The organism is Pseudomonas sp. EZ-C24, assembly GCF_014525325.1.
GTDB classification, from domain to species: Bacteria; Pseudomonadota; Gammaproteobacteria; order Pseudomonadales; family Pseudomonadaceae; genus Aquipseudomonas; species Aquipseudomonas shirazensis.
Genome location: NZ_JACDIU010000003.1, coordinates 171754 through 225696 on the forward strand (window position 1 = coordinate 171754; position 53943 = coordinate 225696).

44 protein-coding genes and 1 riboswitch (1 of these 45 only partly in view) are annotated in these 53943 nt (G+C 62.9%); of the genes, 26 read left to right on the forward strand and 18 right to left on the reverse strand.

Features of this window, described 5'->3' with window-relative positions; translation table 11 throughout:
• From IDM28_RS01195 to ahcY, 4 genes are all read right to left on the reverse strand, one after another.
• Positions 1-430, reverse strand: the 5' end (the start) of a protein-coding gene (locus tag IDM28_RS01195; RefSeq protein ID WP_101315754.1) for a DEAD/DEAH box helicase. The gene continues 1487 nt to the left of window position 1, outside the view; only the first 430 of its 1917 coding nucleotides appear in the window; the start codon lies at positions 428-430; the stop codon falls past the left edge of the window.
• Between the two features lie 220 nt (positions 431-650).
• Positions 651-1436, reverse strand: coding sequence for a substrate-binding periplasmic protein (locus tag IDM28_RS01200; protein ID WP_188035192.1), 786 nt, complete (start codon positions 1434-1436; stop codon positions 651-653).
• Between the two features lie 241 nt (positions 1437-1677).
• The gene (metF, locus tag IDM28_RS01205; RefSeq protein ID WP_188035193.1) at positions 1678-2523 is read right to left on the reverse strand and encodes a methylenetetrahydrofolate reductase [NAD(P)H]; all 846 of its coding nucleotides are present in this window, start codon (positions 2521-2523) and stop codon (positions 1678-1680) included.
• Positions 2524-2669: 146 nt separating this feature from the next.
• Entirely contained in the window at positions 2670-4079 is a 1410-nt protein-coding gene (gene ahcY / locus IDM28_RS01210) for an adenosylhomocysteinase (protein WP_188035194.1), read from the reverse strand.
• A gap of 21 nt (positions 4080-4100) precedes the next feature.
• Positions 4101-4197: riboswitch (S-adenosyl-L-homocysteine riboswitch) on the reverse strand.
• Positions 4198-4376: 179 nt separating this feature from the next.
• Here ahcY and IDM28_RS01215 point away from each other — a divergent pair.
• Positions 4377-4778, forward strand: a complete 402-nt coding sequence (locus IDM28_RS01215) for an acyl-CoA thioesterase (protein ID WP_016489524.1) — start codon at positions 4377-4379, stop codon at positions 4776-4778.
• Between the two features lie 32 nt (positions 4779-4810).
• On the opposite strand, the gene IDM28_RS01220 is transcribed toward IDM28_RS01215, so the two are convergent.
• Entirely contained in the window at positions 4811-6046 is a 1236-nt protein-coding gene (locus tag IDM28_RS01220; protein ID WP_101315762.1) for a cation:proton antiporter, read from the reverse strand.
• Between the two features lie 208 nt (positions 6047-6254).
• Here IDM28_RS01220 and IDM28_RS01225 point away from each other — a divergent pair, with 208 nt between their 5' ends.
• Entirely contained in the window at positions 6255-7088 is an 834-nt protein-coding gene (locus IDM28_RS01225) for an EamA family transporter (RefSeq protein WP_188035195.1), read from the forward strand.
• A gap of 31 nt (positions 7089-7119) precedes the next feature.
• Positions 7120-7506 (forward strand): MAPEG family protein, encoded by a 387-nt coding sequence (locus IDM28_RS01230; protein WP_101315766.1) that lies wholly within the window; start codon positions 7120-7122, stop codon positions 7504-7506.
• 182 nt (positions 7507-7688) lie between these two features.
• On the opposite strand, the gene IDM28_RS01235 is transcribed toward IDM28_RS01230, so the two are convergent.
• Positions 7689-8840 carry a murein transglycosylase A gene (locus IDM28_RS01235; protein ID WP_101315768.1) on the reverse strand — a complete coding sequence of 384 codons (1152 nt, stop codon included), beginning with the start codon at positions 8838-8840 and terminating at the stop codon, positions 7689-7691.
• A gap of 115 nt (positions 8841-8955) precedes the next feature.
• Between IDM28_RS01235 and IDM28_RS01240 the strand changes: the two genes are divergently transcribed.
• Entirely contained in the window at positions 8956-9402 is a 447-nt protein-coding gene (locus tag IDM28_RS01240) for a c-type cytochrome (RefSeq protein WP_188035196.1), read from the forward strand.
• 51 nt (positions 9403-9453) lie between these two features.
• Here the strand turns inward: IDM28_RS01240 and IDM28_RS01245 are convergent, their stop codons facing one another.
• From IDM28_RS01245 to IDM28_RS01260, 4 genes are all read right to left on the reverse strand, one after another.
• Positions 9454-9846: a DUF1090 domain-containing protein gene (locus tag IDM28_RS01245; RefSeq protein ID WP_101315772.1), complete on the reverse strand. Its 393-nt coding sequence runs from the start codon at positions 9844-9846 to the stop codon at positions 9454-9456.
• 60 nt (positions 9847-9906) lie between these two features.
• Entirely contained in the window at positions 9907-11580 is a 1674-nt protein-coding gene (ligB, locus tag IDM28_RS01250) for an NAD-dependent DNA ligase LigB (RefSeq protein WP_188035197.1), read from the reverse strand.
• Positions 11581-11725: 145 nt separating this feature from the next.
• Positions 11726-12916 (reverse strand): methionine adenosyltransferase, encoded by a 1191-nt coding sequence (gene metK / locus IDM28_RS01255; protein ID WP_103435795.1) that lies wholly within the window; start codon positions 12914-12916, stop codon positions 11726-11728.
• Positions 12917-12928: 12 nt separating this feature from the next.
• On the reverse strand, positions 12929-13930 hold the full coding sequence (locus IDM28_RS01260; protein WP_181089555.1) for an ArsR/SmtB family transcription factor: 1002 nt from the start codon (positions 13928-13930) through the stop codon (positions 12929-12931).
• A gap of 239 nt (positions 13931-14169) precedes the next feature.
• Between IDM28_RS01260 and tkt the strand changes: the two genes are divergently transcribed.
• The 13 genes from tkt to IDM28_RS01325 all read left to right on the forward strand — a co-directional run bounded on the left by tkt (position 14170) and on the right by IDM28_RS01325 (position 27280).
• A complete protein-coding gene (gene tkt / locus IDM28_RS01265) occupies positions 14170-16167 on the forward strand; it encodes a transketolase (protein WP_101315780.1) in 1998 nt (665 codons plus the stop codon).
• A gap of 140 nt (positions 16168-16307) precedes the next feature.
• On the forward strand, positions 16308-17369 hold the full coding sequence (gene epd / locus IDM28_RS01270) for an erythrose-4-phosphate dehydrogenase (RefSeq protein WP_101315782.1): 1062 nt from the start codon (positions 16308-16310) through the stop codon (positions 17367-17369).
• Positions 17370-17381: 12 nt separating this feature from the next.
• Positions 17382-18545, forward strand: coding sequence for a phosphoglycerate kinase (locus IDM28_RS01275; protein ID WP_150571185.1), 1164 nt, complete (start codon positions 17382-17384; stop codon positions 18543-18545).
• A 32-nt stretch (positions 18546-18577) separates the two neighbouring features.
• Positions 18578-18796, forward strand: a complete 219-nt coding sequence (locus IDM28_RS01280; protein ID WP_101315786.1) for a hypothetical protein — start codon at positions 18578-18580, stop codon at positions 18794-18796.
• 158 nt (positions 18797-18954) lie between these two features.
• Positions 18955-19284 carry an MliC family protein gene (locus tag IDM28_RS01285; protein ID WP_101315788.1) on the forward strand — a complete coding sequence of 110 codons (330 nt, stop codon included), beginning with the start codon at positions 18955-18957 and terminating at the stop codon, positions 19282-19284.
• 97 nt (positions 19285-19381) lie between these two features.
• Positions 19382-20446, forward strand: a complete 1065-nt coding sequence (gene fba / locus IDM28_RS01290; RefSeq protein WP_101315791.1) for a class II fructose-bisphosphate aldolase — start codon at positions 19382-19384, stop codon at positions 20444-20446.
• A 177-nt stretch (positions 20447-20623) separates the two neighbouring features.
• Positions 20624-22744, forward strand: a complete 2121-nt coding sequence (locus IDM28_RS01295; protein WP_150571083.1) for a putative bifunctional diguanylate cyclase/phosphodiesterase — start codon at positions 20624-20626, stop codon at positions 22742-22744.
• A gap of 39 nt (positions 22745-22783) precedes the next feature.
• Complete coding sequence (locus tag IDM28_RS01300; RefSeq protein ID WP_101315795.1) at positions 22784-23284, forward strand: M48 family metallopeptidase; 501 nt, start codon at positions 22784-22786, stop codon at positions 23282-23284.
• Between the two features lie 11 nt (positions 23285-23295).
• Positions 23296-23592 (forward strand): helix-turn-helix domain-containing protein, encoded by a 297-nt coding sequence (locus tag IDM28_RS01305; protein ID WP_188035198.1) that lies wholly within the window; start codon positions 23296-23298, stop codon positions 23590-23592.
• Between the two features lie 93 nt (positions 23593-23685).
• The gene (locus tag IDM28_RS01310) at positions 23686-24321 is read left to right on the forward strand and encodes a transcriptional regulator (RefSeq protein ID WP_103435802.1); all 636 of its coding nucleotides are present in this window, start codon (positions 23686-23688) and stop codon (positions 24319-24321) included.
• A gap of 115 nt (positions 24322-24436) precedes the next feature.
• Entirely contained in the window at positions 24437-25411 is a 975-nt protein-coding gene (locus IDM28_RS01315) for a threonine/serine dehydratase (protein ID WP_188035199.1), read from the forward strand.
• On the forward strand, positions 25408-26355 hold the full coding sequence (locus tag IDM28_RS01320; protein WP_181089562.1) for an ornithine cyclodeaminase family protein: 948 nt from the start codon (positions 25408-25410) through the stop codon (positions 26353-26355). The genes IDM28_RS01315 and IDM28_RS01320 overlap by 4 nt, the downstream gene beginning before the upstream one ends.
• A 187-nt stretch (positions 26356-26542) precedes the next feature.
• Positions 26543-27280: a substrate-binding periplasmic protein gene (locus IDM28_RS01325; RefSeq protein ID WP_101315806.1), complete on the forward strand. Its 738-nt coding sequence runs from the start codon at positions 26543-26545 to the stop codon at positions 27278-27280.
• Positions 27281-27289: 9 nt separating this feature from the next.
• Here the strand turns inward: IDM28_RS01325 and yccS are convergent, their stop codons facing one another.
• The 8 genes from yccS to putA all read right to left on the reverse strand — a co-directional run bounded on the left by yccS (position 27290) and on the right by putA (position 42840).
• Positions 27290-29473, reverse strand: coding sequence for a YccS family putative transporter (gene yccS, locus IDM28_RS01330; protein ID WP_150571088.1), 2184 nt, complete (start codon positions 29471-29473; stop codon positions 27290-27292).
• Positions 29474-29533: 60 nt separating this feature from the next.
• A complete protein-coding gene (locus tag IDM28_RS01335; RefSeq protein WP_188035200.1) occupies positions 29534-30715 on the reverse strand; it encodes an NAD(P)/FAD-dependent oxidoreductase in 1182 nt (393 codons plus the stop codon).
• A 73-nt stretch (positions 30716-30788) separates the two neighbouring features.
• Positions 30789-32174 (reverse strand): ATP-dependent RNA helicase DbpA, encoded by a 1386-nt coding sequence (dbpA, locus tag IDM28_RS01340; protein WP_101315812.1) that lies wholly within the window; start codon positions 32172-32174, stop codon positions 30789-30791.
• A 64-nt stretch (positions 32175-32238) separates the two neighbouring features.
• Positions 32239-33666, reverse strand: a complete 1428-nt coding sequence (gene mdtD / locus IDM28_RS01345; protein WP_188035201.1) for a multidrug transporter subunit MdtD — start codon at positions 33664-33666, stop codon at positions 32239-32241.
• Between the two features lie 30 nt (positions 33667-33696).
• A complete protein-coding gene (locus IDM28_RS01350) occupies positions 33697-35028 on the reverse strand; it encodes a TldD/PmbA family protein (protein ID WP_188035202.1) in 1332 nt (443 codons plus the stop codon).
• A complete protein-coding gene (locus IDM28_RS01355; RefSeq protein WP_188035203.1) occupies positions 35028-36470 on the reverse strand; it encodes a TldD/PmbA family protein in 1443 nt (480 codons plus the stop codon). Before IDM28_RS01355 ends, IDM28_RS01350 begins: the two co-directional genes overlap by 1 nt.
• A gap of 31 nt (positions 36471-36501) precedes the next feature.
• Complete coding sequence (locus IDM28_RS01360) at positions 36502-38304, reverse strand: acyl-CoA dehydrogenase (protein WP_150571092.1); 1803 nt, start codon at positions 38302-38304, stop codon at positions 36502-36504.
• 582 nt (positions 38305-38886) lie between these two features.
• Positions 38887-42840: a trifunctional transcriptional regulator/proline dehydrogenase/L-glutamate gamma-semialdehyde dehydrogenase gene (putA, locus tag IDM28_RS01365; protein ID WP_101315822.1), complete on the reverse strand. Its 3954-nt coding sequence runs from the start codon at positions 42838-42840 to the stop codon at positions 38887-38889.
• Positions 42841-43197: 357 nt separating this feature from the next.
• Here putA and putP point away from each other — a divergent pair, with 357 nt between their 5' ends.
• The 9 genes from putP (at position 43198) to IDM28_RS01410 (ending at position 53908) form a co-directional block, all read left to right on the forward strand.
• Positions 43198-44673 (forward strand): sodium/proline symporter PutP, encoded by a 1476-nt coding sequence (putP, locus tag IDM28_RS01370; RefSeq protein WP_150571093.1) that lies wholly within the window; start codon positions 43198-43200, stop codon positions 44671-44673.
• 154 nt (positions 44674-44827) lie between these two features.
• Positions 44828-45664: a 23S rRNA (adenine(2030)-N(6))-methyltransferase RlmJ gene (locus IDM28_RS01375; RefSeq protein WP_150571094.1), complete on the forward strand. Its 837-nt coding sequence runs from the start codon at positions 44828-44830 to the stop codon at positions 45662-45664.
• A 140-nt stretch (positions 45665-45804) separates the two neighbouring features.
• A complete protein-coding gene (locus IDM28_RS01380) occupies positions 45805-47562 on the forward strand; it encodes a carbamoyltransferase (protein ID WP_101315830.1) in 1758 nt (585 codons plus the stop codon).
• On the forward strand, positions 47546-48676 hold the full coding sequence (locus IDM28_RS01385; protein WP_188035204.1) for a glycosyltransferase: 1131 nt from the start codon (positions 47546-47548) through the stop codon (positions 48674-48676). The genes IDM28_RS01380 and IDM28_RS01385 overlap by 17 nt, the downstream gene beginning before the upstream one ends.
• Positions 48676-49572 (forward strand): antimicrobial resistance protein Mig-14, encoded by an 897-nt coding sequence (locus tag IDM28_RS01390; protein ID WP_150573091.1) that lies wholly within the window; start codon positions 48676-48678, stop codon positions 49570-49572. The genes IDM28_RS01385 and IDM28_RS01390 overlap by 1 nt, the downstream gene beginning before the upstream one ends.
• Positions 49573-49574: 2 nt before the next feature.
• The gene (locus tag IDM28_RS01395; protein WP_188035205.1) at positions 49575-51002 is read left to right on the forward strand and encodes a PIG-L deacetylase family protein; all 1428 of its coding nucleotides are present in this window, start codon (positions 49575-49577) and stop codon (positions 51000-51002) included.
• Positions 50999-51955, forward strand: coding sequence for a glycosyltransferase (locus IDM28_RS01400; protein ID WP_188035206.1), 957 nt, complete (start codon positions 50999-51001; stop codon positions 51953-51955). The genes IDM28_RS01395 and IDM28_RS01400 overlap by 4 nt, the downstream gene beginning before the upstream one ends.
• A 29-nt stretch (positions 51956-51984) precedes the next feature.
• Positions 51985-52752, forward strand: coding sequence for a glycosyltransferase family 2 protein (locus IDM28_RS01405; RefSeq protein WP_188035207.1), 768 nt, complete (start codon positions 51985-51987; stop codon positions 52750-52752).
• 22 nt (positions 52753-52774) lie between these two features.
• Entirely contained in the window at positions 52775-53908 is a 1134-nt protein-coding gene (locus tag IDM28_RS01410; protein WP_224785561.1) for an O-antigen ligase domain-containing protein, read from the forward strand.
• Positions 53909-53943 lie beyond the last annotated feature (35 nt).

Below are 53943 nucleotides of genomic sequence, written 5' to 3' on the forward strand. Positions count from 1 at the left end.
CCAGGTCGAGCAGGCGGCCAGGGCAGGCCACCAGTACGTCGACGCCTTTGGCCATGGCCTGAACCTGTGGGTTCATGCCGACACCGCCGAAGATGCAGGTGCTCACCAGGCTGAGGTCGCGTGCATACACTTTGAAGCTGTCGTGCACCTGAGCCGCCAGTTCGCGGGTCGGGGTCAGCACCAGTACGCGCGGTTGACGCGGGCCGTGGCGCTGGGATTTGTCTGGGTGGCCGCCCGGGAACAGACGCTCCAGGATCGGCAGGGCGAAACCGCCGGTTTTGCCAGTACCTGTCTGTGCGGCGACCATCAGGTCGCGACCTTGCAACACGGCGGGGATGGCCCGCTGTTGCACTGGGGTAGGCTCGGTGTAGCCCGCTGCTTCGATAGCGCGGACAAGTGCCTCGGAGAGACCGAGGGAAGCAAAGGACATGGGCAATCCTGTTCTGGTGGGGGCTAGGCCCTATAGGGTGATCTGCCTGGCGCGACGGGCATCTGAGGGATGCGATCGCGTCCGGTCCAGCTTGGTGTCCACTGCGCATCAGAGAAACATCGGGCCTGCGCTGTAGAGCGCGTTGGCGATGATCGAGATGCCTGGATGAAGACCGAGCGTCCGGGCGTGAGCCTGGCGGGAAGGCCCGAGTATAACAGAGCTAGCGAAGTGTGCTGCGTTCCTGCTGCTCAACGGCGCCAGGCAGCACTCCAAGGTCGTCTTCGAAGCGAGCGATCATCTGCACGTAGGCGGGTTCTTTCTTGAAACGGCGCAGTTCGTCGGCAAACGAGCGAGCAAGTTGTTCGCGCCCGGGCTTGCGCGCCAGACCCAGATACTGGTTTTGCCGATCGATCAGCAGCGGCAATTGTTCGATTTGCTGCTGCAGCCCCATCTGCCGGCGCAGATAGCGCCCGACGCGACTGTCGGTGACCAGCAGATCGATGCGGCCGAGCATCAGTTTGCCGAAATTGGCCTCGTGAGTGGGCGCCGGCTCACGTTTGAACAATGTCGACTGATTGAATGCCGCGCCATAGTCGTAGCCCGGCGAGGTGCCGAGGGTCAGCCCGGCGAGGTCCTCCAGTCGCTTGACGGCGCGGTGCTGGCCGTGTCTGCCGAGCAGAACGAACTCGACTGCGGACAGGGGTTCGTCCGGGAACACCATGAACACCTTGCGCGCATCGTTCTGGAAAATCCCCAGCACGCCATCGGCCTGGCCCTGCTCGACCATCGCCAGGCATCGCTTCCACGGCATGAACTCCCAGTCGACCTGGACACCGAGGCGCTTGAACACCTCGCTGGCAACCTCGTACTCGATACCCTGCGGCTGGCCGTTGTGTTCGTAGACATAAGGCGCCCAGTCATCGCTGACCACGCGCAGGCGTTCGGCCTGAGCCGAACAGCTCAGGCAGACAAGCAACAGGCAGAGTAGGCGGGGCAGAAGCGACATGGCGTGAGAGTACGCCGTCCATCGGGCGATGAACAGTGAACGGGGCTTGTACAAACGCTGATAGTTGTAAACACCTGGGTGCCGTTCACAAACGCCTGTAGGAGCGGCCTTGTGTCGCGAAAGGGCCGCGCAGCGGCCCCAGATTTTCAGCTTCGCCGCCAATATCGCTGGGCCAGCTACGCTGGCCTTTCCGACCGGTCCGGCGCCCCGGCAAGGCCGCTCCTACACAAAGCAGATCGCGTTAGCGTGGCAGCTTGAGGTTGTTCCAGATCGCCAGGCTCGGTTCGGCCTGGTTCAGGGTATAGAAGTGCAACCCAGGTGCGCCGCCTTGCAGCAGTTGCTCGCACATGTTGCTGATCACTTCTTCGCCAAAGGCCTGGATGCTCGCGCTGTCGTCGCCATAGGCTTCCAGTTGCTTGCGGATCCAGCGCGGCAGTTCAGCACCACAGGCGTCGGAGAAGCGCGCCAGCTTGCTGTAGTTGGTGATCGGCATGATGCCGGGCACTACCGGGATATCCACGCCCATTTTCTGCACGCGTTCGACGAAGTAGAAATAGCTGTCGGCGTTGAAGAAGTACTGGGTAATGGCGCTGTCGGCACCGGCCTTGACCTTGCGCACGAAGTTGCTCAGGTCGGCTTCGAAGTTCTGCGCCTGTGGGTGCATCTCGGGGTAGGCGGCAACTTCCAGGTGGAAGTGATCGCCGCTTTCCTGGCGGATGAACTCGACCAGGTCACTGGCGTAGCGCAGTTCGCCCGAGGCCATGCCCATGCCCGACGGCAAATCACCGCGCAGGGCGACGATCCGTTTGATGCCGGCAGCCTGGTATTCGTTGAGCAAGCCGCGCAGATCGGCCTTGGAATCACCGACGCAGGACAGGTGCGGTGCGGCGGCGACTTTGACTTCATGTTCCAGCTGCAGCACGGTGTTAAGCGTGCGGTCGCGGGTCGAACCGCCAGCGCCGTAGGTGCAGGAGAAAAAATCAGGATTGTAGCCAGCCAGCTGGCGAGCAACGGCCATCAGCTTTTCGTGACCGGCTTCGGTCTTGGTCGGGAAAAACTCGAAACTGTAACGGCGTTCTTCGGACATCGTTCGTTCCTCATGCAGCCAACGCCAGTAGCGCGCCTTCAGCTGCAATCTGCAAGTAAAAGCCAGAGCGGTGAAGGCCGGTCTGGCTTGGCGTCATTCATTGCATGGACTGCCCGCGGCAAGCATGTCTGCCGCGGGCCACTCGCTTAGTAGCGGTAGGCGTCCGGCTTGAACGGGCCTTCGACGGTGACGCCGATGTATTCGGCCTGCTGCGAGGTCAGCTGGGTGACCACGCCGCCGAAGCCACGGACCATTTCCAGAGCGACTTCTTCGTCGAGTTTCTTCGGCAGCACTTCAACGGTCAGACGCTCGGCTTTCTTCTCGGCCGAGAGGTCAGCGAACTTCTGCCCGAACAGGAAGATCTGTGCCAGCACCTGGTTGGCGAAAGAGCCGTCCATGATCCGGCTTGGGTGGCCAGTGGCGTTGCCCAGGTTGACCAGACGGCCTTCGGCCAGCAGGATCAGGTAGTCGTCGTTCTGCGGATCGAAGTCGCGAGCGCCGGTGCGGTGAATCTTGTGCACCTGCGGCTTGACCTCTTCCCATGCCCAGTTCTTGCGCATGAAAGCGGTGTCGATTTCGTTGTCGAAGTGGCCGATGTTGCACACTACAGCGCGCTTTTTCAGCGCCTTGAGCATGTTCGCATCGCAGACGTTGACGTTACCGGTGGTGGTCACGATCAGGTCGATCTTGCCCAGCAGAGCCTTGTCGATGCAGGCTTCGCTGCCGGTGTTGAGACCGTCGATGAACGGCGAAACCAGCTCGAAGCCGTCCATGCAGGCTTGCATGGCGCAGATCGGGTCAACTTCGGAAACCTTGACGATCATGCCTTCCTGACGCAGCGACTGGGCCGAGCCCTTGCCGACGTCACCGTAGCCGATGACCAGCGCCTGCTTGCCCGACAGCAGGTGGTCGGTGCCGCGCTTGATAGCGTCGTTGAGGCTGTGACGGCAGCCGTACTTGTTGTCGTTCTTGCTCTTGGTGACCGAGTCGTTGACGTTGATCGCCGGGACTTTCAGCTCGCCCTTGGCCAGCATGTCGAGCAGACGGTGAACACCGGTGGTGGTCTCTTCGGTAACGCCGTGGACGCGATCCAGAACCTGTGGGTACTTGTCGTGCAGCAGTTGGGTCAGGTCGCCGCCGTCGTCGAGGATCATGTTGGCATCCCATGGCTGGCCATCCTTGAGGATGGTCTGCTCCAGGCACCACTCGTACTCTTGCTCGGTCTCGCCTTTCCAGGCGAATACCGGGATACCGGCAGCGGCGATGGACGCAGCGGCCTGGTCTTGCGTGGAGAAGATGTTGCAGGACGACCAGCGCACTTCGGCACCCAGGGCAACCAGGGTTTCGATCAGCACGGCAGTCTGAATGGTCATGTGGATGCAGCCGAGGATTTTCGCACCCTTGAGCGGTTGCTCTTCGAGGTACTTGCGGCGCAGGCCCATCAGTGCCGGCATTTCCGATTCGGCGATGATGGTTTCGCGACGGCCCCAGGCGGCCAGGGAGATGTCAGCGACCTTGAAATCGGTAAAACCAGCAGGCGTGTTTACAGCGCTCATGAAGAGCCTCCATTCGTAGTGTGCGAATGGGCGCCGTTGTGCGTTGAGCGTCCACTTGAGCGGACAACGCCCCATCCGAGCCTGACAGGTCGAACCTGCTGCAGCGCCCCTCGGACAGGTGGCGGGCATGGCACCGCGGCGGGTGGCCATGTTAAACGGCGCTGATTATAGCCGGGCAGGGCGATCAGGCCCAAGGTTTTCTGTCGATTAATCGCGACGATAGTCGATGACCAATGGAGCCCTGCGGCAGGCTCTGCCATCATGACTGCACGTTAGCCAAAGCTGGTAGGAGCAATGATGAACTTCCACACCCGCAAATGGGTAAAACCCGAAGACCTCAACCCCAATGGCACTCTGTTCGGCGGCAGCCTGCTGCGCTGGATCGACGAGGAAGCGGCGATCTACGCCATCGTCCAGCTGGGTAATCAGCGAGTGGTGACCAAGTACATCTCGGAGATCAACTTCGTCAGCGCCTCGCGCCAGGGCGACATCATCGAGCTGGGCATTACTGCCACCGAGTTTGGCCGCACCTCGATCACCCTCAAGTGCGAAGTGCGCAACAAGATCACCCGCAAGAGCATCCTCACCGTCGACAAGATGGTCTTCGTCAACCTGGGTGACGATGGCTTGCCGGCTGCGCATGGGCGCACCGAGATCAAGTACGTGCAGGATCAGTTTCCCGACTCTGCCGTAGAGTGATTTTTCGGGGCCGCAAAGCGGCCCCGACATTCTCAAGGCTGAACGCTAACCTTGCTCACCACACGACCAATGCTCAGACCCTGAATCAGGATCGACGACAGCACCACGATGTAGGTGATCGACAGCAGCAAATCACGCTCTTCACCCAGCGGCAACGACAACGCCAGCGCCACCGACACGCCCCCACGCAAACCACCCCAGGTCAGCACGCGAATGGTGCCCTGCGGCACGCTGCGCCAGCGCCGCAGCAGCAGAATTGCCGGCGCCACCGTGAGCAGGCGCGACATCAGCACGGCTAGGGCCAGCACCGAACCGGCGGCCAGGTGCATCCAGTTGAACGGCAGCAGCAACAGCTCCAGGCCGATCAGGGCAAACAACAAGGCATTGAGCATGTCATCGATCAGTTCCCAGAAACCGTCCATGTAGCGCCGGGTCATGTCGTTCATGGCCAGGTTGCGGCCCATGTTGCCGATGATCAGGCCGGCCACCACCATCGCGATCGGTGCCGAGACATGCAGCTCGTAGCACATTGCCGAGCCGCCGATGACCAGCGCCAGGGTCAGCATGACCTGGACCTGGTATTGGTCGATGCTCTTGATCATGCGATAGGTCGCATAGCCGATCAGGCCGCCGAAGGCGATCCCGCCGATGGCTTCGCGGGCGAACAGCAGGGCGGTCTCGGAGATACTTGGCGTCTCGCCCAGCTGGACGATGCCGAGCAGTACCGTGAACACCACCACCGCCGTGCCGTCGTTGAACAGCGACTCGCCAACGATGGTGGTCTTCAGCGGCTTGGAGGCGTTGGCCGTACGCAGCGCGCCGAGCACGGCAATCGGGTCGGTCGGCGAGATCAATGCGCCGAACAGCAGGCAGTAGATCAGGCTGACGTGCCAGCCGAACATGGCGAACACCCAGTGCGCGAGAAAACCGATGACCACGGTGGCGATAAGCACGCCGATGGTCGCCAGCAGGCCGATCGGCCAACGGTAGCTGCGCAGATCGCTGAGGTTGACGTGCAGGGCGCCGGCAAACAGCAGGAATGCCAGCATCCAGTGCATCAGCAGGTCATTGAAGTCGATCTGGTTCATCAAACCTTCGACGCGTTCTTCCAGGCCCGGAAAGCCGATCAGGCTCAGACCCTGCAGAATCAACGAGAACAGCAGCGCCGTGACCATGACACCGATGGCCGGCGGCAGGCCGATGAAGCGATAGTTGACATAGGTGAGGAGGGTGGTCAGGCAGATAAAAGCGGCAACAAGTTCAAGCATCCCGAATCCTGTAAAAAGTGGCTTCCAAGTCGGACCCGAATCGCTCGGGTCACGGGTTTGATGGTCCAGCAGGGGGTGTGGGACACACTCTATGACCAGAAATGTCCGAATCGTTCAAAATATGTACAAGGGCGCCCTGGCCCTGTCCGCTGCGTAACCCGCTATATTGTGCCGACCTCTGAGTCTGAGCCCTCCAAGGAAACCTCGCGTGCTGGCAACCGTTCTTGTTCTTGTCGCAGCCCTGTTGCATGCCATCTGGAACACCCTGGTCAAGTTCAGTGGCGAGCGGCTGCTGGTGATTGCCAGCATGGACTCGGTAGCGTTGCTGTTCGCTGTGGTGGCTGTGTGGTTCGTCGATTTCCCGCCTGGCGAAATCTGGCCCTGGCTGCTGGTTTCGGCGCTGGCCCAGCAGATCTACCGGGTCTTGCTGATCAAGGCCTATCGGGTCGGCGACCTTGGCCTGGTTTACCCACTGATGCGCGGTTTGTCACCGCTGGTGGTGCTGGGTCTTACTCTGGCGTTTGCCGGCGAGACCCTCAGCGGCCAGCAGATCATCGGCATCTTGCTGATCCCCTGTGGCATGGCCTGCCTGCTCTGGCAGGGCGGTGGCGGTGCGCGTTTGCCATGGTCGATGTTGCCGGTAGTGGGGCTGATCGGGATGTGTATCGGCTGCTACACCTGGTTCGACGGCCAGGGCGTGCGTGCGTGGGGCAAGCCCTGGGATTATCTGGTGTGGCTGACCTTGCTCAGTACCTGGCCGTTTCCGCTGCTGGCCGGCGTTGCCCGGCGTGCACCGTTCGTGCAGTTCTGGCGTAAACAATGGCGGCTGGGCCTGGCGGTGGGTGTTTGCGTGCTGGCCAGCTACGCTCTGGTGCTGTGGGCGATGCACCTGGGGTCGGTGGCCGAGGCGGCGGCGTTGCGCGAGATCAGCGTGATTCTGGTGGTGCTGCTGGGCATGCGCTACCTCAAAGAACCTTTCGGCGGGCCGAGGCTCTTAGCTTGCGGGCTGGTGCTGGCAGGTATGCTGGTGATGAAGCTCTGAATCCAACTCTTTTGAACAAGGAATTCTGTCCATGACCGTTGCCCTGTGGTGCATTTTGATCGCCATGATCCTGCCGCCGCTGTGTGCGCTGATCGCCAAACTCAGCAGCGGCCGTTTCGGCATGCAACACAACCATGACCCGCGGGCGTTTCTGGACACGCTGTCAGGCCTGCCACGCCGCGCCCATGCTGCCCAGCAGAACAGCTATGAAGCCTTCCCGGCCTTTGCGGCGGCGGTGCTGGTGGCGGATATCGTCGGCAACGCCGAACAAGTGACCCAGGATGTGTTGGGGGTGATGTACATCACCAGCCGGTTGCTGTTCATCATCTGCTACCTGGCCGATTGGGCGATATTGCGCTCGATAGTGTGGTTTGCCGGTTTGGCATTGATCGTGGCGTTTTTTGTAGTCTCGGTTTGACCGAGCGACTTACGCCGACCGTGTAGGAGCGACCTTGCCGGGGCGCCGGACCGGTCGGAAAGGCCAGCAGAGCTGGCCCGGCGATAAACGCGGCGAAGCATAAATCGTGGGGCCGCTGCGCAGCCCTTTCCGACTGGTCCGGCGCCCCGGCAAGGCCGCTCCTACAGGGGGAGGCGATGGTGTCAGGGGACTTTGGGTAGCTCAGGCAATGGCTGGCCTTTGGGCCAGAGCATCCAGATCTGCCCTTGCTGCTTCATGTTGCCGGCCAACTCACCGGCTTGCGGCCCGGTACCCCAGAACAGGTCGGCACGTACTTCGCCGGTGATCGCCCCGCCGGTATCCTGCGCGCCGACCGGGCGCACCACGGGTGAACCATCCGGGCGGGTGGTCGACAGCCACAGCAGGCTGCCCAGTGGGATCACCTTGCGATCGATGGCGACGCTGTACCCTGCGGTCAGCGGCACGTTCAACGAACCGCGCGGGCCTTCGTTGCTGTCCGGCCGGGTGCTGAAGAACACGTAACTGGGGTTGCTCGCCAGCAACTCCGGTACCCGCTGCGGGTTGGCCTGGGCCCAGGCGTGAATCGCGCCCATGCTGACATCTTCTTTCTTCAACTGGCCTTGTTCGATCAGCCAGCGGCCGATCGGCCGATACGGGTGGCCGTTCTGGTCGGCATAACCCAGGCGTAACTGGCGCCCGTCTTCCAACTGAACCCTGCCAGAGCCCTGAATCTGCAGGAATTGCAGATCCATCGGGTCCGTCAGCCAGGCCTGCACAGGTGCGTTGACGCCATCACGGTAGATGGTTTCCGAGGTGTCATAGGGCTTGAGCACGCGGCCTTCCAGGCGCCCGCGCAGGCGCTTGCCCTTGAGCTCAGGGTAGATACTCGCCAGATCGACCACGATCATGTCCTGCGGCACGCCGTACACCGGCACCTGGGCCGCCGCAGTGCGGGTCAGGCTGCCAGGGTAGACCGGCTCGTAATAACCGGTGATCAGCCCGGTGGCGTTGTTCTCGGCCGAGCGCAGGCCGTACACCTGCAGGTTCTGCTGGAGAAACGCGCGGGCCTGGGCGGCATCGTCAGGAATGCGCAGCGCCGCCTCGCAGGTCGCTGCCCAGACCGCATCGCGCTTGAGCTTCTCGCAGCCGACCCGCCACGCCTGAAAGCCCGCCAACAGATCAGCATCACTGACGCTGGGCAGATCTTTCCAGGTGGCGGGAGCATAGGTGGCAATGGCGTGCGGTTCAGGCTTGGTGCTGTCACCGCCGTTGCAGCCGGCCAGCAGGGCCAGGGCTGGCAGCGCCCAGGCGAGCTGGCGCAGAGCAGATTTCATGGTTGAATCCTTGAGCGGGCAGCGGCGTGGCTGCCCCTGTTTTCTGTAAGGGTATTGGTCTTTGTCGAGCAGGCGAGGATACTGTCGGCCCTCTTCCGATGCCAATGTGACCGTGATGTTCAAATGTTTCACCGTGCTGCTGGTAGCTAGCCTGGCCCTGCTGGGCTGCGACCGTGTCGATCCTAACTCACCGCTCGGGCAGCGCAAGGCGATCTTCAAGCAGATGCTCAACACCAGCGAAGACCTTGGCGGCATGCTGCGCGGACGCTTGCCGTTCGATGGCGACAAGTTCGCTGCCGGCGCCATCAAGCTCGATGGTCTGGCGCACGCCCCTTGGAAGCATTTTCCGCAGGCTCAGGATGGCGGCGACAGCAGTGCGCGGGCCGAGGTCTGGCAGCGCCAGGCGCGCTTCGAGGAGCTGGCCCGGCAACTGGAAAGCGTGACCGGTGAACTGGTTGCCGCGAGCAGCAACAAACCGCTGCACGCAGCGCAGTTGCAAGCACCTATGGACAAGGTCGAAGCGGCCTGCAAGGCCTGCCACACCGAATTTCGTAACCACTAGGCCGCGCTGACGCCAGCAGCGCGCTCACGGTTCAGCGTGGCGTCGGAGTGGTTACTTTTCCAGATCGTCGAGCGCTTCCTGCAGCTCCTTTTTCGATTCGGCAAGCTTGTCTTTACGCTTGTTGATCTTCTCGGAGTCGCCGCGCTTCATGGCCTTGTCCAGATCCTTGGTGCGCTTGTTCACCTCGTGACGCGCATCCAGCACCTTCTGCTCGCGCTCTTTGCGCAGGCTGCTGTCGGTGCAGTTGGCAGTCACTTCGCTCAGGGCTTTTTCCAGACCAGCCTGCTGGTTGCTGTTGCCGTGGGCACGTGCCTGCTCGATCTGTTCGCTGATCGCTTGCTTCTTGGCGGCGCAACCTTTGAGCTCGGTCTGCTCGGCAGCCAGCGCGCCGTGGGCAGTGAGGCCAAGCAAGGCGGACAGGGCGAGGGTAGAGAACAGTTTCATCGGGGGCTCCATTCGGGTGCAGGGCAGCGAAAAGGGAAATGCTGCCCTGATCCGGCAAAATTAGAAACCCTTGATTGTGTGATGGCGTAACTGCCCGGCCAGTAATTGCACTGCGTCGTCATTGAAAAATGCCTGCAACTGCTCGGCACGGCCGTTGCCGATGCCGGGTTCCTGCAGCCATTCTCGTGCGGTTTTGCTCGCCAAGGTCTGCCAGTCAGGGCCTGGCTCAAGGTGGCGCGGCGCAGGCATACCCAGGCCGTGTAGCCAGCGCTGGAAGGGTTGCTGGCGGGCTTGGGTGAACACCTCGAGCAGCTGTTCGGCGCGCGTTTCAGCGATGCCCGCAACACCCAGCAACTGCTCCCGGTCCAGGTTCAGCCAATCGTCCAGCGTACTGACCAGGCCGCTGTCGACCAACTGAGTCCAGGTCGCCGCGCCCATCCCAGGCATGTTCAGGCCTTGCTTGCCGCCCAGCCAGTGCAGGCGGGCGACAAACTGCTGGCGACAGGCGGGGCTGTCCTGCCAGCAGCTGAGCGAATGGTGGCGGCCCGGTTCCGGGACCTGTACCGGCGCACGCTGGCTGCTGCGCTGCACCACGGACTCCAACCGCGGAATGGTCAAGCCGGCCAGGCTTATTGCCACCTGATCGCCTGCACGGATGTCCAGCGCTTGCCAGCGTGCCAGCGACCCGAGGCTGACCTGACTGACCTGGCGATCATCCAGCTGCAGCGGTTTCAGCTGTAACAGAGGCGTGATGCGCCCGGTGCGGCCAACCTTGAACTGCACCTCGCGCACTTCGGCCAGTGCCTGGCGCAGCGGATACTTCCAGGCTGCAATCCAGTGCGGCGCATTGGCCTGCCAACGCTCTGCGGCGGGGCGCTGATCCTGGCGCAGGATCACTCCGTCAGTAGCGAACGGCAGGGCTGATCGATACCAGTGCTGGCGCCAGTGAGCGGCCTGCTCGAAGGTATCGATGGCGACGCTGTACTGCTGGCTGTCGCTGAAGCCTAGTGCAGTCAATGCACTGAGCCGTTCTGCCTGTGTAGCTGGGCCCTCGGGCCAATCCCAGACGAACAGGCCGATATCCGCGCCCAATTGCGCGCTGAGCTGCTTGCGCGCCATCAGGCCGGCGACACTCCCGCGGGCGCCGCGCCCACCGGCGGCTGCCTGCACGTGGTTGTCCAGCCGCAGGTACAGCTCGCCCTGCAGCGCCAGATCAAGGGCGCGTGGCAGTTCGCGCTGGATGCCCGAAAGGTACGGCAGGTGCCGGCTCCAGTCATGCCCATGGACGCCGTCACCGCGGCTCAGCAACTGCACCAACCGACCTTGTCGGTAAACCAGCGAGACCGCCACGCCATCGACCTTGGGCTGAATCCACACGGCCTGTCTACCGCGCAGCCATTGTGCGGCGGCCTGCTCATCACGCAGCTTGGCGACGCCGGTATGAACAGTCGGGTGCGCCAGCGGGCCGCGCGCGCTGGCCAGCGGGTCGTCACTGGCATTGATGGCAAAGCACTGTTGCAGGTCCAGCAGGCGCTGCCGGCTTTGGTCGTAGAGTTCATCATCGACCAGCGCGATACCTTGGCGATGGTAGTGGTCATCCCACGTTGCCAGTGACTGGCGCAACTGTTCGACCTCTTGTTGCGCCCGCTCGCCAGGCCAGGCGGGGCAAGCGGCGGCCTGAGCACCCGAGAGGTACAACAGCGGCAGCAAGCACAGTAGCAGTTTGAGCATCATGGCCAGCATCCTTGCCAGGCGATTCGGAACCCTCAGCCTAAGCGCGCAAGCGGATCAACGCTGGGCCAGTTTGTCAGGCGATATGTCACAAAAAAGCCCCTGTCGATTACTCGGCAGGGGCTTTCGTCTGTGGCTGTAAGAAAGCTTACAGGCCAGCAGCGTCCTTCAGCGACTGGGCGCGGTCGGTGCGTTCCCAGGTGAAGGTGGTGAAGGTGTCGTCACCCACGGTTTTCTGCTCAGGGGTACGGCCGAAGTGACCGTAGGCCGCAGTTTCCTGATACATCGGGTGCAGCAGGTCGAGCATGGTGGTGATTGCATAAGGACGCAGGTCGAAGCACTCACGCACCAGCTGGACGATCTTGGCGTCGGAAATCTTGCCGGTACCAAAGGTATTCAGCGAGATCGAGGTCGGCTGAGCGACACCGATGGCATAGGACACCTGAATCTCGCAACGCTCGGCCAGGCCGGCAGCCACGATGTTCTTGGCGACGTAACGACCGGCGTAGGCCGCCGAACGGTCAACCTTGGATGGATCCTTGCCGGAGAATGCGCCGCCGCCGTGACGGGCCATGCCGCCGTAGGAGTCGACGATGATCTTGCGCCCGGTCAGGCCGCAGTCGCCCACTGGGCCGCCAATGATGAACTGGCCAGTCGGGTTGATGTGGAACTGGGTGTCCTTGTGCAGCAGTTCGGCAGGCAGGGTGTGCTTGACGATCAGCTCCATGACGGCTTCTTTGAGGTCTTTTTGCGAGACTTCAGGGTTGTGCTGGGTCGACAGCACCACGGCGTCGATACCAACAACCTTGCCGCCTTCGTAACGGCAGGTGACCTGCGACTTGGCATCCGGACGCAGCCACGGCAGCAGGCCGGACTTGCGCGCTTCGGCCTGGCGCTCGACCAGACGGTGCGAGAAGCAGATCGGTGCTGGCATCAGCACGTCGGTTTCGTTGCTGGCGTAGCCGAACATCAGGCCCTGGTCGCCGGCGCCTTGATCTTCAGGCTTGGAGCGGTCAACGCCCTGGGCGATATCGACCGACTGCTTGCCGATGATGTTCATCACCGCGCAGGTCGCGCCATCGAAGCCGACGTCGGAGCTGTTGTAGCCGATGTCGACGATGACGTCGCGCACGATCTGCTCGAGGTCGACCCAGGCCGAGGTGGTGACTTCGCCGGCAATAATGGCAACACCGGTCTTGACCAAGGTTTCGCAGGCCACACGGGCGAACTTGTCCTGGGTGATGATGGCGTCCAGGACCGCGTCCGAAATCTGGTCGGCGATCTTGTCCGGATGTCCTTCAGACACGGACTCGGAGGTGAAAAGGGAATATTCGCTCATCTCGACGGGTTCCTAAAATTTACCGATGGTGATGTCGCCAGCCGTCCGCTGAAAATGGCGGACCTGGATCTGGAAACCGTTACGCAAGCCCACATACAGGCTGTCTCCGAGAGCCAGCCCTGCTGCCCGGGCCCAACGGGCCAGGTCATCCTGCTCAAAGCCCAGCCAGAGATCGCCGCAGGCCTCGCGGGCCCAATGCTGATCATGGCTGCACAGTTCGGTGACCAGCAGGCTGCCGCCTGCCTTTACCCGTTTGGCCAGCAGGCGCAGGGCCTGGGCCGGATCGCTGAAATGGTGCAAGACCATGTTCAGCACTACGCAGTCGGCTGTCACATCCGTTGCACCCAATGCATCGGCCAACTGCAGGTTTACATTACTCAAGCTTTCTCGTTCACAGACCTGGCGCGCCAGCTCGAGCATGGTCGGGCTGTTGTCCATCGCCGTGACGCTGGCAAAGCGCCGCGCCAGGTCGGGCAGAAAACCACCGTCACCCGGGCCGACTTCAAGGGCACTGGCGTCAGCGCCGAAGCTGAGTTTGTCGAGCAGTGCCAGCAGGCTCTCGCGGTACTGCGGCAAGCCGGCAATCAAGTCCTGCTGGGCACGAAACTTTTCTTCCACACGCAGGAAGAAGTCCTGACTGGTAGCGGCCCGGCGCTGTTGCACCTGGGCAATGCGCGCCTGCACTGCGGCCGGCAACGCGAGGTCGTCGACCTCTTCAAGCAGTGCCGTATGCAGCCGGCCACCGGGGCGCAGGCTGTCGGGCAGGGCGCGCCGGTAGAAGATGGCGTTGCCTTCGCGGCGTGTGGCCACCAGTTCGGCCTGGGCCAGCACCTTGAGGTGATGACTCATGCCGGACTGGCCGACGTCGAAGATCTGCGCCAGCTCGAGCACGCCGAACGAGTCACTGGCCAGCGCGCGCAATACATGCAGGCGCAGCTCGTCGCCGCTGGCTTTGCATAAAGCTGCCAGGTCGTCGCTGCGTTGCAGGGCCAATGGTTGCGCGGGAAGATTCATAGCGCGGCAGTCTAGACAGGCAAGGTTGCCCTCGCAAGGGCAATATCAAAAAGTTTTGATATTGGACGATGGATGGCCCGAGTCAGTCCGAACCACCGTCTATTCTCGCGAATCGCTCATCAATCACAGGAAAAACACCCAACTGCGACCATCCGTCATTGCCCCGGAGCCGACTGTGGGGGAAAATGGTCGTCTTTTTTGCGCTTCATTACTTATTCAAGCCCCCAGGAGACTTAGCGATGCCCAGCCGTCGTGATCGTGCCAACGCCATTCGTGCCCTCAGCATGGATGCCGTGCAAAAGGCCAACAGCGGCCATCCCGGTGCCCCAATGGGCATGGCGGATATCGCCGAAGTGCTTTGGCGCGACTACCTGAAGCACAACCCGAGCAACCCGAGCTTCGCCGACCGTGACCGCTTCGTGCTGTCCAACGGCCACGGCTCGATGCTGATCTATTCGCTGCTGCACCTGACCGGCTACGACCTGTCGATCGAAGACCTCAAAGGTTTCCGTCAGCTGCACAGCCGCACCCCGGGCCACCCGGAGTTCGGCTACACCCCAGGCGTCGAAACCACCACCGGCCCACTCGGCCAGGGCCTGGCCAACGCGGTCGGCTTCGCCCTCGCCGAAAAAGTCATGGCGGCGCAGTTCAACCGTGACAGCCACAACATCGTCGACCACAACACCTACGTGTTCCTCGGCGATGGCTGCCTGATGGAAGGCATCTCCCATGAAGTCGCCTCGCTGGCCGGCACCCTGGGCCTGAACAAGCTGGTCGCGTTCTACGACGACAACGGCATCTCCATCGATGGCGAAGTCCACGGCTGGTTCACCGACAACACCCCGGCACGCTTCGAAGCCTACAACTGGCAGGTGATCCGCAACGTCGACGGCCACGATGCCGAAGAAATCAAGATGGCCATCGAGACGGCGCGCAAGAGCGATCGTCCGACCCTGATCTGCTGCAAGACCATCATCGGTTTCGGTTCGCCGAACAAGCAGGGCAAGGAAGACTGCCACGGCGCACCGCTGGGCAATGACGAAATCGCCCTGGCCCGCAAAGAGCTGAACTGGAACTACGGCCCGTTCGAAATCCCGGCCGACATCTATGCCGAGTGGGACGCCAAGGCCGCCGGTGCCAAGGCCGAAGCCGAGTGGAACCAGCGCTTTGAAGCTTACGCCGCTGCTCACCCAGAGCTGGCTGCCGAGTTCAAGCGGCGGATGGCCGGTGACTTGCCTGCCGACTTCTCGGCCAAGGCTCAGGCCTACGTCAACGAAGTTGCTGCCAAGGGTGAAACCATTGCCAGCCGCAAGGCCAGCCAGAACGCCCTGAACGCCTTCGGCCCGCTGCTGCCCGAGTTCCTCGGCGGTTCGGCTGACCTGGCCGGCTCCAACCTGACCTTGTGGAAAGGCTGCAAAGGCGTCGACGCCGTTGATGCCAGCGGCAACTACGTGTTCTACGGCGTGCGCGAATTCGGCATGACCGCGATCATGAACGGCGTCGCCCTGCACGGCGGCCTGGTGCCTTACGGCGCGACCTTCCTGATGTTCATGGAATACGCCCGCAACGCCGTGCGCATGTCGGCTCTGATGAAGCAGCGCGTCATCCACGTCTACACCCACGACTCGATCGGCCTGGGCGAAGACGGCCCGACTCACCAGCCAATCGAGCAGCTGACCAGCCTGCGCAGCACGCCGAACCTGGACACCTGGCGCCCGGCCGATGCGGTCGAGTCGGCGGTTTCCTGGAAGCATGCACTGCAGCGCAAGGACGGCCCGTCGGCGCTGATCTTCTCGCGTCAGAACCTGCAGCATCAGCAGCGCGATGCGCAGCAGATCGCCGACATCGAGCGCGGCGGTTATGTGCTCAAGGACTGCGCTGGCGAGCCTGAGCTGATCCTCATCGCTACCGGTTCCGAAGTCGGTCTGGCCGTGCAGGCGTTCGACCAACTGAGCGAGCAAGGCCGCAAGGTCCGCGTCGTCTCGATGCCATGCACCAGCGTGTTCGATGCCCAGGACGCCAGCTACAAGCAGGCTGTGCTGCCGCTTGAAGTCGGTGCGCGGATCGCCATCGAGGCTGCCCATGCCGACTTCTGGTACAAGTACGTTGGCCTTGAAGGTCGCGTCATCGGCATGACCACTTACGGCGAATCGGCTCCGGCCTCGGCGCTGTTCGAGGAATTCGGCTTTACCCTGGAGAACATCCTCGGTACCGCTGAAGAGCTGCTGGAAGACTGATTCATCCTGAGCGAGGCGAGGGCGTTGCCCTCGTTTTCGCGACTCAAGGCCGCGCCTACAAGTTATTGCCTGTGCAGTATCTTGTAGGCGCGGCCTTGTGCCGCGACGGTCAATGATCATCCTGTGTTAGCGAGTCCTGCATGTCTCAAGGTCGCCCTTACAAAGTTGCACTCAACGGTTACGGCCGCATTGGCCGCTGTGTCCTGCGCGCGCTGGTTGAGCGGGGGGCTGCTGCGAGCTTCGAGATCGTTGCCTTGAATGACCTGGCCGATCAGGCCAGCCTGGAATACCTGACACGCTTCGACTCCACCCATGGCCGCTTCCCCGGCGAGGTCAAGGTCGATGGCGATTGTCTGCATATCAACGGCGACTGCGTGCAGGTGTTGCGCAGTGCCACCCCGGAAGGCATCGACTGGGCCGCGCTGGAGGTTGACCTGGTGCTCGAATGCACCGGTGCCTACAACACCCGTGCCGATGGCCAGCGCTTTCTCGACGCCGGCGCGCCACGGGTACTGTTCTCGCAGCCGATGGCCAGCGAGGCCGACGTCGACGCCACCATCGTCTATGGCATCAACCAGGCTTGCCTGAGCGGTGCCGAGCAGTTGGTGTCGAATGCCTCCTGCACCACCAACTGCGGCGTGCCGCTGCTGCGCGTGCTGGATCAGGCGTTCGGCATCGAGTACGTGCAGATAACCACCATTCACTCGGCGATGAACGACCAGCCGGTGATCGACGCCTATCACCATGAAGACCTGCGCCGCACCCGCTCGGCGTTTCAGTCGGTGATCCCGGTGTCCACTGGTCTGGCGCGTGGCATCGAACGGCTGCTGCCGGAACTTGCCGGGCGAATTCAGGCCAAAGCGGTGCGTGTGCCCACTGTCAACGTGTCGTGCCTGGACATCACCCTGCAGACCGCCCGTGACACCACCGCTGCCGAGGTCAACCAGGTGCTGCGTGATGCAGCCCTGAGCGGCCCGCTGCGAGGGCTGCTGGCCTACACCGAGCTGCCGCACGCCAGCTGTGATTTCAACCATGACCCGCATTCGGCCATCGTCGATGCCAGCCAGACCCGCGTTTCCGGCCCCCGCCTGGTGAACCTGCTGGCCTGGTTCGACAACGAATGGGGGTTTGCCAACCGTATGCTCGACGTTGCTGATCATTTCCTGCACGTCGTCCACCAAACCCGCAGCAAACAGCCCTGAAGGACTGCATTCATGACCGTGTTGAAGATGACTGACCTCGACCTGCAAGGTAAGCGCGTACTGATTCGCGAAGACCTCAACGTGCCTGTCAAAGACGGTGCGGTTGCCAGCGATGCGCGTATCCTGGCGGCGCTGCCGACCATCAAGCTGGCCCTGGAAAAAGGCGCCGCGGTAATGGTCTGCTCGCACCTCGGTCGGCCAACCGAAGGCGAGTTTTCTGCCGAAAACAGCCTCAAGCCGGTGGCTGACTACCTGAGCAAGGCACTCGGCCGTGAAGTACCGCTGGTGGCCGATTATCTCGACGGCGTTGAAGTTGCCGCCGGTGAGCTGGTGCTGTTCGAGAACGTGCGCTTCAACAAGGGCGAGAAGAAAAACGCCGACGAGCTGGCGCAGCAGTACGCTGCCCTGTGCGACGTATTCGTGATGGATGCGTTCGGCACCGCCCACCGCGCCGAAGGCTCGACCCACGGCGTGGCCAAGTTCGCCAAGGTTGCCGCTGCCGGCCCGCTGCTGGCTGCTGAGCTGGACGCATTGGGCAAGGCCCTGAAAGCGCCTGCCAAGCCAATGGCTGCCATCGTTGCCGGCTCCAAGGTGTCGACCAAGCTCGATGTACTGAACAGCCTCAGCAGCGTCTGCGACCTGCTGATCGTCGGTGGCGGCATTGCCAACACCTTCCTCGCCGCCGCTGGCCACAAAGTCGGCAAGTCGCTGTACGAGCCTGACCTGGTCGACACCGCCAAGGCCATCGCCGCCAAGGTCAACGTGCCGCTGCCGGTCGACGTGGTAGTGGCCAAGGAGTTCGCCGAGAGCGCCGTGGCTACCGTCAAGCTGATCAGCGAGGTTGCCGACGACGACATGATCCTCGACATCGGCCCGCAAACTGCCGAGCAGTTCGCCGAGTTGCTGAAGTCGTCGAAGACCGTGCTGTGGAACGGCCCGGTCGGCGTGTTCGAGTTCGATCAGTTCGGTAACGGCACCAAAGTACTGGCCCAGGCTATTGCCAGCAGCGACGCGTTTTCCATCGCGGGCGGTGGTGACACCCTGGCGGCCATCGATAAATATGGCGTTGGCAGCGATATCTCCTACATTTCTACCGGTGGCGGCGCGTTCCTCGAGTTCGTCGAGGGCAAGGTTCTGCCTGCTGTGGAAATCCTGGAACAACGAGCCAAGGCCTGAGCATGAAGGCGCCTGGCGCAGGGAGCGAGCGGATGCTCAAGCAATTGCCGGTGATGATCGTGGCCTGTCTGTTGGGCGCCTGCTCCAGCGGGCCGGCTGCCGATGACGAGCCGTCGCAGGCGGTGCCGGGCGGCTGTTACCAGTCGCAGTGGCAGGCCGAGACGGTGCCGGTGATCAACAAGCGGCTGGGTCCGGACGGGCTGGAAAAGTACGACGACGAGCACCAACGCAAGGCGCCAGGTTGCCCGTGATGGGTTGGCGGGCAACCTAAACTGGGTTTTGTGGTCTTGGATTAGGGGCCGCTTCACGGCCTTCGCGGGTAAACCCGCTCCCACAGACGTGCACCGAACCTGTGGGAGCGGGTTTACCCGCGAAGGGCCGCATAGCGGACCCATAACGAGGGTTTCGGATGAAAGCGCTATTGGCCCTGATGGCCCTGGCGACACTGGCAGGCTGCTCACTGCTGCAGCCGGCACCGGCTGCGCCGACAGACACCTGGACGCGCTGGGTCTGTGATACACAGACCGAAGTATCCTGGCGTTTCGCCGATGCCAGCCAGGACTCGGTCGATGTCCGCCTTGGCGGTAATGACCAGGTCTACCGGCTCAAGTCCGAGCCGGGCGCCTCTGGCGCGCTGTACAGCGATGGCGTTCTGGCCCTGCATCTGCGCGGCGAAGAAGGCCTGGTGTACTGGGTAGCAACCAACGATCTGATAGGGCGGGGCTGCAAGGCACCGTGATGGCCGGGTCGCTTCGGCGGCCCACATAACATGAACAGCAACCGCCCTATGGCAGGTTTGCACGAAACAACGACGCTTGTCGGGAGAGAGATACACAATGGCACTCATTAGCATGCGCCAGATGCTGGACCACGCCGCCGAGTTCGGTTACGGCGTTCCAGCTTTCAACGTAAACAACCTCGAGCAGATGCGCGCCATCATGGAAGCCGCCGACAAGACCGACTCTCCGGTCATCGTGCAGGCCTCGGCCGGTGCTCGCAAATACGCCGGTGCACCCTTCCTGCGCCACCTGATCCTGGCGGCAATCGAAGAGTTCCCACACATCCCGGTGTGCATGCACCAGGACCACGGTACCAGCCCTGACGTTTGCCAGCGCTCGATCCAGCTGGGCTTCAGCTCGGTGATGATGGACGGCTCGCTGGGCGAAGACGGCAAGACCCCAACCGACTACGACTACAACGTCCGCGTCACCCAGCAGACCGTCGCCATGGCCCACGCCTGCGGTGTTTCGGTAGAAGGCGAGCTGGGCTGCCTGGGTTCGCTGGAAACCGGCATGGCCGGTGAAGAAGACGGTATCGGTGCCGAAGGCGTGCTCGATCACAGCCAGATGCTGACCGATCCGGAAGAAGCCGCCGACTTCGTCAAGAAGACTCAGGTCGACGCCTTGGCCATCGCCATCGGCACCAGCCACGGCGCCTACAAATTCACCAAGCCGCCTACCGGCGACGTGCTGGCAATCGACCGCATCAAGGAAATCCACAAGCGCATCCCCAATACCCACCTGGTGATGCACGGTTCTTCCTCGGTACCGCAAGAGTGGCTGGCGATCATCAACCAGTACGGCGGCGACATCAAAGAGACCTACGGCGTACCGGTTGAAGAAATCGTCGAAGGCATCAAGTACGGCGTGCGCAAGGTCAACATCGACACCGACCTGCGCCTGGCCTCGACCGGTGCCATGCGTCGTCTGATGGCGACCAACCCGAGCGAGTTCGACCCACGCAAGTTCTTCGGCGAAACCGTCAAGGCCATGCGTGACGTGTGCATCGCCCGTTACGAAGCCTTCGGCACCGCCGGCAATGCCTCGAAGATCAAACCGATCTCCCTCGAAGGCATGTACCAGCGTTACCTGAAAGGTGAGCTGGCTGCCAAGGTCAACTGATCAGGGCTGTATGCTTGAAAAAACCCGCAGCGATGCGGGTTTTTTTATGTCTGCGAGATGACCGTTAGTCGGCATGGGAAACTAAATTCGGTGATAGCGTTCTGATTCCATTGCACCCCGCCAACTGCGGTCTAGAGTAGACGGGTAGGAAGCAGTCGCTCTTACAAGAGAAGCAGCATGGATGAAGCTCAACCCACTGCAACGGACGGCAAGTCCGTCTTGCTGGTTGTCGACGATTACCCAGAGAACCTGATCAGCATGCGCGCCCTGCTGGCCCGTCAGGATTGGCAGGTATTGACTGCCTGTTCGGGCACCGAGGCGCTCGGCGCGCTGCTCCGCCATGAAGTCGACCTGGTTTTGCTCGACGTGCAGATGCCCGAGATGGACGGCTTTGAAGTCGCCCGCTTGATGCGCGGCAGCCAGCGCACTCGACTTACTCCAATCATTTTCCTGACTGCCAACGAGCAGTCGCAGGATGCCGTGCTCAAGGGCTACGCCGCCGGCGCCGTGGATTATCTGTTCAAGCCATTCGACCCGCAGATCCTCAAGCCCAAGGTGCAGGCCCTGCTCGAGCAGCAGCGCAACCGACGCATGCTGCAGCGCCTGACCCGCGAGCTTGAAGCGGCGCGGGCCTTCAATGCCTCGATCCTGGAAAACGCCGCCGAAGGCATCCTGGTGGTGGATGAGAGCGGCACCATCAGTTTTGCCAATCCGGCGATTTCAAGCCTGCTGGATACCCCGGTGCAGGTGCTCCAGGGCGCCCACGTGCTTGACCTGCTGCAACTGGCGACACCGAGCCTGTGGCGCGAGTCGGACTTCTTCAAGGCGTACCAGCAACGGCAGATCTTCCGCGTGCACGATGCGCAGTTGCGCACCGCCGACGGGCAACTGGTGCCGGTGGCGTTGTCCTGCGCGCCGCTGCCGAGCGAGCAGCACGCCATGGTAATTACCCTGCTGGACATGTCAGTGGTGCGCAGCCTGCACCAGCAGCTGGAACAGCAGGCGGTCACCGACCCGCTCACCGGCCTGCTCAATCGGCGCGGCTTCTACCAGGCTGCCGAAGCTGCGCTGCTGCGCAACGAGCACTCGGAAAAGGTCCAGGCACTGATGTACATGGACCTCGATGGCTTCAAGCGGATCAATGATTCGCTCGGGCACGAGGCAGGCGACGAGATCCTGCACTGGGTCGCGTCTCAACTGAAGGATTGCCTGGGCAGCGAGGCGCTGCTGGCACGGATGGGCGGTGACGAATTCACGGCTTTGTTCGACGGCCTGCCGTATCCTGAGCTGGCCGGACGCTTCGCTGAGCGGGTGCTCGAACGCCTGTCGATCACCCACCAGGTAGACGGGGTGGATGTATCCCTGGGCGTCAGCATTGGTATCGCCACCTATCCCGACTGCGGCGGCACTTTCGAGGGCCTGTTGCGCGCAGCGGACACGGCGATGTACGCCGCCAAGCATGCTGGCCGTCAGCAATACCGGTTTTACGATCAGGAACTGAACGGCCGTGCGCGGTCGCGGCTGATGCTCGAAGACGGCGTGCGCAGCGCCATCGAGCAAAAGGACTTCAGCCTGGTGTTCCAGCCGCAGGTGGCGTTTGCCGATGGCCAGCTGCGTGGCTTCGAGGCGCTGCTGCGCTGGCAGCACCCCAGCGTCGGTGATGTACCGCCGGGCTTGTTCATCCCGTTGCTGGAAGAGACCCGGCTGATCAGCCGCCTGGCCAGCTGGATCTACGATCAGGGTGCTGCCCAGCGCAAGGCTTGGCGCGCGGGCTTTGCCGATGACCTGGTACTGGGGATCAGTCTGAGCCGGGTCCAGTTCGCCATGCCCAATCTGGTCGATGAACTGCAGGCGGTGATCCAGGCGCACGGCTTGCGCCCGGCGCAGCTTGAGGTCGAGGTGGCGGAAACCTCGCTGATGTACAACGTCGACGCCGCCGTGAAGCAGCTCAACCGCCTGCGTGAGCTTGGCGTGCGAGTGGCGCTGGACGACTTCGGCGCCGGCGGCTGTTCGCTGCGGATGATCCGCGATCTGCCCATCGACACGCTCAAGCTTGACCGCCATCTGGTCGCGCGCCTGCCTGACTCGGCCAGCGATGCGGCGTTGGTGCGCAGCGTCATTGGCCTGTGCGCCGACTACGCGATCACGGTCATTGCCGAAGGCGTGGAAACCGAAGCCCAGGCGGCCTGGCTGAAGGCGCACGGCTGCTGTTATGTGCAGGGCTTTTTGGTGGCACGGCCGATGACCGCTGCCGATGCGAGCGGCTTTCCATTGTTTTTCCACTGGCCCGGGCAATGATTGGCTAGAATCGCGTGTGCTTTTATCGACCGCCGTGCCATGACCGACCTACGTTACCTGCAAGCCTACCCACCGCACCTGCAAGAGCAGGTGCGGCAGATGATCGCCAGCGACCGCCTGGGCGAGTACCTGCGCCAGCGCTATCCCGCACGTCACCAGGTGCAGAATGACAAGGCGTTGTACGCCTACGCTCAGGAACTGAAGCAGAGCTACCTGCGCAGTGCGCCGAACCTGGACAAGGTGCTGTTCGACAACCGCCTCGACCTGACCCATCGCGCCCTGGGTCTGAATACGGCTGTGTCGCGGGTGCAGGGCGGCAAGCTCAAGGCCAAGAAAGAAATCCGTATCGCAGCCTTGTTCAAGGACGCCGCGCCAGAGTTTCTGCGCATGATCGTCGTGCATGAGCTGGCGCACCTGCGTGAGCGCGACCACAGCAAGGCGTTCTACCAGCTCTGCCAGCACATGGAGCCGGATTACCATCAACTGGAATTCGACCTGCGCGTTTACCTGACCTACCAGGAACTGCCCAATCAATCCTAAGGACCCCGAGCATGGAAGTGAGCAAGACCAAGAGCAGCTTCTACCGCCGCCTGTACGTCGCCTGGCTGATCGACAGCCAGACCGCCGCCAGCGTACCGGCCTTGACCGAAGCCACCGGCATGCCCCGGCGTACCGCTCAGGACACCATCGCTGCGCTGGCCGACCTCGACATCATCTGCGAATTCGAGCAGGAGAGCGGTGCCCGTAACCATGCCGGGCAGTACCGCATCCGCGACTGGGGTGCGATCGACAAGCAGTGGATCGGCGCGCATCTGGTGCACATCCGTCAGGTGCTGGGCTACCCCTGAATCATCTGCAGCGGGTCGCTCGCGGCCGCTGCACTTTCCCTGCCTGTCGCGCCTGGCTTAGCATGGCGCGCTTTACCCTCAGGAATGCTTGCGATGTCTGCACCCCGGCCGGCGCTCAGCCCCCGCTTCAGCAACTACGCCGCCATGGCCGATGGCGTCGCCACGCTGCTGTTTCCGCATGCTGAAGTGGTGGTGCATGACCTGCGCAGCCAGACCATCGTGCACATCGCCAACAATATCTCCAAGCGCCAGTTGGGCGACGACTCGGCGCTGCACGACTTGCCCGCCGACCTCAATGGCGCTACCCGCCTGGGTCCGTACGAAAAGCTCAACTGGGACGGCCAGAAAATTCGCTCGATCAGCAGTGTGATGCTCGATGACAACGGCCAGCCCGAAGCGCTGCTGTGCATCAACTTCAACGTATCGCTGCTGGAGCAGGCCAGGCAGGCGCTGGATGTGTTCTTCCAGGCCAGCCGCCTGCTACCGCAACCTGAAGTGCTGTTTCGTGATGACTGGCAGGAGCGCATCAACACCTTCATGCACAGCTGGCTGGCCGAACGTAGCCAGAGCCTCAACACGCTGGAGCGCGAGCACAAGCGCGAGCTGATCGAGGCCCTGCATGGCGAAGGGGCGTTCCGCGGCAAGAGCGCTTATGACTATGTGGCCAACGTGCTGAACATGGGCCGGGCGACCGTCTACAAGTACGTGAAGCTCGCTCGCGAAAGCTGATACCTGTCGACCTGCTCGCTGGTGCTTGCGCGCTGTGGAAATAAAATCTATCGTAGATTTAATTTCCATATGAGTGCGCTGCCTGGGTAGCGCTCTGTCACCGAGAGCATTACCGATGATCGACGACCAAGCACTGGGCTCCCTGCAGCAGGCCATCACTGAAGCACACACCGCGCTGCGCCCGCAGGTCGCGGTCACGCCGTTGACCTTGAGCAGCCGCCTGAGTGCTTTGAGCGGCTGTGAGGTTTACCTCAAGTGCGAGCACCTGCAGCACACCGGCTCGTTCAAATACCGCGGTGCCAGCAACAAGCTGCGCCTGCTTGACCCGGTCCAGCGCCAGCGTGGCGTCATCACCGCGTCCTCTGGCAACCACGGCCAGGGCCTTGCCTTGGCCGGCCAGGCACTGGGCGTGCCGGTCAGCGTCTACACCACCACGCAGGCCTCCAGCTATAAGCTGGAAGCAATGCGCGCACTGGGCGCCGAGGTCATCAGCCTTGATCTCGATCCGCTCGGCGCCGAACTGGAAGCCGGGCGCCAGGCGCAGTTGCAAGGCAAACCGTACGTGTCGCCGTACAACGACTACCAGATCATCGCCGGTCAGGGCACGGTCGGATTGGAACTGTTCGAGCAGCAGCCGGAGCTGGATGCGGTGTTCGTGGCTGTGGGCGGTGGTGGTCTGATTAGCGGCATTGCAGCGGCCCTGCATGGCCTGTCGGCGAAAACCCGCATCGTTGGTTGCTGGCCAGCCAACTCACCGGCCCTGCATGCCTCACTCGCAGCCGGGCGGATCATCGAGGTCGACGAGGAGGAGACTATCTCGGATGGCACCGCCGGCGGCGTCGAACCCGACAGCGTTACCCTCGGCCTGTGCCAACGGCTGTTGAGTCAGCGCGTGTTGGCCAGTGAGGCGCAGATCAAGGCTGCCATGCGTGAGGTCGCCGCCAGCGAGCGCTGGATCATCGAGGGCGCCGCAGGCGTGGCGATGGCCGGCATGCTGGCGCTGGCCGAGGAGTATCGCGGCAAGAAAGTCGCAGTCGTGCTGTGCGGCCGCAATATCGTGCTGGAGAAATACCTCGAGGCTATCGCATGAAGGTCTACGAGCTGCCGGCGATCATGGCCGCGCTGGATGCCCATCAGGCCATGTGCGCCATCGAACTGGGCTTTGTCGCTTATTCCGCAGGCCGGGTGCAGGTGCCACCGGTGCAGGCATTCGGCTTCCCTCAGGCAAATGGCGACTGCTGTATCAAATCGGCCTATGTCGAGGGCAGTGAGACCTTCACGGTCAAGGTTTCCACTGGTTTCTACAGCAACCCGCAGCAGGGCTTGCCGAGCAACGACGGGCTGATGCTGGTGCTCAGTGCCAGCACCGGCCAGCCGTTGGCGCTGCTGGCGGATCAGGGTTGGTTAACCTGCATGCGCACCGCCCTGGCTGGGCGCATCGCGGCACGGTTGCTGGCGCCGAACCGGGTCGAAGCGATCGGCATCCTCGGCACCGGCATGCAGGCGCGCTTGCAGCTGGAGCAGTTGCTGGCAGTCACTGCCTGCCGCGAGGTGCTGGTGTGGGGTCGTAGTGACGCCGCGCGGCGCGACTACAGGGCGTTTGCCGAGGCGCTGGGCTGCACGGTGCGCTGTGTCGAGCAACCGCGGCTAGTGGCCGAGGCGGCCAACCTGCTGGTCTGCGCCACGCCTTCCCGCGAGCCGCTGCTGCAACGTGAATGGCTGCTGCCCGGCAGCCATATCACCGCGGTTGGTGCCGATGCACCAGGCAAGCAGGAACTGGCGGTGGAGCTGGTCGCCAGTGCTCAGCGGATCATTGTCGATTCGCGCCGCCAATGTAGCCAGTACGGCGAGGTGTCTCATGCGCTCAAGGCCGGTTTGATAGCCCCAAGCCAGCTGAGCGAACTCGGCGAGGTGCTGGCAGGGCACGCGACCGGGCGCGAACACGACGGGCAACTGACCCTCGCCGATCTGACCGGCGTTGCGGTGCAGGATGCGCAGATTGCCCGCTGCGTGCTGGAGGTGCTGCAACGCTGACCAATTGGGCCTCGCAACGAGGCCTGATTATTGCTTTGGCAAGTAATCTGCCGGCTTGGCCAAAATAGAGGCCATTTGACATCATTGTCCGCTGTCGGCAGTCCCGCGGATCTGTATTCTGCTCGGTATGACGGAGCACATGTTACCGTCATCCGCGGGAGCCCCCCATTGCCAAAAGGATTCGTGCATGCGGCCACTGCTGTGCCTTGCCGGGCTGTTGCTGGCGTTGCTGGCCTCGCCTGCAGCTGCAGAGCAAAAACTGCGTCTGGTTGCCGACAGCTGGCCGCCGTTCACCGACGCCAGCCTGCCCGGCGGTGGCCTAGCGACCAGCCTGGTGACCACGGCGCTGACGCGCGCAGGCTTTGCCAGTGAATACGAAGAAGTGCCCTGGGCGCGTGCGTTGAAAGGGTTGGGCGAAGGACGTTACGACGTGCTGGTCAACGCCTGGTACAACGAGTCGCGCACCCAGATCGGGCAGTTTTCCAGTGCCTTTCTGAGTAACCGCATTCGCCTGCTCAAGCGTCAGGGTGAGGCCTTCACTTATCAGCGCCAGGCTGACCTGTACCCCTACAGCATCGCCGTGGTGCGCGGTTATGCCTATTCGCCGAGCTTCGACGATGACAGCCGCCTGAGCAAGGTACAGGTGCGCAATTTCTCCTCAGCTGTGCGCATGCTGGCGGCCGGGCGGGTCAAGCTGGCAGTGGAAGACGAGTACGTCGCACGTTACAACCTGCAGCGCGAGCCGCAGCAGGTGCGTGACTCGGTCAGTTTTGTCGATCCGCCGCTCGGTGAGAACAGCCTGCACATTCTGGTCAGCTTGCAGCACCCGCAACATCGGCAGATCGTGCAGCGCTTCGAGCGCGCGATTGCGGCCATGAAGGCCGATGGCAGCTATCAGCGCCTGCTGCGCCAGCATGGCTTCTAGAACCTTGGCTCAGCTCGGCGCACCTTCCTTGATCAGGTGCGCGGCCATGGTCCGCAGCGGGCCGAGCTGGCGGCAGATCAAGGCCAGCTGCGTCTGCACCAGACGCTGATGCTCATCCAGCTCTTCCGGCATCTGCTCGAGGGCATTGGCCAAGGCTTCTTCTTCATCACTGTGAATCGCCACCGGTAGGCGCGCGGCCAGGCCGTTGGCGATCTGGTCGAGGCTGTTGGCCAGGCTGACCCCGGCACCGTCGATCAGTTGCTCGTGGACCTCTGGCGGCAGCGCCGTATCGCGGTGCGCACCTAGTCCTGACAGGTAGCTGAGCAAGGTGTGCGAGAGCACCAGGAAGCGGAAACCGACATCGGCTTCCTTACGGAAGTGGCCAGGCTCCATCAGCATGTTGGCCAGAGTGGTCGACAGCGCTGCGTCAGCGTTGTGCGCATTGCGCCGGGCCAAGCGATACGCGAGGTCGTCGCGTTTGCCGTACGCATACTGCTGCATGATCTGGCGCAGGTACTCGCTGGCGCAGGTCAAAGTATTGGCCAGCACCTTGTTCAGCCGCCGCCCCTGCCAGTCGGGCAGGAACAGGAACACCGCCAGAATGGCGATCAGGCTGCCGACCAGGGTATCGAACAGGCGCGGCAGGAACAGGCCGTAACCGTCGCCGATCTGGTTGAAGCAGAACAGCACCATCAGCGTGATTGCCGCCGTGGCCAGGGTATAGCGGGTGGTGCGGTTGACGAAGAACACCACCCCGGCAACCACCGCGAACAACGACTGCACCACCGGGTTAGGGAACAGATCGAACAACGCCCAGCCGACCGTCAGGCCGATCGCCGTGCCGAAAATCCGCTGCACCAGCTTGCGCCGCGTCGCGCCATAGTTGGGCTGGCAGACGAACAGCGTGGTGAGGATGATCCAGTAACCCTGTGTCGGGTGAATCAGATGCACCATGCCATAGCCGATTGATAGCGCCAGCGGCAGGCGCAGGGCGTGGCGGAACAGCAGCGAAGTCGGCGTCAGCTGCGTGCGCAGGCGGCTCCAGACGTCCTTGAAGTTGCGCGGCGAGCGGTCCAGCAGGCTGCTGTCACTGGCATCGGCAAGGCCGTCCGGGTTGCTGGCGTCGGCGAGCAGGCGGTCCAGCGTGGCGAGGTTGCCGGCCAGCGCCCGCAGCGAGCGCAGCAGGCCGCGCCAGGCTGGGTTGCTCTGGATGCGCAGGTGTTCCAGGGAGGCGTGCAGGTCTTCCAGCGCTTCGGCAAAACCGCTGCCGTAGACGAACGGCTGGCGCATGCGGATCGATTCCGACAGCTGCTGGCAGGCCGAGCCTTGCTGGCGCAGCAGGCGCTGGCAGCGGAACATCACGTCGCTGTGGAAAAACGCCTCGGCCAGGGCGTTGTACGGATAGTGCGAGGCACTCACGCGCTCGTGAATGTCCTGGGCCAGGAAATACAGCTTGAGGTAGCGGCTGACCTTGGAGTTGGGTTGGCTGTTGCCGACCCGGTGCAGGATGATCTCTTTGGCGGCGTTGAGGGCTGCGACCACCTTGCCGTTCTGCTGGGCCAGCTCCAGCCGTCGCGATTCCACTTCAAGGTTGCGAATTGGCTCGAACAGGTTGGCCTTGAGCTTGAGGTAGCGGCCCAGCTCGTAGAACAGCTTGGCCAGGCTCTGCTGCACCGGCTGATTGGAGAACAGCGCCTGCCACAGCACCGACAGCAGCCCATACCAGGCAGCGCCTGCCACCAGCAGCAACGGCTCGTGCCAGAAGTCGGTGACCTCACCGCCGCGCTGGTCGACGCCGATCATGGTGTACACCGAGAGGATCAAGGTCGCCGAGGCAATCGCGCCATAGCGCTCGCCCAAGGCGCCGAGCATGGTCAGGCAGAACGCCGCCAGGGCCAGGGCGAAGGCAAAGATCCAGGGGTAGGGGAACAGCAGCTCGACCGACAGCGCGGCGATGGCAAAACAGGCCAGGGTCACCAGCAGGGCGCTGAGGCGGCCCTGCCAGCCGTCGTCGGTCTCGGCCAGGGCGCTGGCGATGATCCCCAGAAACAGCGGGATCAACAGCTTCATTTCATCTTGATACCAACACAAGGCCATGCTGCCGGTGAGGGCGATGGTCACCCGGATGGCATAACTGAACTTGTCCTGGCCCCACAAACGACGCAGAGAATGACGAAACGAGCTCGATGACATAGTGGCCTGCTGGCAGTGATCGATGAGAACCTTTCAGGGCATTGCTGAAAGGATTCTACATTACACGAACTGCGCCGCGGCGTTGGCGGAAGCCCAGGCCCACTGGAAATTAAATCCGCCGAGATGGCCGCTGACATCGAGCACTTCACCGATGAAATACAGCCCAGGGCTTTTCAGCGATTCCATGGTCTTGGACGACACTTCGCGGGTGTCGACGCCGCCCAGGGTGACCTCGGCCGTGCGATAACCTTCGGTGCCGGCCGGCACCACCTGCCAGCAGGCCAGCTTGTCAGCGATCTGTGCCAGCTCGGCCGGGGTGTACTGCTTCATCGGCTTGGATTCGAACCACTGCTCGGCCAGCAGGTTTGCCAGCTTGCGCGTGAACACCTCGCCGAGCACGGTCTTCAGCTCGCTGTTGGCGCGCTCGATTTGCTGGCTTTGCAGCCAGTCCAGCGCGTCACGGTCAGGCAGCAGGTTGATCTCGACGCTGTCGCCGGCCTCCCAGAACGAAGAAATCTGCAGAATCGCCGGGCCACTCAAGCCGCGGTGAGTAAACAGCAGGTTCTCGCGGAAGCTGCTGCCGTTGCAGCTGGCGGTGCAGTCCAGCGAGGTGCCCGAAAGCTCGGTGCACATGGCCTTGAGCTGCGGCTCGGTGATGGTGAACGGCACCAGCCCGGCACGGGTTGGCAGCAAGGTGTGGCCGAACTGGCGCGCCACCTGGTAGCCGAAGCCGCTGGCGCCCAGCGTCGGGATCGACAACCCGCCGGTGGCGATCACCAGCGACTGGCAGGCGAACGGGCCGGCGCTGGTCTGCAGCCGATAACCCTCGGCGGTTTTCTCGATGGTCTCGATGCTGGTGTCCATGCGCAGGTCCACCCCGGCAGCGTCGCATTCAGCCAGCAGCAAATCGAGGATGTCGCTGGACTTGTTGTCGCAGAACAGCTGACCGAGCTTCTTCTCGTGATACGGCACCTGGTGCCTGGCCACCAGTTCGATGAAGTCCCACTGGGTATAGCGGGCCAGCGCCGATTTGCAGAAGTGCGGGTTGTTCGAGAGGAAGTTGCTCGGCTCGGTGTACATGTTGGTGAAGTTGCAACGCCCGCCACCCGACATGAGGATCTTCTTGCCCGGTTTGTTGGCATGGTCGAGCAGCAGCACGCGGCGGCCACGGTTGGCGCTGAGCTGAGCGCACATCAGGCCGGCGGCGCCAGCGCCGAGGATGATCACGTCGGTGGAGTGCACGGGAGTTACCTGGAATCAGTTGAACAGAAGGTGAGGCCAACCCTGCGCCGCCGGCACAGGGTTGCTGTAGCTATCAGAGGATCCGCACTCTCAGCGCACGGCCCTTGATCTTGCCGCTGTTGAGGCGCTGCACGGCCTGCTTGGCCAATGCTCGCTCGACCGCAACCAAGGCCTGGAAGTCGAAGATGGCGATCTTGCCGACCTGCTTGCCAGGGATGCCGGCGTCGCCGGTCAGTGCACCGAGGATGTCACCCGGGCGCAGCTTGTCTTTACGCCCGGCGCCGATGCACAGAGTGACCATTACCGGCAGCAGCGGCTCGCCGCCCTGGCTCTTGAGGTTGTCCAGCTGTTCCCAGCGCAGGGGGCGCTTCTGTTGCTGCTCGATGGCCTGGGCGCGATGGCCTTCGGCGGGAGCGACCAGGCTGACGGCGACGCCCTTTTCGCCAGCACGGCCGGTACGGCCGACTCGGTGTACGTGGATTTCGGCATCACGCGCCAGTTCGACGTTGATGACCATGTCCAGGCCGTCGATATCCAGGCCGCGCGCGGCAACGTCGGTGGCAACCAGCACCGAGATGCTACGGTTGGCGAACATCGCCAGCACCTGGTCGCGGTCACGCTGCTCCAGGTCGCCATGCAGCGCCTGGGCAACGATGCCCTTGGCAGTCAGGTGGTTGACCACTTCGTCGCACTGCTGCTTGGTGAAGCAGAACGCCACGCACGATTCAGGGCGGTAGTGCGCGAGCACGCGGGTCAGCGCTTCAAGGCGCTGCTGCGGGTCGATCTCGATGAAGCTCTGCTCGATCTGGGTTTCGCTGTGCAGCGCGTCGACCTTGACCTGCTGCGGCTTGCGCATGAAATCAGCAGCCAGTTGCTCGATGCCGCTCGGGTAGGTGGCCGAGAACAGCAAGGTCTGCCGGCGCGACGGGGTCTTGCCGATGATCGCGGCAATGGCGTCGAAGAAGCCCATGTCGAGCATGCGGTCGGCTTCGTCGAGCACCAGCGTGTTGAGCCCGTCGAGGACCAGCGTGCCCTTGTCCAGATGCTGCTGAACCCGGCCCGGAGTGCCAACGATGATGTGCGCGCCGTGCTCCAGCGAGGCGATCTGCGGGCCGAGCGAAACCCCACCGCAGAGGGTCAGGATCTTGATGTTGTCTTCCGCCCGGGCCAGCCGGCGCAGTTCTTTGGCCACCTGGTCAGCCAGCTCGCGGGTCGGGCACAGGACCAGTGCCTGGCAGCCGAAGTAGCGCGGGTTGAGCGGATTGAGCAAGCCGATGCCAAAGGCGGCAGTCTTGCCGCTGCCGGTCTTGGCCTGGGCGATCAGGTCCTGGCCACGCAGGATCACCGGCAGGCTCTGGGCCTGGATCGGGGTCATCGCGGCATAGCCGAGCGCCTCCAGGTTGGCCAGCATGGCGGCAGACAAGGGCAAAGAGGCAAATGCGGTGGATTCGGTGGTCACGAGGCGGGCCTGGGTAGCAAAGCGAAAAATGCCCGATAGTCTACCAGCCCCGTGGCCATTCCCCCTAAGGTTCGATCTCGGCTTCCGGACGACGGGCACGCCTGCCGTCGCTTGGCGCCAGTTGCAGGAAGATCGCCGCTGCCAGCATCGACATCAGGCCGATGGTGAAGAAGGTCAGCTGGAAGGCCCCCAGCACGCTCTCAACGCCATCGCCGTTACCAGCCGCGGTGAAGCCGCCGAGCAGGGCACCGGCACAGGCCACGCCCAGGCTCAAGGCCAGTTGCGCAACCACCGAAAGCAAGCCGTTGCCGCTGCTGGCGCTGGCATCGTCGAGATCGATCAGGGTCACCGTGTTCATCGCGGTGAACTGCAGCGAATTGACTGCACCGAGCAACGACAGCTGCACCAGCAACAAAGCATACGGCGTCTGCTCATCGACCAGGCCCAGGCTCGCCAGGAGGATGCCCAGCAGCACGGTATTGCCGGTGAGGATGATGCGGTAGCCGAGCCGCTCGATCAGCGGTCGTGCTACCGACTTGGCAACCATCGCCGCTGCTGCCAGAGGGATCATGCTCATGCCGGCCTGGGACGGCGAATAGCCCAGGGCGATCTGCAGCAGCAGCGGCACCAGAAAGGGCAGGGCACCGCTGCCCAGACGGGCGAACAGGTTGCCGAGAATACCGATGGCGAAGGTGCGCACGCGGAACAGGCTGGGCGAGAACAGCGGCTCGGGATCGCGCCCGGCGCGCAGCCAGTAGGCCGCCAGGCATGCCATGCCGGCAAACAGCAGCAACATCACCCGCAGGTGCGGCATGTGCAGCTCGCCCAGGCCTTCCATGGCAATGGTGATCAGCACCATCGCTGCACCAAACAGGAGGAACCCTGGCGTATCGAAGGTCGTGCGCTCGCTGCCGCGCAGGTCGGGGATGAACTTCCATACCGCCCAACAGCCCAGCGCACCCACCGGCAGGTTGAGCAAGAAGATCCAGTGCCAACTGAGGATTTCTACCAGCCAGCCACCGACGGTCGGCCCCAGCAGCGGGCCGAGCAGGCCGGGGATGGTGATGAAGCTCATGATCCGCACCAGCTCTGAACGCGGGTAGGCGCGCAGCACCACGAGCCGCCCGACCGGCAGCATCAAGGCACCGCCCAGGCCCTGAATGATCCGCGCCCCGATCAGGAAACCGAGGCTGTTGGCCAGGGCGCACAGCAGTGAGCCCAAGCTGAACAAGAGGATCGCGCTGAAGAAGATCCGCTTGGTGCCAAAGCGGTCGGAGATCCAGCCCGAGGCCGGGATCAGCAAGGCCACGGTGAGCATGTAGGCGATGATCACCCCTTGCATGCGCAGCGGGTCTTCTTCGAGCGAGCGCGCCATCGCCGGCAGCGCGGTGTTGAGGATGGTGCCGTCGAGTGACTGCATGAAAAAGGCAATCGCCACCACCCACGGGATCCAGCGGGCGGTGACAGGGTCAAGCGGTGCGCGATCGGTCATGGCGGCCTCAAATCCTTCCAGGCGGCGGTGTTACAGAGTCAGGGTCATCGCTTTGACCAGCGCGCCCGGCAAATGACTCGATCCGGTTTGCCGTTGGCCGTAGGTGCTGGTCGAAAGGATCAGCTCACGCTCGGCGGTCAAGGCTTCGAGCTGCTGGCCGAGCAGGTTGTACAGGGTGTCGTCGAAGCGCATGGTGCTGACCGGCCCCTGAATCTTGCCGTTCTCGACCCAGAAGGTGGCAAAGCGGGTCAGGCCGGTCATCCGTGCTGCTGGCAGGTCAGAGTAGTTCAGGTACCACAGGTTGCTGATGTACAGGCCGGTGCCCAGGCGCTGGAGGATGTCGGCGGTGGCCAACTCGCCCGGTGCCAGGCTCAGCGCGCAGGGCGACTCATAGCTGTCGGCGCCGTTGGCGGCCAGCTTGAACTCCGCTGCGCTGCGGGCACTGACCAGGCGCTGCAGGCCGCGACCCTCGGCGATCAGTTGCAGGTCCTGGCGCTGCGAACCTTCGTCGGAAAACGCCGGGCTCAACGAGCCACTGACCTGCTCGCTGATACTCACCAGAGGGCTCAATTGCGCATCGCCGCTGTACAGCCGCTGCAAGGCGCTGTTGCCGGTGGCCAGTGCCTGCGCGGAAAAACCGCCCCAGGAGAGCATGCCGGCGATTTCATCCATGGCCGCTGGCGCCAGGTAAGCGCGATAGCTGCCGGGCTTGAGCAGCACCCCAGGCAGGCCCAGATAGGCCAGTTGCTCGCGGGCCAGGCGCAAACGCTCGACAAAGGCAGCAGCGTCCCAGCTCTGGCCGGCATAGTTGGCTTTGACTGCCTCGCCGTTGGCGTGGAACAGGCTCCAGTCGAAGTTGAAACTGACCGCTTCATGCCAGCCAAACGCCCCGAACGAACTGGCAAAGCCGCGGCAGATCGGGCCGGCGGCGTAGATGCCGACCAAATCCAGTTCGGCAGCTTCGCGCTCGACCAGCGCCAGCACCTCGGCTGGGTCCGGCAGCGCCTGTTGTTGCAGGCTGTGCGAATGCCAGGCGCTGTCGTCCAGGCTCAGGTACGGGTCGACGGCCAGCAGCGGCAAGGTCTGGCGCAATTGCTTGAGCGCATCGTGCAGGCGTTGCTGGTCAAGCTCGGCATCGCCACACAAGGTGAATTGCTGCTCGGCCTGGCGGCCATTGTCGACCAGCCGCAGTTGGGCGCTGGCCTGGCTGACCACACCGGCCTGGCGCACCTTGGCATGGTTGAAACGAATGAACTGCGACTGCTCGGCGCTGAAACCGAGGGTGAACTGCTCGCCGTCGCGCAGGGCTGCACGCAAGGTTTGCAGCAGCTGCTGGAATTGCTCCTGGGGTGTGGCGCGCATCAGGCGTCTCCTCCGAATACATCGATCTGGCTGAACACACAGGCCGGCGACGCATGGCCGACCCGCACCACCTGATTGGGCTCGCCCTTGCCGCAGTTGGGGGTGCCTAGTACCTCGAAAGTGCTGCGGTCGCCGACTGCCGACAGGTCGCGCCAGAATTGCGCCGAAATACCGCGGTAGTTAGGGTTCTTGACCACGCCCTTGAGTTGGCCGTCTTCGATCAACTGGCCCCACTCGCAGCCAAACTGAAACTTGTTGCGCGCATCGTCAATCGACCACGAGCGGTTGGTGCGCATCAGGATGCCCTGCTCGATACCGCCAATCAGCTGCGCCAGCGACTGCTCGCCGGGTTCGATATTGAGGTTGGCCATGCGGTCGATCGGCGCGCGGTTCCAGCTGCAGGCGCGGCTGTTGGCGACCCCATCAAGCCCGGAGCGGAACTGCGACAGCGCGCCCCCGAGCGGGCGTAACAGCTTGCCCTGACGGATCAGGAACTGCTTGCTGGCGGCCGTGCCGTCATCGTCGTGGCTGTAGCTGGCCAGCTCTTCGGCGATGGTCGGGTCGAAGGTCACATTGAGTAGGCTCGAGCCATATTGCAGCTGGCCGAAGTCGCTGGCTTTGACGAAACTGGTACCGGCGTAGTTGCGCTCGTCGCCCAGAATTCGGTCCATCTCCAGCGGGTGGCCGATCGACTCGTGGATCTGCAGCATCATCTGGTCAGGCATCAGCAACAGGTCGCGCTTGCCGCTCGGCGTGTTGGGCGCCAGCAACAGTTGCAAGGCCTGATCGGCAACCTGCGTCGCGGCACCGATCAGACCGCAGCGCTCGATGATCTCGAAACCGCCCTGCTGGCCAAAATTGTCCCGGCCCAGGCTGCGGCTCTGGCTGTCCTGGCCGTCGCTGGCAGTGACGCCCATGCCCGGGAACAGAAAGCGCTGGGCGTGGCGCAGTTCGGCGCCGGCCGAGTTCAAGTAGGTCTGCTCGACTTCGCTGATACCCAGGCTCGCCTGCCAATCGACCAGGCGGTCATCCGTCGGCACGCTGGCCGATTCGGCGGCGAGCAGGCCCAGGCAATCGGCCAGGTTCGGCAGCGGCTGAATGAAGTTGGGGGAGACATGGTCATGGCGCTCGCTCGGCACCGCTTGCGTGCTCAAGTCCAGCAGGCTGTGCCGGGCGATCTGCCGGGCCAGCGCTTCAGCCTGCTCCAGCGCCCGTTGCAAGCCGCTTTGCGAAAGATCGGCGGTGGCCGCATAGGCCTCGACACCGTTGATGCGCACGGTGAGCATGGCGCCTTCGTCCTGATTGAAGAACGGTGGCTGGGCAACATTGCGGCGCACCGCCAGGCCTTGATAGGACTGCTTGACGTGGCGCAGCGAAAACACCTCGGCCGTACTGCGCAGCGAGGCAAAGCGCTGACGCAGCAGGGCGCTGGAATCGAACATGGGCAGAACTCCGTGAACGCGGCGGCTCCCCCTAGAACCACCCTTCGTGCATGCTCAGGCAAGTGTCATCGCGGGCCTCGAGCAGTGCCAGCTCAGTATGGCAGCCCGGTACTTCCCAAGTCAGGAAATAACGCGCCGCCTGCAACTTGCCACGATAGAAGTGGTGGTCGGCCGCCGCGCCGTTGACCAGCCCGCGCTCGGCATGCAGCGCCTGCTCCAGCCAGCGCCAGCCAATCACGCAATGGCCAAACACCTTGAGGTACAGCGCCGAGTTGGCCAGCGCAGTGCTGACCTTGCCCGCCGCCATATCGCCAAGCAGCGCCAAGGTCACCGCCTGCAGCCGATTGACCAGTTGCTCAAGGGGCTGGCGCAGGTCATCGAGGGCAGGGTGATGGCTGGCGCGCTCGGCCGTTGCGGCGATCAGGCGGATCAACTGCTTGAGCCCGGCGCCGCCATTGTGCGCCAGCTTGCGGCCGAGCAGGTCGAGCGACTGGATGCCGTGGGTGCCTTCATGGATCGGGTTCAGGCGGTTGTCGCGGTAGTACTGCTCGACCGGATACTCGCGGGTGTAGCCGTGACCGCCGAGGATCTGGATCGCCAGCTCGTTGGCCTTGAGGCAGAACTCCGAGGGCCACGACTTGACGATCGGCGTCAGCAGGTCGAGCAATGCCTGGGCCTGCTGGCGCTCGCTGTCGCTGGGCGCGGTGTGGGTATCGTCGAACAGCCGCGCTGCATACAGGCCCAGATCGAACGCACCTTCGACATAGGCCTTCTGCGTCAGCAACATACGCTTCACGTCACTGTGAGCGATGATCGGCACTGCAGCGCTGAGCGGATCCTTGTTGTCCGGCAAACGCCCCTGTGGCCGCTGGCGCGCATACTCCAGCGAGTACAGGTAGCCGGCATAGCCGAGCATCACCGCACCCATGCCGACGCCGATCCGCGCCTCGTTCATCATCTGGAACATGCAGGCCAGGCCCTGGTGCGGCTGGCCCAGCAAATAGCCCACGCAGTTGCCCTGGTCGCCAAAGTTAAGCGCCGTCGAGGTGGTGCCGCGCCAGCCCATCTTGTGAAACAGCCCGGCCAGCAGCACATCGTTGCGCGGACCCAGGCTGCCATCGGCATTGGCCAGGTACTTGGGCACGATGAACAGCGAAATGCCCTTCACCCCGGCGGGCGCGTCCGGCAGCTTCGCCAGCACCAGATGGACGATGTTCTCCGACAGCTGATGGTCGCCGCCGGAGATGAAGATCTTGTTGCCCTTGATCCGGTAACTGCCATCGCCAGCCGGTTCGGCGCGGGTGCGGATATCCGCCAGTGACGAGCCAGCATGGGGTTCGGTCAGGGCCATGGTGCCGAAGTAGCGCCCCTCTATCATCGGCTGCAGGAACAAGCGCTTCTGCTCATCGCTGCCGAAACTCTCGATCAGGTTGGCGGCGCCCATGGTCAGAAACGGGTAGGCCGTAGTGCCCGCGTTGGCTGCCTGGAAGTGTGCGAAACAGGCTTGCGAGAGCAGGCTCGGCAACTGCATGCCACCGACCTCGAAATCGCGGTTGGCATTGAGGAAACCCGCCTGCAAAAAGGCATCGACCGCGGGCTTCACCTCGGCAATCAACTCGGCCCGGCCATCGACGTAGCGCGGTTCATTTTCGTCGGCCTTGCGGTTGTGCCCGGCGAAGTACTTCTCGGCGATGGTGCGCGCAGTGGCCAACGCCGCATCGAAGGTTTCCCGGCTGTGCTCGGCGAAGCGCGGGCGCTGGGTCAGGGCCTCGGCGTCGAGTACTTCGTAGAGCTCGAAAGCCAGGTTGCGGGAGCTGAGCAGGGTTTCGGACATGCTGGCGGGTCCAGTGGTGAGGGGCTTAAGGCGAGTCTAGGAACGAGGAGTGGGTGAGGCCAGCATCATTGATTGAGGTGATGGTGTGGGGGAGGGGTGGCGAATTGCGGCCACTAAGTGCATGTCACGGGCTTCTGGAGCGGCCTTGTGTCGCGATGCGCCGCGCGGGCGGCGCTGGATCTTGAGAGCGCTCCCCGCAGTCCCCATTTCCTCGAAGGGCTTCACATTACTTGAGCGCGCTGGCCAAGGCGCTGATGGATGATGCCGAGTTGGGGATGCGGCGGTGATTGCGCTGCGGTGCGCCAACGGCCGGCTATTGGACGTAGTTTGGTGTAACTGCTGCTGATGTCGGGGCCGCTTCGCGGCCCTTTCGCGACACAAGGCCGCTCCTACAGGGATCGCGTCCAGTCGGCATAGGCGCGCCAGACGCCTCGCCCGCCGCCATGCGCGGTACTGTAGGAGCAGCCCCAATACAGGCGACGCCGACCTGGAATCAGGCGATGCAAGTGGCAGCAAGTTGTATCTGAAAGTCATAAAAAAGGAGAGCCGAAGCTCTCCTTTTTGGTTACTGCCGTGTCGGTGTCAGCCGATCGTCATCAAGCTCGCGTTACCCCCCGCCGCAGCGGTGTTGACGCTCACTGCGCGCTCGATCACCAAACGCTCCAGGGCAATCTGCTGATCGCCGCTGGACAGCCCGTGCACACCGACAATCGCCCCGGCGCGCTTGGCTACCTGCTCGCACACGGCGCGCAGTTGGTCCGAGTGGCCGTGGTGGATAACAGCATCGAACGCTACTTCATCCTTGGTCCAGTCGGCCACCAGCTTGACCTTGCCTTGCAGCTCTTTAGGCAGGCGCGCACGCAGGCTCTTGGCCGGCTCGCCGTCGACGCATACCGCCGAGCTGCCTACGGCCAGTACCGCAGCCAATTGAGCCAGCAGGTCAGCTTCATTGTCTGCCAGGCACAGCACATGCTCGCGCGGCAGGATGGTGTAGCTGTTGCGCTCGCCGGTCGGGCCCGGCAGCAGGCGGGTGATGCCGCTCTGTGATTGCTCTGCGAACTGCTCGCAGAGGCTGGCCAGGTCGCTCAGCTGGTTGCTTTCGGCCCAGGCTTTAAGGCTGTGCAGCGGCTTGATCAGTTGCTCGCGCAGGACGCTGTCGACCTTGCTGGCAGCATCGGCCTCCTTGAACTGGCGAGCCACGGCGTCGACCGGGCGGGTCGACAGCAGGCGGTACAGGTACAGCGGGCCGCCGGCTTTCGGGCCGGTGCCGGACAGGCCTTCACCACCGAACGGCTGCACGCCGACCACGGCACCGACGATGTTGCGGTTGACGTACATGTTGCCGGCGTTGACGGTATCCACAACCTTGGCGATGGTTTCGTCGATGCGGGTGTGTACGCCCAGGGTCAGGCCGTAGCCGGAGGCGTTGATCTGCTCGAGCAACTGGTCGAGATTGCGGCGGTTGTAGCGCACTACGTGCAGTACCGGGCCGAAGATCTCGCGCTTGAGTTCGTCGAAGCTATCCAGCTCGATCAAGGTCGGCATGACGAAGGTACCGCGTTTGCACTCGGCAGCATCGGCGATGGCCACCTGATACACGGCGCGGCCTTTTTCACGCATGGCCTGGATGTGCTTCTCGATGCCAGCCTTGGCTTCGGCGTCGATTACCGGGCCGATGTCCACCGAGAGTCGTTCCGGGTTGCCCTGGCGGTTTTGCGCCATGGCGCCCTTGAGCATTTCAATGACGCGGTCGGCGGAGTCTTCCTGCAGGCACAGGACGCGCAGGGCCGAGCAACGTTGGCCGGCGCTGTCGAACGCCGAGGAAACCACGTCGATCACCACTTGCTCGGTCAAGGCCGACGAGTCGACGATCATCGCGTTCTGCCCGCCGGTTTCGGCGATCAGCGGGATCGGCCGGCCTTGGGCGTCGAGGCGGCCAGCGATATTGCGTTGCAGCAGGCGGGCGACTTCAGTCGAGCCAGTGAACATCACACCTTTGACCCGCTCGTCACCGACCAGACCGGCGCCGACGGTTTCACCGCGGCCTGGCAGCAGTTGCAGCACACCTTCAGGGATGCCGGCTTCAAGCATCAAGCGCACCGCTTGCGCAGCGATAAGCGGAGTTTGCTCGGCAGGCTTGGCCAGCACAGGGTTACCGGCAGCCAAGGCCGCGGCAACCTGGCCGCTGAAGATCGCCAGCGGGAAGTTCCACGGGCTGATGCACACCACCGGGCCCAGTGGGCGGTGGGCGTCGTTGCTGAAGTTGTTGCGGGCCTGTACTGCGTAGTAACGCAGGAAGTCCACCGCTTCGCGGACTTCGGCAATGGCGTTGGCGTAGGTCTTGCCGGCTTCACGCACCAGCAGGCCCATCAACGGCTGGATCTCGGCCTCCATCAGGTCGGCGCTGCGCTCGAGGATCGCTGCACGTTCGGCTGGCGGCGTCGCTTGCCAGATCGGCGCAGCGTTCAGCGCGCACTGGATGGCGTTGTCGACATCAATGACGGTGGCTTCCTGCACATGACCGACGACGTCGCGATGATCGGACGGGTTGATCACGGCTGCCGCCACTTCCTGGCTGCTGGCGCAACCCAGCATTGGTGCGGCTTTCCACTCGGTGTGAGCGGTTGCCAGCAACGCGCAGGACAACGACGCCAGGCGATGTTCGTTGGCCAGGTCGATACCGGCCGAGTTGGCCCGCTCGCTGCCATACAGGTCACGCGGCAGCGGGATGCGCGGGTGCGGCAGGCCGATGCTGCCTTCCTGGGCCGCCATTTGCTCGATATTGGCGACCGGGTCGGAGACCAGCTCTTGAATCGAAATCGAGTGGTCGGCAATACGGTTGACAAACGAGGTGTTGGCGCCGTTTTCCAGCAGGCGTCGCACCAGATAGGCCAGCAGTGTCTCGTGGGTACCGACCGGGGCATACACCCGGCACGGACGGTTCAGCTTGCCATCGGCAACTTTGCCCACCACTTGCTCGTAGAGCGGCTCGCCCATGCCGTGCAGGCACTGGAACTCGTACTGGCCCGGGTAGTAGTTCTGCCCGGCTATGTGATAGATGGCCGACAGGGTGTGGGCGTTGTGGGTAGCGAACTGCGGGTAGATGGCTTCGGGCACCGACAGCAGCTTGCGTGCGCAGGCGATGTAGGAAACGTCGGTGTACACCTTGCGGGTGTAGACCGGATAGCCTTCCAGACCTTCGACCTGGGCGCGCTTGATTTCGCTGTCCCAGTAGGCGCCCTTGACCAGGCGGATCATCAAGCGATGGCGGCTGCGCTTGGCCAGGTCGATGACCGAGTCGATCACGTACGGGCAACGCTTCTGATAAGCCTGGATGACAAAGCCGATACCGTTCCAGCCAGTCAGCGATGGCTCGAAGCACAGGCGCTCGAGCAGGTCCAGCGACAGCTCGAGGCGGTCGGCTTCTTCGGCGTCGATGTTAAGGCCGATGTCGTACTGCTTGGCCAGCAAGGTCAGCGACAGCAGGCGCGGGTACAGCTCGTCCATCACCCGCTCGTATTGCGCGCGGCTGTAGCGAGGGTGCAGGGCGGAAAGCTTGATCGAGATGCCCGGGCCTTCATAGATGCCGCGGCCATGGGAGGCCTTGCCGATCGAGTGGATCGCCTGCTCGTAGGAGGCCAGGTACTTCTGTGCGTCATGCTCGGTGAGTGCGGCTTCACCGAGCATGTCGTAGGAATAACGGAAGCCTTTGGACTCGAAGCGGCTAGCGTTGGCCAGGGCTTCGGCGATGGTTTCGCCGGTGACGAACTGCTCGCCCATCAGGCGCATGGCCATGTCGACGCCCTTGCGGATCATCGGCTCGCCACTTTTGCCGATGATGCGCGTCAGCGACGAAGTCAGGCCGGATTCGTTGTGGGTCGAGACCAGTTTGCCGGTCAGCAGCAGGCCCCAGGTTGCTGCGTTGACGAACAGCGACGGGCTGTTGCCCAGGTGCGGGTGCCAGTTGCCGGTGCTGATCTTGTCGCGGATCAGCGCGTCGCGGGTGCCTTTGTCGGGGATGCGCAGCAGGGCTTCGGCCAGGCACATGAGTGCAACGCCTTCCTGCGACGACAGCGAAAACTCCTGCAGCAGGCCCTGAACGATACCGGCACGACCGCTGGCGCTCTTCTGGTTACGCAGCTTCTCGGCGATGCCCGAGGCGAGCTTGTTGGTGGCTTCGGCCTGGGCAGTGGTCAGGCGCGCCTGCTCCAGCAGCATCGGCACCATTTCCTGCTCGGGGCGACGGTAGGCCGAAGTGATGGCAGCACGCAGTACCGATTGCGGCAGGATGCTTTCAGCGAACTCGAGGAAGCATTGATGGCTATGCTCAGGCTGTACCTCGCCGGCGTCGTCACTGAGGTTGGCACCATGGCCATTGATTTCGTGCAGGGTCGCGCCACCCTCGAGCTTCTCCAGGTAATTGAAGATAGCCTGCTTGATCAACCAATGCGGCGTGCGGTCAATCGACTGCGCAGCTGCCTTGAGTCGCTCACGGGTAGGGTCATCGAGTTTGACCCCAAGGGTGGTCGTCGCCATTTCTTATCCTCATTATTGCCACTTGCTGTGGCTTTAGCTGAGGCCAAGATTAGCGCTAGCCCATTGCGGGTGCAACCTGGTGCAACCCGTTTTTTTATAGTTTGAGGTGCAACTCGTCTGGCGCGTGGTTTCAGGTCGTCGCGCTGCTCGATTGTGGTGCGTTTTCCTTTGATAAACGCGGCGTTTGCGACAAAAGTGTCTAAAAGCGACGTTTTCTGTGTAAACGCATTTCAGGGTGCAACTGGCAAATGAAAAATGGTTGCACCCGGTTCATGTTGTTGCATAGCATGCGCCGCCTGGGTGCAACCGCTTTGTCGGCAGGTTGCATGAAATAAAAACAAACGCCAGGGCACAACCATGGGCAATCCTCTGACGATCACCTTCGTGGTCTACATCGCAGCAATGGTACTGATCGGCTTCGCCGCCTATCGCTCCACCAACAACCTTTCCGATTACATTCTCGGCGGACGTAGCCTCGGTAGCGTTGTCACCGCGCTGTCCGCAGGTGCCTCCGACATGAGCGGCTGGCTGTTGATGGGCCTGCCAGGCGCCATCTACATGTCCGGCTTGTCCGAAGCCTGGATCGCCATCGGCCTGACCGTTGGTGCCTACCTGAACTGGCTGTTCGTGGCCGGCCGTCTGCGTGTGCAGACCGAGCACAACGGCGACGCGCTGACCCTGCCGGACTACTTCGCCAGCCGCTTTGAAGACAAGAGCGGCCTGCTGCGGATCATCTCCGCGATCGTCATCCTGGTGTTCTTCACCATCTACTGTGCCTCCGGCATTGTGGCTGGTGCTCGCCTGTTCGAAAGCACCTTCGGCATGTCGTACGAAACCGCGCTGTGGGCCGGCGCTGCTGCGACCATCGCCTACACCTTCGTCGGTGGTTTCCTGGCAGTGAGCTGGACCGACACCGTGCAGGCCTCGCTGATGATCTTCGCGCTGATCCTGACGCCGATCATCGTGCTGATCTCGACGGGCGGCTTCGACACCACCTTCCTCGCCATCGAAGCGCAGAACCCGGCCAACTTCGACATGTTCAAAGGGGCGACCTTCATCGGCATCATCTCGCTGATGGGCTGGGGCCTGGGCTACTTCGGCCAGCCGCACATCCTCGCGCGGTTCATGGCTGCCGAGTCGGTCAAGTCGATCGCCAATGCTCGTCGCATCTCGATGACCTGGATGATCCTGTGCCTGGCTGGTACTTGCGCCGTGGGCTTCTTCGGTATCGCCTACTTCTCGGCCAACCCTGAACTGGCTGGCCCGGTTACCGAGAACCACGAGCGTGTGTTCATCGAGCTGGCGAAGATCCTGTTCAACCCGTGGATCGCCGGTGTGCTGCTGTCGGCCATTCTGGCGGCGGTGATGAGCACTCTGAGCTGCCAGCTGCTGGTCTGCTCCAGCGCCCTGACCGAAGACTTCTACAAGACTTTCCTGCGTAAAAACGCTTCCCAGGTCGAGCTGGTCTGGGTCGGCCGGATGATGGTCCTGGCCGTGGCACTGATCGCCATCGCCCTGGCAGCCAACCCGGAAAACCGCGTGCTTGGTCTGGTGGCGTACGCCTGGGCTGGCTTCGGTGCTGCGTTTGGTCCGGTAGTCCTGCTGTCGGTACTGTGGAAGGGCATGACCCGCAACGGCGCGCTGAGCGGTATCGTAGTTGGCGCACTGACCGTGATCTTCTGGAAGCAGCTGGACACCGGCCTGTACGAAATCATCCCGGGCTTCCTGTTTGCCACCATCGCCATCGTGCTGGTGAGCAAGCTGGGCGCACCGACCTCGAGCATGGTTTCGCGCTTCGAGAAGGCTGACGAGGCTTATCACATCGGTAAGTAATGTTGCCCTGACCGCTGTATGAAAAAGCCCGCGCCTGTTTAGGTGCGGGCTTTTTCTTGCCCGCTGCAAGGCAGGCCTGCAGTCGCCTGGCGCATACGCAGGCCTGACGGCTCCAGCCTGACAAGGTAAACTTGCCGCCTGCGCAGGAGTTGCCATGAACTATCGTCACGCCTTCCACGCCGGCAACCATGCCGACGTCTTCAAACACATCGTGCTGACCCGCCTCATCGCCTTGATGTCGCGCAAGGAGCAGCCGTTCGCTTACATCGATACCCACGCCGGCCTCGGTCTGTACGACCTGCACGGCGACCAGGCGAGCCGTACCGGTGAGTACCTGGAGGGCGTTGCCCGGCTGTGGGGCCGTGACGATCTGCCAGGGATCACCGCCGACTACCTGCGCGTGATCAAGCGCCTGAATCCAGAAGGTGAGCTGCGCTATTACCCGGGCTCGCCCGAGTTGGCGCGCCGGCTGATGCGTCAGCAGGACCGTGCGCTGTTCAACGAAAAGCACCCGGAAGACGGCCCATTGCTGCGCGAGAACATGAAAAAGGACCCGCGCGTCACCGTTCATCTGGGTGAAGGCTGGCATGTGCCGCGGGCGCTGCTGCCTGTGCAGGAAAAGCGCGCGATCATGCTCATCGATCCGCCGTTCGAGCAGGCCGACGAGCTCAAGCGCTGCACCGTGGCAGTCAAGGAAGCGATCGGGCGCATGCGCCAGACGGTGGCGGTGATCTGGTACCCGATCAAGGACCAGCGCTTGCTGACTCGCTACTATCAGGACCTGACCAGCACCGGCGCGCCAAAGCTGCTGCGCGCCGAGCTGTATGTGCATCATCAGGACAGCCCGCAGGGTCTGAACGGTTCCGGCCTGGCGATTGCCAACCCGCCATGGGGCCTGGAAGAAGAGCTGCGCGAGTTGCTGCCGCTGCTGGCCAAAGAGCTGGCCCAGACTGACGGTAGCTGGCGCCTCGATTGGCTGATTGCGGAATAATCCGATCCTGTCTCGCCGCCCCGGGCCCGCTCCACACAGGGGCGGTGCGCGATGGAGCTTTGCGTTATAATCCCGCCCTTTAGCCGCCGTCCGCCCGTGAGGCCGACCGCGCATCTCTACCGAATGAAGAGGCTAGACCCTTGGCATTGACGATTCTTGGCCTGTCCGGCGCCCTTAGCCATGACCCTTCCGCGGCCCTGTACATCGACGGCAAGCTGATTGCCGCCGCCGAAGAAGAGCGCTTCGTGCGTGACAAGCATGCGAAGAACCGCATGCCCTACGAATCGGCGAAGTTCTGCCTGGAGCAGGCCGGCATCAAGCCGTCGGACGTCGATGTGGTCGCCATACCCTTCGCCCCGATCAGCCTTTTCGGCAAGGCCCGCTGGCACTATGCCAAGCGCTACTGGTATGCCCCGGACCGCGCCCTCGACGCGCTGCTGATGGGCAACCGTCGCTACAAGCGCTATCGCAACAAGATCGTCTGGTGCCTCGAGCAACTGGGCTTCGATCCGAAAAAGATCAAGATCGAGCCGGTCGAGCACCACCTGGCGCACGCCTCCAGTGCTTACCACTGCTCGGGCTTTAAAGAAAAAACCGCGATCCTCGGCATCGATGGCAAGGGCGAATACGCCACGACCTTCTTTGGCTACGGTGAAAACGGCAAGATCCACAAGATCAAGGAGTTCTTCGATCCGGACTCGCTCGGCGGCCTGTATGGCGCGATCACCGAGTTCCTCGGCTTTGAAATGCTCGATGGCGAGTTCAAGGTCATGGGCATGGCGCCATACGGCGATGCCAGCAAATATGACTTCTCGCGCCTGGCGAGCTTTGAAAACGGCGAACTGGTGATCAACACCGAATACGCCAACGTCATCGGCCTGCGTCGCTATAAAGAAAAGGGCAAGGGCTTCTACTTCTCGCCAAAACTGATCGAGTGGCTGGGTCCCAAGCGCGAAGGCGATATCGCCGACGAGCCGTACATCCACTACGCGGCGAGCATGCAGGCGCTGTTCGAGAAGCTTGCGCTGCAGATGATCGACCATTACCTGGGCGACATCCTCAAGCAGACCGGCAAGCTGGCCTTCGCTGGCGGCTGCGCGCTGAACGTCAAGCTCAACCAGAAGATCATCGCCCGCCCGGACGTCAAGGAGCTGTTCGTGCAGCCTGCCTCCGGTGACGCCGGTACTGCGGTCGGCGCTGCTGCCTACGTGTCGCACGCCCGTGGCGTCCCGGTCGAGAAGATGGAGCACGTCTACCTCGGCCCGTCGTATTCCAACGAGGACGTGATTGCCGCCTGCGCTCGCCATCCGAGCCAGCCGCAGTGGCGCAAGCTGGACAACATGCCCGAGCAGATCGCCAAGATCATGGTCGATGGCAACCCGGTGGCCTGGTTCCAGGGCCGTATGGAATTTGGCCCGCGCGCGCTCGGTGGCCGTTCGATCATCGGCTGCCCAAGCGTTGCCGGGGTTGCTGACCGGATCAACCACCAGATCAAGTTCCGCGAGCGCTGGAGGCCTTTCTGCCCGTCGATGCTCGACACCGTTGCGCCGCAGATGATCAAGATCGATCACCCTGCGCCGTTCATGACCTTCACCTTCGAAGTGTCGGATGAATGGAAAACCCGTGTACCGGAAGTGGTTCACGAGGACGGCACTTCGCGTGCCCAGGTGCTCAAGCGCGAATACAACCCGCGCTACTACGACATGATGAAAGCGCTGGAAGACCTGACCGGCAACGGCGTGTCGCTGAACACTTCGCTGAACCGTCGTGGCGAACCGATGATCTGCTCGCCGACCGACGCCTTGAACATGTTCTTCGGCTCGGACCTGCAGTACCTGATCATGGAAGACATCCTGGTCGTGAAGGATGGCGCTGCGCCTTATGACCAGCCGCTCTGAACCGCGCATTCTGCAGTTCTGCCATGGTTCTGACGGGCCGTTTCTCGACTGCGCCCGTCAGTACGCCAGCCTGTTTCAGGGGCGCGGTTATCAGGTCACCACGGTGTTTCTCACCGGCAAGGCCGATCCGCAGGTAGCCGCGGGCTGTGCTTCGGACGAAGTGCTGTTTCTCGAATTCAGCTCCAAGGCCGTGCGCGGCCTGAAGCTGGGGGCGATACGTGCGCTGCGGCGGATCGCTGCCGAGCGCAACTTTGCCCTGTGCATCGCCCACCGCTTCAAGCCGATCTATATCGCCTTGCTCGGCACCGACCTGCCGGTGATCGGCGTGCACCACGCGTTCGGCGACTATCAGCGCAACAGCCGCCGGCTTTTCGCCAATCTGTTCCGCCAGCGCCTGAGCTTGCTCGGCGTGTCCGACGCGGTGCGCGACGATATGCGCCGCTGCCTGACGCAGTGGCCGGCCGAACGTATTCAAACCCTGTACAACCGCATCGACGTCGATGCACTGCAGGCCAGCCTGGTGCCGGCTGAAGAAGCCCGGCGGGTGCTTGGCCTCGATCCGCAGGCGTGGATTGTCGGCAATGTTGGCCGTCTGCACCCGGACAAAGACCAGGCGACCTTGCTCAGAGGATTCGCCCAGGCGCTGCCGAATCTGCCTGCCGGTGCTCGCCTGGCGATCCTCGGCACTGGCCGCCTGGAGCCACAGCTCAAGGCCCTGGCGGTCGAGCTGGGTATTGCTGCTCAGGTCGACTTTCTTGGCCAGGTGGCGGATGCGCGGCGCTACTTCAAGGCGTTCGATGTATTTGCGCTGAGCTCGGACCACGAGCCGTTCGGCATGGTCCTGCTGGAGGCTATGGTCGCCGGCGTTCCGGTATTGGCCACGGCCTGTGGCGGTGCCCGCGAAGTGGTCGAGGGCGTTGGCATGCTGTTCCCGCTGGGCGATGCCGGGCAGTTGGCCCAGGGCCTGGAACATATGGCCAGGCTGGACGACCAGCAGCGTCAGGCGTGTGCCGAGCACATGCTGCAACGCTTGCGCGAGCGCTTCAGTGACCAGGCCGTCGCCGAGACCTTCTGGCAGTTGCCGCAAGCACAGGCGTTGGCGGTGCAGCCGTGATCTTCAACCGCATCCCGGCTGTGCGCGAGCGCGGCTGGAAAGTCATCGATGCCGCCGCCTATGCCGAGACCTGGCAGCGCTTCGGCGGCAGCGTCGCGACCCATCCGCGGGTGCTCGAACAGTTGGCTGAGCTTGCGCAGATCCCGGTCCGCTATCTGGGGTGGGAGCAGGGCGGTGATTTACAGGCGGCCATTCCGACCTGGGGGCGCCACCTGGCATTGTCCAAGGACGTGCTCAAGCGTCACGGCAAAAAGGGTCTGTTCGACCTGGGCAATGCCGAACTGATTCTGCCGGCGTCCAGCACTGCCGAGGCGCCGCTGCGGCACGCCGGGCGCTACCTGTCAGAGCTCAACCACGGGCGCTTCAGCGGCCTGCAGGCGCAAGCTGAACAGTTGGCCATGGCCCGCGCGCCGGAAGACCTGTCGAAGAAGTTTCGCTACAACCAGCGCCGTGAACTGCGCTTGTTGGAAGAAGCCGGCGGGCAGGTGCAGCCGATCAGCGATTTTACCTCGGCGCAGATCGCCAGCATGTATTGCGACCTGTTCCAGCGCCGCTGGGGCTTCGCCGCCACCGGCGCGCAGCATATGCCTGAAGTGCTCGAGCGCCTGCGCGAGCTGTTGATCGGTTCGGTGGTATTGCTTGAAGGTGCACCGATTGCCATCCAGCTGATCTACCGTGTCGAGGCCCCGGAGTGGGTCAGCGTCGAGTACGTCAACGGCGGCGTCGACCCCGAGACCAAGGCGTTCAGCCCCGGTAGCGTGCTGAGTTTCCTCAATACCCAGGCCGCCTGGGAAGATGCCCGCGCGCGCAACAAGGCCCTGCGGTTCTCCTTCGGTCGTGCTGACCGGGAGTACAAGGAGCGTTGGTGCACGCCGGTGCCGGTGTATCAGGTCTGACCATGAGCGCACGCAAGCAGCAGTTACTCAATCGTCATCGCAAGCGCAAACGGCTGGTTGTGTTGGTGCTGTTGTGCGTTCTGTTGCTGTCGGCCTTGTGGCTGTGGTGGCTGCCGCCGGTACTCGCGCTGCTGCTGTGGGTCGGCCATGAAGCCTGGTTTTCCGATCACCTGTTCTACGTGGCCGCCAGTGATTACGAGTACGACCTGCAAGGCTGCGCGCGCTACCCGCTGCACAGCCGCGACGGCCTGCTCACGCTGCCTGCAGATTGCGTACTGGCTGCCAGCCAGACCCTGCTGCTGCGGGTGCAACTGCGCGCCAGCTTGCTGGGTCGGCTGCTTGACCCTGCCGTTGTCATCGAAGGCGGCAACGCCGACAAGCAAAGCTTCGAGCGCGGCGCCAAGGGCGTGCGCTACCTCAATCTCAGTGGTCAAGAGGCTGCATTGGCAGCTGGGCAACTGCGTTTGCGCGGGCGCCACTGCCGGCTGGCAGCTGAAATGGAGCTGCTGGTTATCGGCCACGCCGACTACCTTGCCGGCACCCTGATGGTGATCGCGCCGCATGCCGATGATGCCGAACTGGCGGCCTTTGCAGCGTATGCCCAGGCCGAGCAGAGCTGGATCGTCACCCTGACCGCTGGCGAAATTGAAAATGAGTACTACCGCGACACACTGGCCCTGGACACCGTGCAGGCAGCCCGGCTCAAGGGCGAGCTGCGCAGTTGGGACAGCGTCGCCGTGCCGCGCTGGGCCGGGGTGCCATCGGCGCAGAGTGTGCAGCTCGGTTACTTCTGCATGCAATTGAGCGCGATGCAGGCCGATCCGCAGGCAGCAGTGGCGTCCCGTGAGGCCGATCTGGTCGACACGCGTCCGTTTCGCCGCTTCAACGAATGCACCCTTCAGAGTGATGCACACGGTCAGCCGACCTGGCAGGCCCTGGTGGCTGACCTGTGCGAGCTGATCGAGCGCGCGCGACCGGACACCGTAGTGCTGCCGCATCCGCAGCTCGACCCGCACCCCGATCACGTCTGCGCCCACGACGCACTGCGCGAGGCGCTGGCCGCGTGCCAGTGGCAGCCGCAGACCCTGCTGCTGTACGCCAACCACCTTCATGACAACGACCGCTGGCCGATGGGCGAGGCGGGTGACGGCGTGGCCTTGCCCCCGTTGTTCGAGGCGCAGCCGGGGATGTGCCCGTGGGCACTGCAAGTCTCGCCTGAGCGACAGCGGCAAAAGGCCATGTCTTTGGCTATGATGCACGACCTGCAGCCGCCGGCGCCGCTCAAAAGGCGGGTTCGGCGCCTGCTGCAACAGTATCTGGCTGGTCGCCGTTGGCCGCTATTTGGTAAAAACGAGTTCTTCCGTAAGGCAGTGCGTCGCCACGAACTGTTTTGGGTCGAGACACTGGTCGACAAGAGTAAACCACAGTGAAAGTCCTGTTTCTGGTCCAGAAAGAGCAGCGCGCCATCCTTGATCGGCTGTATGAAGGCATCGCCGCCAGTTGCGAGTGTGATATCCGCTGGCTGACCGACGCCGAACAGGACGACCTGCGCGGTTACTTCAAGCAGCATGTGCAGGTCGAACAGTACGACCGCATCCTGTTCTTCTTGCGCTTCAAAAAGGAGATCCGTCAGGTTCGCTTCATCAGCCAGATACCCAATCTGGTCATCCTCGAGCACGATGCCTACCAGAACTACATCCCCTGCAAGTACACCGGCAAGTTCAGCGCGCATTACCGCCGCCTGCCGTGGGCGCGGGTGATCACCTCTGGTGCGGTGGTCACCCGCCGTCTGCAGGACGAAGGCTTTGACGCGGTGTTCGTGCCCAAGGGCTATGATCAGGCGCTGCTGCGCAACGAGAACCGCGAGCGCGATATCGAACTGGCGTTTGTCGGCAGCCTGCGCAGCGTCGCCTATTCCGGGCGCAAGGCCATGCTCGACTCGTTGGCCGAGGTGGAAAACCTGGTCATCACCCGCACCAAGTCCGGCGAAGAGTACAGCCAGACCCTCAGCCGCATTCGCTACTTCGTCAGTGCCGATGTCGGCATGGGCGAGTACATGATCAAGAACTTCGAAGCCATGGCCTGTGGCTGTGTGCTGTTCGCCTACGACCAGGGTGATGAAGAAAACCGCGCCCTGAGCTTTGTCGACATGGACAACATCGTGCTGTACCGCGACCTTGCGCAATTGCGAGAAAAACTCGCGGTGCTGCGTGCCGACAGCGCCCTGGCCGAGCGTATTTCCCGCAATGGCCAGGCATTGGCAGAGCAGCGCTTCAGCTTCCACGCCATCGGCCAGGCGATCGTCGAGGCCATGCGTCCCCCTTTGCGTCAGCGTGACAACCCGGGCCCGTGGCAACGTCTGCGTCGCGCCCTGGGTCTATAACGCCCGACCCTAAACCATCGAGGACAACCATGCTTTTCAGTGAAAGCAGCGAAATCACGCTGATGGTGACCAGTTGCGGTCGGTTCGATCTGCTCAAGCGCACGCTCGAGACTTTCGACCGCTTCAACACCGCGCCCATCCGCGAGGTGTTCATCACCGAAGACGCCGGCGACGAAGCCGTGCGCGAGTGCATCCCCGAACACTGGCGTGCGCACACGACCTTTATCGTCAACAACCCGAAGCTGGGCCAGTTGCGTTCGGTTGACGCCGCGTACGCGCAGATCAAGACCTTCTGGGTGTTCCACTGTGAAGATGACTGGGCGTTCTACCGCCCGGGCTTCATCGAAGACTCCATGGCCCTGCTTGACGCTGATCCACAGGCCTTGCAGGTCTGGCTGCGCAGCTTTGCCCATGACCTGCAGGTGCATAGCCCGTATGTGTTCCTGCACGAGCGTCAGGTGCACGCCGGCATCCCGTTCTACCAGCTGGGTTCGAACAAACCGGAATGGCAGGGGTTCTCCTTCAATCCGGGCCTGCGCCGGCTGGCTGATTACCAGGCGCACGCGCCGTATGCCTCGCATTCGGGCGAGAAGAGCCTGTCGCGGCTGTATGCCGACGCCAACCGCTACGCACTGATTCTTGAAAACGACGCTGTATTGCACACCGGTTTCGGTGAGCACGTGGAAATGCCCGAAGAGAAGGTCAAGAAGCTTCGGCGCAAGCGCATGGAGCGCATCAAATTGATGGCTGCGCTCGTTATTGGACTGCTGGTTGGATGGATATTGAAGGATGTTTGAAAAGATAGGCAAGGAGGGCGCAATGAGCAGGCAATACTTTGCTGCAGCACTGATCGTGTTTCTGCTCAGCTATGTGTTGATGACGTCCTCGAAGTGGACCAACAACATTTTTTACGCGTTCGTCGCGTTGCCTGGGCTGGTGTTCCTGATAAAGGAGCGCGGCGCGGGATTGTTTGCAAACAAGCTGGGCTGGGCCTGGGTAGTGTTTCTGCTGTGGTTCCTGGTGCCAGCGGCGGTGGCTGGCGATGGGCAGTTCTACAAGCACATCCTCTATGTGACCTTGTTCGTGTTCATTCTGGGCGGGCTGCTCAATCCGGACTTCTTCCGCTCCGAGGCATTCACCCGAGCCCTGTTCTGGGCGCTGTGCCTGTATATCTATGGCTGTGCGGCCTATGCCTACCAGTCTGGCGAGTTCCGCTTCGGCGCGCGAGTAGGGATCCTGCCCGCGCGGCTTGAGAACGTGATCTATGCCAGCATCTGGTTGTTCTGCGCGCTGGCCCTGGCCATGCCAGCGTGGGTCAAGAACCGCCGCTGGGTGGAAGCCTGTGCTGCCGTAGTGCTATCGGTGGTGGCGGTCAGTTTCGTCTTGCAGACGCGCACTGCACTGGTCGGCGCAGCCTTCCTGTTCGCGGCCTGGGCGTGCTACGCGCTGTGGCGCTTCCCCCGGGTTGCCGGGCCTTGGCTGTTGGCGTGTGGGGTGATGGGGGCGATAGCGCTGTGGCTGGTCAAGGATGCGCAGTGGTTCCATAACCTGTTTGCGCGCGGCGACTCGTATCGCATCGAGTTGTTCCAGATCATGGTCGGCGAGTGGCGCAATTGCGGCTGGCTGCTTGGCTGTGGCGTAGAGTTCCAGACCGACAAGCTGCTCAGCGGTGTGATGCCGATTCAGCATCCGCATAACATCTTCGTCGCGATGGGCTTGTACACCGGTGGCGTTTCGCTGGTGTTGTTCCTGATCGTCATGGCCATGACCCTGATCGAAGCGATTCGCCTGCGCGATCCGTGGGGTATGTACCTGGCGTGCGCGCTGGTGATGCTCAATTTCGATGGCAGCAAGCTGATCGGCAACCCGGATGAGCTTTGGCCGCTGGTGTTGTTGCCGGCAGCGATGGTGTTGGGCAGGGTTGTCCAGCAACAACAGCGTAAGCGCTGGTAACAGATCAGAAGCTTGCGCGATCCCTGTAGGAGCGG

Bases quoted from the DNA above. Each gene is read 5' to 3' on its own strand.
- IDM28_RS01200 (WP_188035192.1), bottom strand. From the start codon at position 1,436: ATGTCGCTTCTGCCCCGCCTACTCTGCCTGTTGCTTGTCTGCCTGAGC.
- metF (WP_188035193.1), bottom strand. From the start codon at position 2,523: ATGTCCGAAGAACGCCGTTACAGTTTCGAGTTTTTCCCGACCAAGACC.
- ahcY (WP_188035194.1), bottom strand. From the start codon at position 4,079: ATGAGCGCTGTAAACACGCCTGCTGGTTTTACCGATTTCAAGGTCGCT.
- IDM28_RS01215 (WP_016489524.1), top strand. From the start codon at position 4,377: ATGAACTTCCACACCCGCAAATGGGTAAAACCCGAAGACCTCAACCCC.
- IDM28_RS01220 (WP_101315762.1), bottom strand. From the start codon at position 6,046: ATGCTTGAACTTGTTGCCGCTTTTATCTGCCTGACCACCCTCCTCACC.
- IDM28_RS01230 (WP_101315766.1), top strand. From the start codon at position 7,120: ATGACCGTTGCCCTGTGGTGCATTTTGATCGCCATGATCCTGCCGCCG.
- IDM28_RS01235 (WP_101315768.1), bottom strand. From the start codon at position 8,840: ATGAAATCTGCTCTGCGCCAGCTCGCCTGGGCGCTGCCAGCCCTGGCC.
- IDM28_RS01240 (WP_188035196.1), top strand. From the start codon at position 8,956: ATGTTCAAATGTTTCACCGTGCTGCTGGTAGCTAGCCTGGCCCTGCTG.
- IDM28_RS01245 (WP_101315772.1), bottom strand. From the start codon at position 9,846: ATGAAACTGTTCTCTACCCTCGCCCTGTCCGCCTTGCTTGGCCTCACT.
- ligB (WP_188035197.1), bottom strand. From the start codon at position 11,580: ATGATGCTCAAACTGCTACTGTGCTTGCTGCCGCTGTTGTACCTCTCG.
- metK (WP_103435795.1), bottom strand. From the start codon at position 12,916: ATGAGCGAATATTCCCTTTTCACCTCCGAGTCCGTGTCTGAAGGACAT.
- IDM28_RS01260 (WP_181089555.1), bottom strand. From the start codon at position 13,930: ATGAATCTTCCCGCGCAACCATTGGCCCTGCAACGCAGCGACGACCTG.
- tkt (WP_101315780.1), top strand. From the start codon at position 14,170: ATGCCCAGCCGTCGTGATCGTGCCAACGCCATTCGTGCCCTCAGCATG.
- epd (WP_101315782.1), top strand. From the start codon at position 16,308: ATGTCTCAAGGTCGCCCTTACAAAGTTGCACTCAACGGTTACGGCCGC.
- IDM28_RS01275 (WP_150571185.1), top strand. From the start codon at position 17,382: ATGACCGTGTTGAAGATGACTGACCTCGACCTGCAAGGTAAGCGCGTA.
- IDM28_RS01280 (WP_101315786.1), top strand. From the start codon at position 18,578: ATGCTCAAGCAATTGCCGGTGATGATCGTGGCCTGTCTGTTGGGCGCC.
- IDM28_RS01285 (WP_101315788.1), top strand. From the start codon at position 18,955: ATGAAAGCGCTATTGGCCCTGATGGCCCTGGCGACACTGGCAGGCTGC.
- fba (WP_101315791.1), top strand. From the start codon at position 19,382: ATGGCACTCATTAGCATGCGCCAGATGCTGGACCACGCCGCCGAGTTC.
- IDM28_RS01295 (WP_150571083.1), top strand. From the start codon at position 20,624: ATGGATGAAGCTCAACCCACTGCAACGGACGGCAAGTCCGTCTTGCTG.
- IDM28_RS01300 (WP_101315795.1), top strand. From the start codon at position 22,784: ATGACCGACCTACGTTACCTGCAAGCCTACCCACCGCACCTGCAAGAG.
- IDM28_RS01305 (WP_188035198.1), top strand. From the start codon at position 23,296: ATGGAAGTGAGCAAGACCAAGAGCAGCTTCTACCGCCGCCTGTACGTC.
- IDM28_RS01310 (WP_103435802.1), top strand. From the start codon at position 23,686: ATGTCTGCACCCCGGCCGGCGCTCAGCCCCCGCTTCAGCAACTACGCC.
- IDM28_RS01315 (WP_188035199.1), top strand. From the start codon at position 24,437: ATGATCGACGACCAAGCACTGGGCTCCCTGCAGCAGGCCATCACTGAA.
- IDM28_RS01320 (WP_181089562.1), top strand. From the start codon at position 25,408: ATGAAGGTCTACGAGCTGCCGGCGATCATGGCCGCGCTGGATGCCCAT.
- IDM28_RS01325 (WP_101315806.1), top strand. From the start codon at position 26,543: ATGCGGCCACTGCTGTGCCTTGCCGGGCTGTTGCTGGCGTTGCTGGCC.
- yccS (WP_150571088.1), bottom strand. From the start codon at position 29,473: ATGTCATCGAGCTCGTTTCGTCATTCTCTGCGTCGTTTGTGGGGCCAG.
- mdtD (WP_188035201.1), bottom strand. From the start codon at position 33,666: ATGACCGATCGCGCACCGCTTGACCCTGTCACCGCCCGCTGGATCCCG.
- IDM28_RS01350 (WP_188035202.1), bottom strand. From the start codon at position 35,028: ATGCGCGCCACACCCCAGGAGCAATTCCAGCAGCTGCTGCAAACCTTG.
- IDM28_RS01355 (WP_188035203.1), bottom strand. From the start codon at position 36,470: ATGTTCGATTCCAGCGCCCTGCTGCGTCAGCGCTTTGCCTCGCTGCGC.
- IDM28_RS01360 (WP_150571092.1), bottom strand. From the start codon at position 38,304: ATGTCCGAAACCCTGCTCAGCTCCCGCAACCTGGCTTTCGAGCTCTAC.
- putA (WP_101315822.1), bottom strand. From the start codon at position 42,840: ATGGCGACGACCACCCTTGGGGTCAAACTCGATGACCCTACCCGTGAG.
- putP (WP_150571093.1), top strand. From the start codon at position 43,198: ATGGGCAATCCTCTGACGATCACCTTCGTGGTCTACATCGCAGCAATG.
- IDM28_RS01375 (WP_150571094.1), top strand. From the start codon at position 44,828: ATGAACTATCGTCACGCCTTCCACGCCGGCAACCATGCCGACGTCTTC.
- IDM28_RS01385 (WP_188035204.1), top strand. From the start codon at position 47,546: ATGACCAGCCGCTCTGAACCGCGCATTCTGCAGTTCTGCCATGGTTCT.
- IDM28_RS01395 (WP_188035205.1), top strand. From the start codon at position 49,575: ATGAGCGCACGCAAGCAGCAGTTACTCAATCGTCATCGCAAGCGCAAA.
- IDM28_RS01405 (WP_188035207.1), top strand. From the start codon at position 51,985: ATGCTTTTCAGTGAAAGCAGCGAAATCACGCTGATGGTGACCAGTTGC.
- IDM28_RS01410 (WP_224785561.1), top strand. From the start codon at position 52,775: ATGAGCAGGCAATACTTTGCTGCAGCACTGATCGTGTTTCTGCTCAGC.